Here is a 57,671-nt window from a genome sequence, read left to right as displayed (position 1 = left end):
ACCGATGGCTCGCTCTATTTCGCGGGCACTTTCACCATGCCCACAATGTTTGTGTCTCTGGTGGGCGTGCCACAATTGAGTGCCGGCTTCGAAGCGGAAGCCACGCGCAAGAAGCTGGCACTGGAAGTGGTGATGGTGCTGGACAATTCCGGCTCAATGGCCAGCGACAGTCGCATGACCAATCTGGTCGCAGCCGCCAAATGCGCCACCAATATCCTGATGTACACGGACACGGTAGACAGCGGAAACACCTGCATTCCCGCTCCCGGCGCCACGCTTGTCGACGACGTCAAGGTCGGGATCGTACCCTTCACCATGTATGTCAATGTGGGCACCGGCAATGCCAATGCGAGCTGGATTGACCGTTATGGCAATTCGGTGATCGCCAATGACAATTTCGACAATGACGACAATGAAAATTCGGGTGTGCTGAGCCTGTCCGGCTACAGTTTTCCCAACATTTTCGACCTCTTTTCGGCCACCGGCGAAAACTGGCGCGGTTGCGTCGTTGCGCGGCCGCATATCAAGACTGGGACTATGGCATCGGAGTATCTGGACACTGACGATACCGCACCAACAGGGGCCAACACCCTCTTCGTGCCTCTGTTCTCGCCCGATATGGTCGATGGCGTGGGCACCAACAACTACGTCAATGACAGCCCGGCTGTGTGCGATCGACCATCCCAGGGCGGCGCGACCTGCACACAGACTGAATCCAGGACCTGCTATTGGTGGGGCTGCACCGGCAGCAACTATTCGTCGTCACCTACGGGCGGCCCGACAAATTTCACCAGCACATCGAAGTTCGCAAAAGGGATTTACGGAGAGCGTCCGTCAAGCTGTGGCTGTCGCAATTGGGGGTCCTGGTCCGGATGGTCAACCAGCGGCTCGACCCAATCCCGCACCCGCACTTGCTCGGGCGGTGGCTATATTCCAGAAGGCCTCTCCCCGCGCGAACTGCAGGAGCGGGTGTGCAAGTACTACGCGGGAGTCAGCAATTCGAGCTTCTCTCGCGGGCCCAATGCGGACTGCACCCGCACGGCCATCCTGCCGCTGACCACCAATCCAACGACGGTGATCAACACGATCAACGGCATGCAGGCGGAGGGCGGAACCAATATTCACATGGGCACGGTGTGGGGCTTCCGGGCGCTGTCACCGACCGCGCCCTTTACCGAAGGCGGGCCCTACGACCAGGCCACCAGCAAGGTGATGATCGTCATGACCGACGGTGAGAACACCGCCTATAATTTCTGCGGCGGCACCCAGGGCAGCCTCAATGGCAATTGCTACCATTCGGCCTATGGATTCCAGTACAATTCCAACAACACCTCATCGGTCTCAACCAGTGGCGGCAATATTCCGCGCATGGGCAATCCCAGCAATGTCGCCAACGCGACGCTGGTCACGGAAATGAACCAGCGCACACTCGATAGCTGCGCCAATGCCAAGGCCGCGGGAATTTCGATCTACACGATCGGTCTGGCCACCGACACGGTGACCCAAAGCACACCGCAGACGGTCCGTAACATGCTGACTAACTGCGCTTCGGTTGCGTCCAACGCCAAGTTCCCTGCCTCCCCGAGCGAGCTCAAGTCGACGTTCGAGGATATCGCCAATGACCTGTCGGCCCTGCGCTTGGCACGCTGATGGTGAAGGGGGTGGGTGGTACCGCCTCTCCGGATTGAACGGAGGACCTCTAGATCCACAATCTAGCGCTCTAACCAACTGAGCTAAGGCGGCAGGACCCGCAATGGGGTGCGGCTTGGCCTGCACCCGAAAGCGGGCGGAACATAGGTCGAGTTGGACGGGATGACAAGCACCGATTTTGCACTGTGGACAGAGGGCGAAAATGTCGCTGTCGGCGCCATTATCCGGCGGGCTGCTGACCGATCGTTAGGAAAGGCCACTTAACCATTGCTAGCGATGGCGCCCCGGCGCGCATGCGGCCGGGCTGGATTCCCCTGACGCTGCACTATATTGAAGAACACTTAAGGAACTTCGGACGCTTGTACCGGAATGGGACAGATCACCGGGGTCGCGACCAGACAAAGGCTGTCCATGGATGACCGCTGGAACATTTTGCCCGATGCGCGCCGCGTGCTGCAGCATGAGGACGATTCACGTCCAGCATGGCTCTGGTCGCAGGATGGCCAGCGGCTGATCTGGTCCAACCAAGCCGCGACGCTGTTCCAGGCCAAGGTCAAGAAGAGCGGGCTCAAGCGCCCTGCCCCCGCAGTGCCGATCAAGGGTCAGGTGGCGCGTATTCTCCGGCTGGGCTCCCATGGCCGAACCAGTCTGGCGCGCATCCAGTTCCTCGCAGGCGAAAAGCCGCTGTCTGCCACCTGCGCAACCACGCCGCTGGTTTGGGAGAACGGGGAGCCGGTGCTGCTGATCGTGGGTGTCGACCCCATTCCGGTCGATGTGCTGGACGCCGCGCGCGCCGAAGAACCCCCAACTGGCCCGCAGGATCTGCCCGAAGCGGGAGAAGCGCCGGAAGCGGTCAGCCCCGAACCAGCGGCGCCTGCCGAAGAGCCTGTCATCGAGACCGCCGGACCGGTCGAAGAGGCGACCGTGGACGATGCAGCGCCTATTCCGGACGATGACGCCTATGCGCGCGAATTGCAGAGTTGGCAGGAAGGCGATGCTGAAACGGCCTATGAGCCAGTCGAGCCGCACAAGCCATCGGCCGAGAGTGACAGTCCCGAGCACTGGGCCGAGAGCCTGGAAGAGCGGCCGGAAGCCGAGGATATCCCGGTCCAGAACGAGCCGCCCAGCATTTTCGACGCGATAGCCGCCGTTTCTGCCGAACAGCAGCGCGAGGCAGAGGGCGCGACCGACCAAGAAGAAGTGGACGAAGCGGGCGCACCTGAAGACGGCATGCAGGCGGTGTCCCGGCGGCTGAGCGATCTGGTCGAAAAGCTGGCCGATGATGAGGCACTCTACGCTCCGCTGACCGAGGCCGATGATGATCTGCCATTTGGCCAAGCCGAGGTCGAACAGGACGAAGCAGTCGAGCCGGACCTGCGGCCGGCCACCGAGCTGTACCGGATAACCGGGCGCGGCTTTGCGCCGGCACAGGCGAGCGCCGAGGGAACCGAAAAAGCTGAGGCCGCCACTGAACCACAGCCTGACGCAGAAACTGTCGAGCGGGTGTCGCGCTATAATTTCGATGAGTTGTCCCGCATTCTCAACGATCGCGTGGGCGATCGTACCCAGCAGACCGTCAACCCGGTGCAACCAGTGCCACCTGCAGTTCAGGGCGGCAATGGTACAGGCGCGCTCGTCAACCTGGGCGGCGAAACGCTGGTGCTCAACCGTTTGCCGCTGGGCATTTTGGTGTTCCGCGACCAGCAGGTGCTGTTTGCCAATCGCGCCATAACCGAAATGGTGGGCTACGACTCGGTGGAGAGCCTGCGCCAGGCCGGCCTCGCGGCGATTTTCCCGGTGATGGGTTCTGAAGGCCAGGATGCCGGACCGGTCAATCATCTGGTGCAGCGTGATGGCACATTGGTGCCGGTGACCGCGAGGCTGCAATCGATCTCCTGGCATGGTCGCCCGGCCCTGATGCTGTCGGCCAGCACGACGGAGGTGCGTACGGGCCACGAGGACGCGGTCAAGGCCTTCGCCCAGACCTTTGCCGACATTCGTGGTGACGGATTTATCGAGGCCAACCGCAATGGCATGGTGAGCGCGGCCAGCGCTGCGGCCACGCTGATGCTCGCCGGAGGCAAGGCGATGACGGGGCGGCTGCTTTCAGCCCTGGTGGGACAGGATGACGGCGTGGCGCTGCGCGGCTTTCTCGAGCGACCGGCGCGTTTTGCCGAGACCGCCCGTCCCTGCCTGACGCTGCGCTCGACTGATGGCAAGGCCGAAATCCTGCTGTTCGCATTGGGCCAGGCCGGCGTCGTTTCGGGCTATTTCGGTCTCGTGCGGGCCCGCGAGATGACACCGGTGCGGATCGCTTCGACCGGCGACGCCGATCCGGCGCTGCTCAATCGTATAAGCCGCGGCGTGCGCCGCCCGCTCAATACGATCATTGGCTTTTCCGACATCATCCGCTCGAAAGCCTTCGGCGAGTTCGACAATGAGCGATATGCCGCCTATGCCGACGACATCGCCCAGGCAGGGCAGGAGATTGCAGCGCTCGTCGACGAATTGGACGATTATGCGCGGCTGCGCGATGGCCGCTACCTTCCGCAACGGGCGAGCCTGGACCTCACAAGCCTTCTGGAACAATGCGTGCTGCGTATCCGTGGCCAGGCCAATGGCGCCCGCGTGATCGTGCGCAATGCCATCTCCGAGATGTTGCCGCGCATCACGGCGGATCGGGCTTCGCTGGCGCAGGCGGTGTTGAACCTACTCGCCAGCGCCATCGACCAGACACCGGTGGGTGGGGCCGTGGTCATCTCGGCGCAGCGGCATGACGACGGGTCGATTGCCATCCATGTCCGCGACAGCTCCACCGATGCAGTGGATATGGCAGAGCGCTTCGTCGTGTTCCGCGATGGCGTTGGCCGGGACGGTCAGATGCTGGCGCCGGTGCGGTCCAGCGTCGGGCTGGCACTGACCCGCTCGCTGCTGGCCGTCAATGCCGTCTCGCTCGCAGTTGACCCGGCGGGACCGGAGGGCATGCTGTTCACGCTCAAAATCCCGGCTGACCTGGTGGATGAGCGGGAGCTGATCGAGAATGCGGAGGAAGCCGAGTAGCGAGCGCTACGCATCGGCGGGTCCTTCCTCTATATGTGTTGGCACAACAGGCCACGATGGAGGACACCCCATGATCGCACGCAAGACCCTGGCGCTGGCAATGACAGGCCTGATGCTGGCGGCGGCGCCGGTTCTGGCGCAACCGACCGAGATCCGCATCGGCGTGGCATTGGAGCCCCCGGCCCTCGATCCGACAGCGGGTGCGGCCGAAGCGATCGACGTTGTGGTCTATCAGAACATCTTCGAGGGCCTGGTGCGGATCGACCAGACCGGGGCAGTGCAACCCGGGCTGGCGGAGAGCTGGACCATTTCGGATGAGGGGCTGACCTACAGGTTCAAGCTGCGCGAAGGCGTGACGTTTCATGACGGGACCAGCTTCGACGCCGAGGACGTGAAATTCACCTTCGCCCGCCTGCTGGCCGAAGACAGCGTCAATGCGCAGAAGGCGCTCTACACCGCGATTTCGGACGTTTCGGCAATCGACCCCACGACCGTCGAATTCACCCTGTCGCGGCCGGATGGGCTGTTCCTGTTCAATCTGGGGCGCGGGGACGCGGTGATCGTGGCGCCCGAAAGCGCCGGGAACAATGCTGCCGAGCCAATCGGCACCGGCCCCTTCGCCTTCATCCAGTGGGATCGCGGCAGCCGTGTGGTGCTGGAGCAGTACGGCCCCTATTGGGGTGAGAAGCCAGCGCTGACCAAGGCCACCTATATGTTCATCTCCGACACAGCGACCATGACCAACGCGCTGCTGGCTGGCGATGTGGACGGCACCAATAATTTCGCCGCCGAGGCCTTGGCGGTGTTCGAGAATAATCCGCAGTTCAAGGTGCTGGTCGGTTCCACCGAAGGCGAGACCATCCTGGCCACCAATAATCGTCGCGAGCCCTTCAGCGATCTCAAGGTGCGGCAGGCCATGGCGCATGCGCTGGACCGGCAGGAGATCATCGAGGGGGCAACCTATGGCTATGGCGTGCCGATCGGCACCCATTTTGCACCGCATCACCCCTATTACCTCGATCTGACCAACACCTATCCCCATGATGTGGAGGCCGCCCGCGCCTTGTTGGCGGAGGCTGGATATGCCGATGGCTTCTCGGCGACACTGAAATTGCCGCCCGTGGCCTATGCGCGCCTTTCGGGACAGATCATCGCCAGCCAGTTCGCCGAAGTCGGCATCTCGCTTGAGTTGGTCAATATGGAATGGGCGCAGTGGCTGGAAGATGTGTTTGCCAACAAGGATTTCGACCTGACCATCATCAGCCATGTCGAACCCTTCGATATTGGCATCTATGCCAACCCCGACTACTACTTCGGCTATGACAATCCTGAAGTTCAGGCGCTCAACGAGACGCTCAATGCCACAACGGATGAGGCCGAACGCAAGCGCCTGGCGCAGGAAATCCAGACCATCATCGCCCGGGACGCAGTCAACGGCTATCTGTTCGAGCTGGCCCAGACCGGGGTGTGGAACGCCAAGCTCGAAGGCATGTGGCAGAACGCGCCGGTGGAAGGTGTGGTGTTGCGGGATATCCGCTGGGTGGAATAGGGCCTCGGCGAAACAGAAGGCACCGTTCTCGCTGGGCGGCCCCAACCTCGTTCCGTCTCCCCTCAAGTCTCTCCCTCGGAGAGACTTGCATTTTGTGATGGGTCTAAGCCCATCACGAGGCGGGAAGCGAAAGGCTGGGCCGTTTGAGTTCTTCGTTTCCTTCCCCCTTGCGGGGAGGGATCAAGGGTGGGGGTATCTCCCATGACCCTCTTCCTCCTCCGCCGCATTGCCGGGTTTGCGGTCACCTTGTTCGTGGCGGCGCTGATCATCTTTCTGCTGCTCGACCTGCTGCCCGGCGATCCGGCCCGGTTCATTCTGGGTATCAATGCCACGCCTGAAGCTGTCGCTGCGCTTCGGGCGCAGATGGGTTTGGATGCGCCTGCGCATGAGCGGTTCCTGAATTGGATCGGCGGCATGTTGCGCGGGGATTTCGGCATATCAAGCACGCAGCGGCTGGCGGTTTCGGAGCTGATTGCAGAGCGCATGGCCGTCACATTACCCCTGACCATGATCGCCATGGTGGTGTCGGTGGTGGTCGGCCTGCCGATCGGCATCCTGGCCGCGATGCGGCGCGGCAAGGCGACCGACACAGCGCTGATGGTCCTCGCGCAAACCGGGGTCGCCGTTCCCAATTTCTGGTTCGGCATGCTGCTGACGCTGGTCTTTGCGGTGACCCTGCGCTGGCTCCCGACCGGTGGCTTCATACCCTGGGATGAAGATGCCGGTGCTGCCTTGCGTGGCCTTGTGCTGCCGGGACTTGCCCTGGCCCTGCCACAGGCATCGATCCTGGCGCGGGTGATGCGCACGGCCCTGGTCGACGTCGCCGAGCAGGACTTCATCCGTACCGCCCGCGCGAAAGGGATGACCAAGAGCGAGGCCATTTGGCGCCATGGCGTTCGCAATGCCTTGCTGCCGGTCCTGACCATTCTGGGGCTACAATTCGCCTATCTGATCGCCGGGACCATCATCGTTGAAAACGTGTTCTACTTGCCCGGATTGGGTCGGCTGATCTTCACCGCGATCTCAGAGCGTGATCTGGTACTAGTGCGCGGCGCGACCATCGTGCTGGTGGTGGCAACCACAGCAACCATGCTGCTTGTCGATCTTTGCTATGGTCTGGTCGACCCGCGCCTGCGAAGGCAGGGCGCATGATGCGGAAGCTTGCCCGGCAACACCCCAGCCTTGCCATCGGTCTATTGGCCGCCGGGATTTTCGCCCTACTGGGCCTAGTTTCGCTGTGGTGGACCCCATACCCGATCGACCAGATCGCAATCTCCCGGCGCTTCCTTGGTCCCGGCTGGGCCCATTGGTTGGGTACTGATCATCTGGGGCGCGATATGCTGTCGCTGGTGATGAGCGGGATGCTGACAAGCTTCGTTGTGGCATCACTGGGGGTGCTGATCGGCGTTGGCATCGGCGTGCCATTGGGCCTCGCCGCCGTGGCCTGGGGTGGCGCGGTAGAGTGGCTGGTGCTGCGTTTCTCCGATCTCACCTTTGCCTTCCCGGCCGTCATAGTAGCCATTCTCATCGCCACCCTGGCGGGCCCGGGCGCAACCAATGCCACCATCGCCATCGGCATATTCAATATCCCGGTCTTTGCGCGAGTGGCGCGCGGCGGGGCGCTGGCCATCGCCACGCAGGACTATGTCGCCGCGGCCCGGCTGGCCGGCCTGGGCAGAGCCACCATCGCCGCCCGGCACCTCCTGCCCAACATCATGAGCCTGTTGATCGTGCAGGGCACCATCCAGCTGTCACTGGGCATTCTGGCCGAAGCGGGACTGAGCTATATCGGCCTGGGCACCCAGCCGCCGGCCACCAGCCTGGGGTTGATGCTGCGGGACGCGCAAAGCCTGTTCCTGATCCATCCCAGCCTGAGCCTGATACCGGGATTGACCATCGTGCTGGTGGTGATCGCCCTCAACATTGCCGGAGACGGCTTGCGTGACGCGATGGACCCGCGCTTGCGCCACCAGGGGTTGAGCCATGGCGCTGGTTGATATCCGCGATCTGACGATAACCTTCGGACAGCATGAGGCGGTCAGCGGGCTGTCCCTCCGGATCGAGCGCGGTGAGCGGTTCGGTATCATTGGGGAGAGCGGATCGGGCAAGTCGCTAACGGCGCTGGCGATCGCCGGCCTGCTGCCGGAGAGCGCCGCGGTTTCTGGGCAGGTCCTGTTCGAGGGGACAGTGCTGCCGGATGACGAGCGCGACATGACGCGGCTGCGGGGTCGGCATATCGGCATGGTGTTCCAGGAGCCCATGACTGCCCTCAACCCGCTAATGACCATTGGCGAACAGATCGAGGAAGCGATCCGGTTGTCTGAGACCAGCGAGATCGTACCGCTCGCCGTATCGGCATTGCTGGACGAAGTCGGATTGGCGCCGGGCCTTGCCGCTCGCTATCCGCACCAGCTGTCCGGGGGGCAGCGTCAGCGCGCAATGATCGCCATGGCTCTCGCCAGCAAGCCCGAGTTGATGATCGCTGACGAGCCCACTTCGGCGCTGGACGTCATCACGCAACGAACCGTGCTCGATCTGATTTCCACGATTTGCCGGCGCCGGCACATGACGCTGATCTTTATCAGCCACGATATCCGTGCGGTGGCTGCGCTGTGCACCCGGATCGGGGTGATGCGCGCCGGCGAACTGGTTGAACAGGGGGTGACCGGGGACGTCCTGCGGGCTCCGGTGGCCGACTATACGCGAGAACTCGTTGCGGCGAGCCGGATGGAAAGGCGCCTCCGATCCTCCGCGTCCCTCAACGATGATCGGGCCGCATTATTGCGGGTCGAAGGCGTCGGCCGCATCTATAGGCAATCGGGGATCTGGCCAGGGTGCGGCGCTCCGGTGCGCGCCGTTGACCAGGTTGAGCTGACCATAGGCACAGGCGAATGCGTAGCGCTTGTCGGCCCTTCCGGCTGCGGCAAGACGACCCTGGCACGGATTATCGTTGGGCTGGACAAGGCCAGCGACGGCCGAATGGTGTTTGACGGCACGGCCTATGACGGCAGCAATTTGCCGCCGTTGCTGCGCGCGAACATGTCGCTGGTTTTTCAGGATCCGTTCAGCAGTTTTGACCCGCGTATGACGATCGCCCAGTCGCTGGGCGAGCCGCTGCACCTGCTGGGGCGCATATCGGGCGAGGAACGTGAGGCCCGCCTGCGCGAGGCCATCGAAGCGGTCGGTCTCAAGGCTGCCATGCTGGCGCGCTATCCGCACGAATTTTCCGGCGGGCAGAGGCAGCGTCTAGCCATTGCGCGGGCGCTGGTAACCCGGCCGCGGCTGGTGGTTCTGGACGAGCCGGTTTCGGCACTGGATGTTTCGGTGCGCGGCGATATTCTTGCTTTGCTGGCACGCCTGCAGGCCGAGCATGGACTGACCTATCTCATCATCAGCCATGACCTAGACATGGTGGCTGCCATGGCCGACCGGGTCCTGGTCATGGAAAAGGGCCGGATCGTGGAAGAAGGCACGCCCGAGACCCTGTTCGCGCACCCCGAACACCCTCTGACAAAAGCCCTGATGGCCGCAAGGCTGCCGGAGGTCGCCTAGCGGTTCTCCCCTGGCAGGCTGCCAGCCTCTCCGCGGTACGGATATCAGCGGCTGTTGTGCAGCAGGCCCTGGAAAGCACGATAGCTGGCCTTGGGCGTCCGCTTCTGGCTCTGGTAATCCACATGCACCAGACCAAAACGCTTGTTGTAGCCTTCGGCCCATTCGTAGTTGTCGAGCAGCGACCAGGCGAAATAGCCGCGTACATCGGCACCGGCCTGGCGAGCGGCGAGCACAGCCTTGAGGTGGTCCTCGTAGTACTTTACGCGCCGCGGATCGTTGTCGCCCTCGACCTCGGCCATGCCGTTCTCGGTGACGTAGATGGGCAGCTTGGTGTAGTCGTTCGAGACACGCACCAGCAGGTCGGTGAGGCCCTGCGGATAGATTTCCCAGCCGATATCCGTCTTCTCGAGCGGTCCCTTGACCTGTTCAGCGGCACGGCCGGGCTCAGAAGAGGCCTGATAGAGCCCGCGCGTATAGTAGTTGATGCCGAGCCAGTCGAGCGGCCGCGACACCACCGCCATGTCGTCCAGGTAGTTCGCCGGCAGATAGGGCCCGAGCCAGTCGGTCATCTCTTTGGGATACTGGCCCTTGAGGACACCGCCGAGATACCAGCGATTGAACACCGCATCGCCGAAATTGGCGGCAGACTTGTCCGCTTCGCTGTCGGTTGCCGGCTCGGATTTTTCGAGATTTAGCACGATGCCGAGGTTCTTTGCGCCCGCGGCGCGCAGCGCGTCGATGGCAGTGCCATGGGCGAACAGCACATGATGCATGGCACGGGCGGCGGCACGCAGATCGCGATAGCCGGGGGCATGGATGCCGAGGAAATGGCTGAGGAAAGCCACGCACCAGGGTTCGTTGATGGTGGCAGTGGCCTCAAGCCGGTCGCCGAACTTGTTGGCGACCAGTTTGGCGTAGTCGGCGAACCAGTTGGCAATGTCACGGTTCATCCAGCCGCCGCGGTCCTGCAGGGCTGAGGGCAGGTCCCAGTGGTAGAGCGTAGCGTAGGGTTTGACGCCGCGGTCAAGCATGCCGTCGATCAGGCGGTCATAGAAATCAATACCGGCCTGGTTGACGGTCCCGGTGCCTTCGGGGATGAGCCGCGGCCAAGACAAGGAGAAGCGATAGGCATCGAAGCCGCCATCGCGGATCAGGTTGAGGTCCTGCGGCCAAAGCTCATAATGATTGCAGGCGTGGAGCCCGGTATCGCCATTGTGAACGTTGCCGGGGGTGGCGGAGAAGGTGTCCCAGATCGATGGGCCGCGACCGTCGCCCTGCCCTCCTTCGATCTGATAGGCGGCGGTGGCCACGCCGAACGTGAAGTCAGAGCCGAAATCCCGGCGATCAAACGAGAACATATCCCCTCCCTGCAGGCATTCGCCCTTGTGGTTCAGCGGAATAACACTGACCGCCGAGCTCATGCAATCGATTTCAGCAATCGATTTAAGGGCGCGCCACCGGGCGGCAAAGTGCTGCGGAGACGTTTTCCGCCTCGCTGGCCCTGGACTTTCCGGCCTATGCCAGTGTGGTGACCAGACGTTGGGCGATCTGGCGGTAGGCCCCGGCCTCGGGTCCGTCGGGTGCCGTCACCAGCGGCGGGGCGCCGGCATCGGAGCCTTCGCGGATCGACATGACCAGCGGAACTGGGCCAAGGAAGGGAATTTGGAGGCGTGCCGCAGCCTTTTCGGCGCCACCGGTGCCGAAGATATCGTAACGATGGCCGGTGTCCGGGGCGATGAAATAGCTCATGTTCTCAACCAGGCCCAACACAGGAACGGACATGCGGCGCAGCATGTCGATAGCCTTTTGAGCGTCGATCAGGGCCAGGTCCTGGGGCGTGGAGACAATCACCACGCCATCGACGATAGTCTGCTGGAACAGCGCGATGTGGATATCGCCAGTGCCCGGGGGCAGGTCGATGATCAGCACATCAAGACCACCCCAATCGGTCTCGCGCAGCAACTGCCGCAGGCCGGATGTAGCCATTGGGCCGCGCCAGACCACGGCCTGTCCCGGCACCAGCATGGAGCCGATGGATATGGCTTTGACCCCGTAGGCCTCGTGCGGTGTGAAGACGCCATCGTCGCGAATGGCGGGCTTGCCTTCGATGCCAAGCAGCTTGGGAATGGAGGGGCCGTAGAGGTCCGCATCGAGTACACCGACTTTCAGGCCCTCCGCAGCCAGCGACAGCGCAATATTGACCGCCGTGGTGGACTTGCCCACGCCGCCCTTGCCGGAGCCAACCGCGATGATGCGCTTGACGCCGTTGACGCGGGTCTTGCCCTGCGGCTGGGCTCCGCCATGGCCAAACTTGGGAGCGTTGGACTTTTCGGCAGTGAGCGAGACCATCACCTTGCGAGCGCCGCCGACCGCTTGGGCGCGCTTTTGTGCCTCTTCCCGCGCGGGCCCGAAGGCCGCTTCCATGCCCGGTGCAACTGCAATCGCAAAGGCTATAGCGCCTGGCGTAACGATAATATCGGAGAGGCCGCCATAGCCAGCCAGATCACCGCCGCCGGGAATCTCGACGTCGGCGAGGGCAGCCTTGATCTGGGCAGCAAGATCTGTGTCGGCCATGCAGAATTCCTGAAACAAAAAAGACCCCACCCCGAACGTATCGAAGGGCGGGGCCTGAAAGCGGAGCGAAAGCTCTTAGAGAATCGACTGGCCCGTGGCCTTCCAATCCTTGAGGAAGCCTTCGATGCCCTTATCGGTCAGCGGGTGCAGGGCCAGCTTCTTGATGACGTCGGGCGGGATGGTGGCCACATCGGCGCCGGCCAGCGCGGCCTGCGTAACATGGTTGGCCGAACGGATCGAGGCAGCCAGAATCTGCGTCTCGAACTGGTAGTTGTCGTAGATAGTCCGGATGTTCTCGATCAGCTCCATGCCATCGAGATTGATATCATCCAGGCGGCCGATGAAGGGCGAGATATAGGTCGCGCCGGCCTTGGCCGCGAGCAGGGCCTGATTGGCCGCGAAGCAGAGTGTGACATTGGTCTTCACACCCTTTTCCTTGAAGTATTTGGTGGCCTTGAGGCCAGCCAGGGTCAAGGGCAGCTTGATGACGACGTTGGATGCGATCTTGGCCAGGGTTTCACCCTCGGCAACCATGCCGTCATATTCCAGCGAGGCCACTTCGGCCGAAACCGGGCCGGGCACGATGGAACAAATCTCCGCGATCACTTCCTTGAAGTCCCTGCCGGACTTGGCGATCAACGACGGGTTGGTGGTTACACCATCCAGAAGCCCGGTTTCGTGAAGCTCCTTGATGGCGGCGGTATCTGCAGTGTCGACGAAGAACTTCATCGTTCCCTCCTGAAAACTCTAATTCTGTCTGGCGCTTACACCAGATGTAGACATGCGGGCGGATTGCCGCAAGCGGTGCACCTAGCGAATGGCGGACAGGATGGCCTCGGCCAGATCGCCGACGCGATCTTCCGGGATACCAGCCACGTTGATGCGGCTGTCCCCCGTCATATACACCCCGTTTTCGGCCTTAAGATGATCAACCGCCTCGCCAGGCAGCCCGAGCAGCGAGAACATGCCGCGGTGATCGGCCACGAAATCAAAATCGCTTGAATTGGACCGCTCGCGGATTGCGGCGGCCAGTTTTGCACGCAGGGTAAGCATGCGCTCACGCATTTGAGAGAGTTCGGCTTCCCACTCGGCGCGGAGTTCAGCATCCTCAAGGATAATACGGATAATTTCCGCGCCGTGGTCGGGGGGCTGCGAATAGGCACCCCGGATGATATTGAGCAACTGCGAGTTGGTCACATCAGCCTGTGCGCTGTCCCGGGCGACCAGAATGGCCGCGCCAATGCGTTCGCGATAGAGGCCGAAATTCTTCGAGCCGGAGAAGGCGATCAGCGATTCGGGGACGGCGGAGACGACCTTGCGGGTGCCGTAGGCGTCGGCCTCAATGCCGTCACCAAAGCCGAGATAGGCCAGATCGATGAAGGGCAGAGCGCCAGTGCGCGCGAGGCTTTCGGCCACCTGATCCCACTGCGTATTGGTGAGATTGGCGCCCGTGGGGTTATGGCAGCAACCATGCAGCAGAACGACGTCGCCAGCACCCAGCTTGTCGAGAGCGGCCAGCATCTCGTCGAACTTCACCGCCCGAGTGGCGGGATCGAAATAAGGATAGGTCGCGACCTCGAGACCGGAACCAATGGCGATGGGATTGTGGTTGGCCCAGCTCGGGTCGGACACATAAACCGTGGCGCCGGGCCGGGCGCGGTTGATCAATTGCATCAGCACCCAGAGCGAACCGGTGCCGCCGGGGGCCTGGGCAATGCGGACGCGGTCGCGGTCGACACTGCCCGCCAGGACGAGATCGAGCACGGCATTGCCGAAGCCCTTGTTACCAGCAATGCCGAGATAGGTCTTGGTCTTCTCGTTGGCGAGCATGCGCTCTTCGGCCTTGCGGACCGAGGTCATCACCGGGGTGACGCCCTTTTCATCCTTGTAGACGCCGACGCCAAGGTCGATCTTCTGGGAGCGTTGGTCGGCGGCGTATTCGCCCATGAGCGCCAAAATCTTGTCGCCAGGAGCCTTGGAGAGGGTTTCGAACATGTCGGAAGATCCGGTGAGAAGGCGTGGCCTTTATAGGCCGGGTGGAATGAATTGCAAATCGGCGGCGTTAGCGTTTGAGGCCCGATTTCTCCAGCTCGGCGGTTAGCTTGGGCAGAATGTCGAACAGATCGCCGATCAATGCGACATCGGCGATCTTGACGATGGGTGCCTCGGCGTCGGTATTGATCGCGATGATCTTCTTTGCGCCCTGAATACCTGCAAGGTGTTGCAGCGCGCCCGAGATGCCGACGGCAATGTAGAGGTCCGGGGCGATGATCTTCCCGGTCTGGCCAACCTGCCAGTCATTGGGCGCGTAGCCGGCATCAACGGCTGCGCGGGTCGCGCCAATCGCGGCACCAAGGGTTCGCCCCAAGGCCTCGACCAGTTTGAAGCCCTCGGCAGAGCCCACCGACACCCCGCCGCCGACCACGATTTGCGCCGTGGAAAGATCGGGGATGTCGCTTTCAGTGCGATGTGCTGCAATGAAACGGGCGGCAGAGACGATGTCCGCATCTAGCGCTTCAATCGGCGCCGCATTGCCCGACGCCGCCGGACGGAAGGCAGAGGGGCGGAATGTGAGGACATGCTTGGCTTGCAGGTCGGTGACGGTTTCCAACGCATTGCCGGCGTAGATGGGGCGGACGAACCGGGTGGCACCCTCGATGGCGACAATGTCGGTGACCGGCTGAACATCGAGTTTGGCGGCCAAGCGTGGCATCACATCCTTGCCGGTCGTCGAGGCGGCCGCGGCGATAACCGTGTACGCCTCGGCCAATCCGGCGAGCAGAGTTGCCAGGCCGTCGGCCAACACGGCCTCTTTGGCGTGGATGACCTTGGCAATGCCAGCAATGGTTGCCGCCTGATCGGCAGCGGCGCGGGGACCTGCGACCAGCAGGTCCACAGGGCCAAGCTGGGCGGCCGCGGCGGCGACCCGGGCGGTGGAGGCCGAGAGGGCGCCATTGTCGAGTTCGGCGAGCAGCAGGACGCTCATCAGATCGCCTCCATCGCGTTGACATCATCGGCAATGATGGCGGCGAGTTCGGCCACGGAATTGACTGCCCTGCCGGCACTTCGCTCCGCAGGTGGGGAGACCTTCTCGACCTTCAGGCGGGGCGCCAGATCAACACCAAGCTCGCTGGCGGGCCGAATGGCCAGTGGTTTTGCCCGCGCCTTCATCACCATGGGCAAGGCCGCGTTGCGGGGCGTATTGAGCCGCAGATCGGCTGTGACGATGGCAGGGAGCGGTATAGCAATGGTTTCGCGGCCGGAATCGACTTCGCGGGTCACCTCCAGCTCATCGCCGGCAAGTTTGATCGCGGACGCGAAGGTAGCCTGGGGCCGATCGGTCAGCGCTGCCAGCATCTGGCCCACGTGATTGCTGTCATCGTCCACGGCCTGCTTGCCCAGCAGGACTAGATCAGGCTTTTCCTCATCCACCACCTTGGCGAGGAGTTTGGCGATGGCGAGCGTCTCGAGCGCCTGATCGGTCTCAATGAGTACGCCGCGGTGAGCGCCCATGGCGAGAGCGGTGAGGATTACATCATTGGCTGGTTTCGGCCCGATGGAGACGATCACCACTTCCTCAGTGTGGCCGGCTTCAGCCATCTGCACGGCCGCTTCCACCGCGTGCTTGCAGAATGGGTTCATGGACATACGCACGCCAGTGGTCTCGACGCCGGTACCGTCGGGCCTGACCCGGATGCGCACATTGTGATCGACCACGCGTTTGACCGCGACCAGGATTTTCATAGCCAACCTTTGGGCAACTGCCGATAGTTGATGGGCTTTCTGGCAAAAAGCCCCCATGCGGGCAAGGCGCAGCGGGGGAAATTCGGTTCGGTCTGACGCAAAAGATTGGAAAGGGGTGCCCGCGGGATGCTTGCAAGGATAGCGGCGGTGGTCCCGCTGCGCATGATCGTCTTGCGGAAGGGCGCGACCGCGACCACGTGTGGAGTTGACGTCCCCTGCCCGGGCGGAGACATTGCCGCCTTCACGACTGCTTCGGAATGCTTATGCCCGTTCTTAATCGAATTGCCGAGTTTCAACCCGAGATCGCCGCCTGGCGGCGAGATTTTCATGCCCACCCCGAAGTACTGTTCGATGTTCATCGCACGGCCGGGATTGTGGCGGACAAATTGCGGGCGTTCGGCTGCGACGAGGTGGTGACGGGGATCGGCAGGACCGGCGTCGTTGGGATCATACAGGGTCGGAGCCAGGGCACCCGGACCATTGGCCTGCGCGCCGATATGGACGCCCTGCCAATGACGGAAAAGACCGGGCTGCCGCATGCCTCGACCCAGGCCGGCAAGATGCACGCCTGCGGTCATGACGGGCACACCGCCATGCTGCTCGGGGCGGCAAAATATCTGGCCGAGACGCGCAATTTCGATGGGCGGGTGGCTCTGATCTTCCAGCCGGCCGAAGAGGGCGGTGGCGGCGGCAAGGTGATGATCGACGACGGCCTGTTGGACACATTCGACATCGCCGAGGTCTATGGCATGCACAACTGGCCGGGTATGGCGGTTGGCACCTTCGGCATCCGTGCCGGGGGCATCATGGCCGCGACAGACCGGTTTTATATCGACATCATCGGCCGGGGCGGCCATGCGGCACGTCCGCAGGTAACGATCGACCCGATCATTGTGGCGGCACAGATGGTTACGGCGCTGCAGACTATCGTTTCGCGCAATCTTGACCCTCTCGACAGTGCGGTGCTGAGCGTGACCATGGTGGAGGCTGGCGAGGCGGACAACGTGATCTCACGCACCGCCAAGATCACCGGCACGGTGCGCACGCTGGACGGCAACGTGCAGGACTTCATCGAAGCGCGGTTGAACGAGTTCGTACCCCAGTTTGCCCAGAGCTTTGGCGCAGAAGCCACGGTGCGCTATGCGCGCGGCTATCCGGTGACGGTCAATGCGCCCGAACAGACGGCTTTTGCCGCAGCAGTGGCGCGGGACATTGTGGGAGCCAGTCAGGTCGATGACGACGCGGCGCCGTCCATGGGCGGCGAGGATTTCTCCTTCATGCTCAACGAGCGGCCCGGCGCCTATATCTTCCTGGGCAATGGCGACTCGACCGAACTGCACACCGATACATATGACTTCAATGATGAGGCCATTCCGGTTGGTGTGAGCTATTGGGTCAGGCTGGTGGAGAAGGCTTTGCCCCTCGGCTGAGACTCGTTGGCTGCCAAGGGCCGGCCGGTTCGCCACATTGATCCTTCCGATCAACCTTTCGCGGGGACTTTGGATCGGTTAAGGCAAGAGGCATAATGCCTGCCTCATTTATTGCCCGTACCGACATCATTCCAGTCGTCATCACCCTCGCCGTCGCGGCAGCGGGCGGAGGGTTGGCCCATGTCCCGGGCTTGCCGGCCGGATGGCTTATGGGTGCGGCGCTTGCTGTCACCATTGCCGCTATGTTGGGGGCACCAATGCGCATGCCAGATGGGTTGCGCAATGTGGTTTTCGTCCTCATCGGCATGTCCATGGGTGCCAGCGTTGCTCCGGACAGCCTGCAGTTGCTGGGCAGTTGGCCGGTGTCCCTGGCAGCCCTCGCCATCGAACTGGTCATTATCGTGGCTGCAACCGGCTGGATGCTGACGCGGGTGTTCAAGCTCGATCCGGGCACGGCCTATCTCAGCTCGTTCCCGGGGCATCTGTCATTTGTCATGGGCATTGCCGCAACCGGCATTGGCGATGCCCGACAAATCGTGATCATCCAGGTAATCCGCATCCTGATGCTGACGATCGCAGTGCCCATCGGCGCGGTGTTTCTGCCGATAGACCAGTTCGCGCCTCCCGTGCGAAGCGACGTTCTAAACCCGTTGCAGGTGCTTATCCTGGCCGCCGGATGCGTGGCTGCCGGCGTGCTCTTCATGCGGCTCAAGGTGCCGGCAGGCATGGTGCTGGGCGCCATGGCAGCGGCGACGGCCGCAAAGCTGGGCGGTCTTTATACCGCGGCCATGCCTGCCCCTATGGTGATTGCGACCTTCGTGCTGACAGGCGCGCTCATCGGATCGCGTTTCGTCGGCATCACTCGGCGGGAATTCCTGGCGGCGGCCAAGGGTGGCTTGATCGCCACGGCGATGACGGTGAGCATCGTCACAGTGATGGCATTTGGCGTGATGCAACTGGTCGACATGCCCTTTGGACAGATCTGGCTGGGTCTGTCGCCGGGCGCGCTCGAAGGCATGGGGGCGCTGGGCATTGCTCTGGGCTACGACACAGCCTTCATCGCCGCACACCATGTCATTCGCCTGCTGCTGCTCAGCTTTGCCATCCCCGCCGTCGCATTCTGGGTTCGCTGGCAGGAACGAAAGGCACAGGACGGCCACAATCGGGCGGCATGAATCGGGCAAGGGAGACATTCCGAATGACCAGAATTGCGGCCGCCATTGTGCTCACCCTTGTCTTCGCCGGAACCGCCCAGGCATCGACAACTCAATGCCTGACGCGCCAGTCAGGCGTCAGCATTTCCTTCGGCTTCAGCATCGGCAAGAGCTTCACCGAAACCGAGTTGAACGCGTTCAATCTGATGCGGCTACGGCGCATGGGCGTGGATGCAACGCGGGCCGAAATGTGGGGCGGCTGCATTCGTGCCTTCGTGCGCAAGCCCGGCGGCGGAGAGGAAATGCAGTTCTTTCACCCCGACACCTTCGAGCGGGTCCAATAGCCTGCGCCTGATCAGGCCTTGTAGCTCACGCGCCCTTCACCCGCAGGCGCCGGCAGAATGGCAAAGCCGTTCGGACCCAGCTTAAGGGCAGAGCCTTCAAGCTCGGCATTGTGGCTAACCGGCTCAAGCGCCAGCTCTACCTTTGAGAGTTTGACCACCCGCGGTTCGGCCGACAGGTTGAAGACGCAGATCAGGTCTTTGTTGCCGGCGGAGCGCCGATAAGCCAGCACCGGCTCGGCGCAATTGAAGAAGGTGATATCGCCCGTGACCAGCGCCGGATGGGTTTTGCGCCACGCCAGGAAAGACCGGTAGAAATTGAGGGTTGAGTTTGGATCGGCGTTTTGCAGATCGACGCTTAGGGCCGTTTGGGCAGGCTTGACGGGCAGCCAGGGCTTGCCGGTGGTAAAGCCGGCCTGAGGCAGGTCGTGTTGCCAGGGCATGGGCGTACGGCACCCATCACGCCCCTTGTCGCCTGGCCAGAAGCGGATGCCGCGCGGATCGGTCAACTCTTCATAGAGAATATCGGCTTCGGGTAGCCCGAGTTCCTCACCCTGGTAAAGCCCTGCCGACCCCTTCAGGGTCAGCACCAGCGCCGCGGCCTGGCGCGCCAGATCGGCCGGGGAGACGCTATGTGGCTTCCAGCGTGTCATATGGCGGATGACGTCGTGGTTGGAAAAGCTCCAGCACGGCCAACCGGTCTCCCCTTCGGCAAAAAAGCCCTCCACCTTGGACCGGAAGTGTTTCGCGGTGAAATTGGGGCTCAGGAAATCGAAGGAGTAGCACTGATGCAGCATGTCGCTGCCGGAGGTGTACTGCTTCATCAGTTCCACCCCGCGCTCATCGTCGCCAACCTCGCCCACCGTGGTGACCCCGGGATATTTGTCGAGCAGCTTCCGCACCCTCTTCAGCCAGGCGACGTTTTCAGGCTGACTCTTGGAAAACTTGTGGGTCTGCATGTCATAGGGATTCGTCGCGGCTGCACCCTTGAGCGATTTGCGCGGCGGATTGGAGCGCAGCTGCGCGTCGTGGAAATAGTAGTTGACGGTGTCCAGCCTGAAGCCATCCAGGCCCCGGTCGAGCCAGAAACGCATGACGTCCAGTACCGCATCCTGCACGGCAGGATTGTGGAAGTTCAGGTCCGGCTGCGAGGTGAGGAAATTGTGCAGGTAATATTGCTTGCGCGCCGTGTGCCATTCCCAGGCGGAGCCGCCGAACACCGAGAGCCAGTTGTTGGGTGGCGAGCCATCGGGCTTGGCGTCCGCCCACACATACCAGTCGGCCTTGGCGTTATCCCGGGAGAAACAGGATTCGCGGAACCAGGGATGCTGATCCGAGGTATGGCTGACAACCTGGTCGATGATGACCTTGAGGCCCAGGGCATGGGCGCGCTCGATCAGCAGATCGAAATCCTGCAGCGAGCCGAAGAGCGGATCGACCTCCATATAATCGGAGACGTCATAACCCATATCGGCCTGGGGCGACTGGTTAATGGGAGACAGCCAGATACAGTCGACACCCAGGCTCGCTATATGGTCGAGCCGGTCGATGATCCCGGGTAGATCCCCTACCCCGTCACCCGTGCTGTCCTGAAACGAGCGGGGATAGACCTGATAGATCACTCCGCCGCGCCACCAATCACTCATCTGTCAGATCTCCCTGGGCCAATCCGCCCGGACTTGAATCGCCGCAGAGGCTATAGGGTTCCGGCCCGGCTGTTAATCGGGGAGGATGCAGGGCTCATATCCCGTGCCTTGCGGACTGGATCATGGCGCGAAGCGCCAGATGAGAAAGGTCACACCACCGCGCTGATCAGCGGCTCGCCGGCAAAGTGCTTTTCGAGATTGGCCACCAGCAGTGCGCCCATGGCGTCGCGGGTCTGGTGCGTGGCGCTGCCCTGGTGGGGCGAAAGCACGACATTGTCGAGGGTGAGCAGTTCGGCGGGTACCTGAGGTTCGTTCTCGAAAACGTCGAGCGCTGCACCGCCGAGGCCACCATTGGCCAGCAGCTCGACCATGGCGGGCTCATCGATCAGCGTGCCGCGGGCGACATTGACGATGCAGCCCTTGTGGCCGAGCGCCTCGAGCACTTTTCGGGAGACGATCCCCTCGGTGCCCTTGCCACCCGGCGCGATGACCACCAGCCAGTCGCTGTCGCGGGCCATGTCCTCAAGCTTGTCGTAGTAGATGTAAGGCACTGACGGCTGGTGATGGCGGCCGAAATAGACCACCCGCATCTTCATGGCCTGGGCGCGAACCGCGATTTCCTTGCCGATACGTCCGAGACCGAGAATGCCCACTGTCTTGCCGGTCAACTCGGAGAACAGGCCAAAATTGCCGGACGGCCACTTGCCTTGACGCACGAACTGGTCGGCCTGCGGAATGCGGCGGGCCAAGGAAACCATGAGGCCGATGGTGAGTTCGGCCACCGCGTCATTGAGTACGTCGGGCGTATTGGTGACCCGGATATTGCGTGCCTTGGCGGCGGCGGTATCGATATTGTCGTAGCCGACGCCGAAGCTGGCGATGATCTCAAGATTGGGCAGGCTATCCATCAGATCGGCCTGGACGCCCGAGCCGGCATGGGCACGGATGCGGGCGCCATTTTTGGCCAGCCAGGCATCCCTATCCGCCATCTCATGCAGCTTATGGACGGTATAGCGGGCCGCCAAAGCCTCTTCGCATGAGGCGAGAAGTGGATGTGTCTGGAGAATTTCTATGGTCATAACCGCGCGACTCCCTTTGCGGGGAGACTAGCGGCGGCAAGCGGCCCGGCCAAGGGCGAGGAGGGGCAATTGGGTTCGCACCGGCGCCCTAGCCTGCGCCGATAGTGACGGGCACTCGGTCTGCATGCTCCTCATCAGTGAAGATGCGCGACCGGGTCAGAAAGCGCTGTTCCGTACCATTGTCGAGACTGAACATGCCGCCCCGGCCTGGAATCGCGTCGATGATCAGTTGGGTATGCTGCCAATAGTCGAACTGGCTGGGGGACATGTAGATGGGGAAGCCACCGATCTCTCCCATCTTCACATCGCGGTCGCCGATGATGAAGTCGCCCTTGGGATAGCACATGGGCGAAGACCCGTCGCAGCATCCACCCGATTGGTGGAAGAGGATGTCACCATGTTGCGCGGCAATGGTCGCGATGAGCGCAAGGGCAGCATCAGTGGCGATGACGCGCGGGACGGGATTGGTCATGGCGGGTTCCTTGCAAAAAAGAGCCATTCCGGCCTGCCTCGCCAATGGGGAGAGACGGGGTTGATGTCTCGGTGAGACAGACCGGAACGGAGGAGTAGCCCGGGGAGGAGGTCACCCCGGGGATGTGCGATGGGCCTCTCCGCAAAGGGAGAGGCAAGTAGGCGCCTCGACCTAGAAGAAGCCGAGTTTTTTGGGGCTGTAGCTGACCAGCATGTTCTTGGTCTGCTGATAGTGATCGAGCATCATGCGATGGTTTTCGCGGCCAATGCCGGACTGCTTGTAGCCGCCGAATGCCGCGTGGGCGGGATAGGCATGGTAGCAATTGGTCCAGACCCGTCCGGCCTGGATACCGCGACCAAACCGATAGGCGCGGTTGGCATTGCGGGTCCAGACGCCGGCGCCGAGGCCGTATAGCGTGTCATTGGCGATGGCCAGCGCCTCGTCGTCATCCTTGAAGGTGGTCACGGAGACAACCGGTCCGAAGATCTCTTCCTGGAAGATGCGCATCTTGTTGTTGCCGGCAAAGACCGTGGGCTTGACGTAGTAGCCGCCGGCCAATTCGCCTTCGAGCATGTTGCGCTCGCCGCCGGTAAGGACCTTGGCGCCTTCCTGGCGGCCGATATCGAGATAGGACAGGATCTTTTCCAATTGCTCGGATGAGGCCTGGGCGCCGATCATGGTTGCATCGTCCAGGGGTGAGCCCTGCTTGATTGCCTCGACGCGCTTGATCGCCCGCTCCATGAAACGGTCATAGATGCTTTCCTGGATCAGGGCGCGACTGGGACAGGTGCACACTTCGCCCTGATTGAGGGCAAACATGGCAAATCCCTCGAGGGCCTTGTCAAAGAAGTCATCATCCTCCTCCAACACATCCTTGAAGAAGATGTTGGGCGACTTGCCGCCGAGCTCCAGCGTTACGGGAATGAGGTTCTGGCTGGCATATTGCATGATCAGCCGGCCCGTTGTGGTCTCGCCGGTAAAGGCGATCTTGGCAATGCGGTTAGACGAGGCCAGCGGCTTGCCCGCTTCAAGGCCAAAGCCGTTGACGATGTTGACCACGCCGGGCGGGATAAGGTCCTCAATCAGCTCCATGAGCAAGAGGATAGAGGCCGGGGTCTGTTCGGCCGGCTTGAGGACGACCGCATTGCCCGCTGCAAGCGCCGGGGCAAGCTTCCAGACGGCCATGAGGATGGGGAAGTTCCAGGGAATGATCTGGCCGACCACACCCAGGGGCTCATGGAAGTGATAGGCGACCGTATCGTGATCGAGTTCGGAAATGCCGCCTTCCTGTGCGCGGATGGCGCCGGCAAAGTAGCGGAAATGGTCGATGGCCAGGGGGATGTCCGCGGCCTTGGTTTCGCGGATCGGCTTGCCGTTGTCCCAGGTCTCGGCCAGAGCGATGAGGTCGAGATTTTCCTCCATGCGGTCAGCAATTCGATTGAGCATCAGGGCACGCTCGGCCGGCGATGTGCGTCCCCAGGCCGGGGCGACCTTGTGGGCGGCGTCAAGCGCGCGCTCTATATCGGCCGCCTTACCGCGCGCGACTTCGCAGATCACCTGGCCGGTGACCGGCGAAGTGTTGTCGAAGGTTTCGCCATCGGCGGCATCGGTCCACTGCCCGCCGATATAGTTGCCGTAACGGGCCTTGTAGGGTGACTTGGTGCGTTGGCCAATAAATTCGGGTTTGTTCAAGGCTTCCTCCCTTGGTTCTAGAATGGAAGCACCAAGAGCAATGGACATGCCAAGTCAGCCAAACGATTGATTTCAAAGCGCAAGTCTTCGTGCAGTGGGTTTTGCTTTACGCCCCAGATCCGTGGTGCAACACTTTGCAACAATCAGAGACGATGGGAGATGCAACACCTGTTGCAAACTGCCACATCTGAGGTGGAGGATTGGAATGAACATGTCGCTCAGCCTGTCCCTTGCGCGTGCGCGAGAAAAATTCTTCTCCGGCCAGTCGCTGCCTGAAGGCCTAGTGCCAGCGCCGATCCTGCGATCGTGGCAGCGCTGCGCCGAACAGGGGCTGGATGCCGGTGACAGGTTCAGCGCCGAACCCATGACAGCCAACGAGTTGCGGCAGTTGCAGCAGCAGAACGAGGCGCTGCGTCTCATAAGCCGCCCGGAACTGTCGACATTGCGTGCCGAGGCCAAAAATACCTCAAGCGTGGTCATTCTGACCGATGCGAACGGAACATTGCTCGATGTGGTCGGCAATGCCGAATTTGCCGGGGAAGCAGCGCGCGTCGCTTTGCAGCCTGGCGTTGCCTGGGCCGAACAATCCACGGGTACCAATGCCATCGGCACAGCGCTGGCGGAACGGCGTGCCATAGCCGTCCATGGTGCGGAGCACTTCTTCGAGCCGCATGGCATCCTGCATTGCGCGGCCTCGCCGATCTTCGACCCGTTCGGCAAGTTGGCGGGCGTGCTCGATATGTCCGGCCATGCCTCGACCGAGCACACCCATGCCTTGGGACTGGTGCGCCTGGCGGTGGAGCAGATTGAACACCGTTTCTTTGCCAAGGGCTTTGAAGACAAGACGATAGTCCGCTTTCACAAGGCCACCGATATGCTGGGGACGCCGCGGGAAGGCGTGCTTGTCTTCGATGGCGAACGGCTTGTGGCGGGCAATCGCCGCGCTCTGAACCTGTTGCGGCTTGAGCGTCTTTCATTCCGCAAGACGCAACGCGAAGACCTGTTCGATGCCTTGAGCGAAAACCTGCGCAGCGTGTCGGGCGACAGCTTTGCAGCGCGCATCCTCAGACCCCATGAAAAGGCCGATCGCAGACTTTACTCGGCAAGAACGGTGGTACGGGACGCCGCGCCCTATTTGACGTCGGAGGCGGAGGTCGCCCTCACCAAGGCACTGCGGCTGATCGATGCGGAGATCCCCGTGCTGATCACCGGAGAAACCGGGACCGGAAAGGAAGTGTTTGCGCGTCATCTGGCCAGGCTGTCCAGCCGAGGCGGCAAACCGTTCGTGGCCGTCAATTGCGCGGCGCTGCCCGAGAGCCTGATTGAATCTGAATTGTTCGGCTATGAGCCCGGCGCATTCACCGGGGCCCGCAAGGACGGCGCCAAGGGATTGGTGCATCAGGCCGAGGGCGGGATATTGTTTCTCGACGAAATCGGAGACATGCCGTTGACTCTGCAATCGCGATTGCTGCGGGTGCTGCAAGACAAGGAAGTGTCGCCCCTAGGTGGCGGACAGGCTCGGAAAGCCGACTTCGTGGCCATTTGCGCCACCAATCGCGATCTGCGCGCCATGGTGGAGGCCGGTCAGTTTCGGTCTGATCTCTATTTCCGCATTGCCCAGTTCACTGTCCGACTGCCTTCAGTCTCCGAACTGGCGAACCGGCGGGCGCTCATAGAGGCGCTGTGGACCGGCACCAATACCGACAATGGCCCACTGCCCGAAGCCGTTCTAGATCGGCTCGAAAGCCATGACTGGCCCGGCAATTTCCGCGAGCTGGTCAATTGCCTCAAAACAACAGCAGCACTGGCCGGGGCGGGACGCAGAGTGACACTCTCCGATCTGCCCAACCATATTCATGCGCCGACCCGCGTTGCGGCGGTTGCCGCCTCCGAGGGCAACCTGGGCGCCTTGACCGAAACCGCCATGCGGCGGGCAGTCGACCTGCACCGAGGCAATCTCTCCGCTGCGGCCCGTGCGCTGGGGATCGATCGCTCGACACTGTACCGGCGGCTGGTCTGGGCGGGAAAGGCGCATTGAAGGTTCATGCGGCCGCGCGAATGAGAGCATTTTCTGCACCCGCTTCGCAAGCCGGGGTTGCACGAAAAAGCGGCATGTCAGGCGCTTGAGTGTCTGGACGGCAGATTTCAAACGTGTAGCAATACAGGGGCGAACGGGAAAGCCGCACTTCAGAAGCGGAGCAGAATGGGCGAGAAAACGCCATTTGACGAAATGTACAATCCGGACGGGTCGGTCCGCGAGCCCTACCGCGCCCTGTCGGAGTGGCTGGCGGAACAGCCGGACAAGGCCCTGGCCCTGATGCAGACTGATGCGGAGGCGATCTTCCGCAGGCTGGGCATCACCTTCGCCGTCTATGGTTCGGACGAAGGCACGGAAAAGGTCATTCCCTTCGACGTCATTCCCCGCATCATCGCCGCAAATGAGTGGCGTCGGCTGAGCAAAGGCATCGAGCAGCGGGTCAAGGCGCTCAACGCCTTTCTTTATGACATCTACCACCGCCAGGAGATCCTCAAGGCCGGTCGGGTGCCGGAAAAGCTCATCCTCAACAACGAAGCCTTCTGCCCGCAGATGATGGGGCTGGAACCGGCCAAGGGTGTCTATGCGCACATCATCGGGGTCGACATTGTCCGCGTCGGACCGGACGAGTTCTATGTGCTCGAGGACAATCTGCGCACCCCATCCGGCGTCAGCTATATGCTGGAAGACCGGGAAGCCATGATGCTTCTCGCGCCGGACCTGTTCCACCGTTCCAAGGTCGCGCCGGTGGAAACCTATCCGGAAAATCTGCGGCGCACCCTGGAAAGCGTAGCTCCCGATAGCGTGCGCGGCACCCCCAATATCGCCGTGCTGACGCCGGGCATCTACAATTCGGCCTATTTCGAGCACTCGTTCCTCGCCGACCAGATGGGCGCGCAGCTCTGCGAAGGGCCGGACCTGTTTGTCGATGGTGGCAAGGTCTATATGCGGACCACCACCGGCCCCGAACAGGTGGACGTGATCTACCGGCGCATCGACGATGACTACCTGGACCCGCTGACGTTCCGTCCCGATTCCATGCTAGGTGTGCCCGGGCTGTTTGACGCCTATCGCGCCGGCAATGTCACGCTCGTCAATGCGCCAGGCACTGGCATTGCCGACGACAAGGCCGTCTACACCTATGTGCCCGACATCATCGAATTCTACCTTGGTGAAAAGGCACTCCTGCAGAACGTGCCAACCTATAACTGCACCGACGACGACCAGCGCGCCTGGGTTCTGGAAAACATCCATGACCTAGTGGTCAAGGAAGTTCACGGCTCGGGCGGCTATGGCATGATGGTGGGCCCGACCGCAACCAAGGCGATGCACGCCGAATTCCGGAAAAAAATCGAGGCCAGGCCCGACAATTACATCGTGCAGCCGACGTTGAACCTTTCCACCTGTCCGACCCATATTTCCGGCGATGTCGCCCCGCGCCATGTCGACCTTCGGCCCTATGTGCTGGTGGGAGACGAAGTGCGGATCACGCCTGGCGGGTTGACCCGCGTGGCGCTCAAGAAAGGATCTCTGGTGGTGAATTCGTCCCAAGGCGGCGGGACGAAAGATACGTGGGTGCTGGAAGATTGAGGATGCTCGGACGCACTGCCGCGAACCTGTTCTGGCTCTCCCGCTATGTGGAGCGCGCCGAAAACATGGCGCGGCTTCTCGAGGTGGGCTACCGCATGTCCTTGACCAGCCGCCGCGAGGGCGGGGCCAGCGAACATTTGGTCTCGATGATGCAAGCAGCGGAAGTCGATGAAGGCTTCGATGCCAAGCATGACGTCGCCGATGTCGACACGGTCGCCCACTACATGATGTTCGACCCGGACAATCCCAATTCGGTCTATTCGTGCCTGATGGCAGCGCGCACCAATGCGCGTTCGGTGCGCACGGCGATTACCACCGATATGTGGGAAAGCATGAACGGGGCGTGGCTGGAATTCTCGCAGATCAAGCCGCGCGATGTGCGCGGGGCCAAGCTGCTGGGCCTGTTGCAGTGGGTCAAACAGCGCAGCCATGAGTTCAGGGGCGCGCTGCTGGGCACCATTCTGCGGGATGACGGATTTTCCTTCCTGCAGACGGGCAATTTCGTGGAGCGAGCCGACAACACCGCCCGTATCCTCGACATGAAATACTATGTGCTATTGCCCCGTGCCACGCAGGTGGGTGGCGATCTCGACATTCAGCAATGGACACTGATCCTCAGGGCCGCCTCGGCGCACCGCGCCTATCGGCATGTCTATCATGACCGCTACAAGGCCCATAACATTGCCGATTTCCTGATCCTGCGGCCGGAAATGCCGCGCAGCCTGGTTTACTGTGCCAATTTCGTGCAGCAGAACCTCGACAGCCTGGCCAAGCTTTATGGCCGCAAGGAAAAGTGCCAGGAAGCAGCGGACAGCCTGCTGGCCCTGGTAGAGGGCGCCAGCATGGAAGCGATCTTCACCGACGGGCTGCACGAATTCCTCAACGAGTTCATTGCTCGCAATAACCGGGTGACCGATGCCCTGTCAGAATCCTACAATTTCTACTGAACCATGCGCATCGAGATCGACCACAGCCTGACCTGTTCGCTCCCGCCGGGAACGGCCCAACTTGTGATGCATCTGCTGCTGACACCGGGCAGCGGGCCGACCCAGTCAGTCGACAGCTGGAGCGTGGAAGTGGCCGGCATCGGCAATGCGGGCCGGTTCCGTGACGGTTTCGGCAATGCCGCGCATCTGGTGAACCAGTCCCGTCCGGAGGGCGACCTGGCGATCGGCGTACGCGGCGTGGTCACCACCCAGGACACCAATGGCGTTCTCGGCAAGCCGGCCGGCGAGCCCGTAGCGGCCCTTTACAGGCGGGTTACGCCGCTGACCAAAGCACCGGTAACGCTCTATGGCAAGTATCGCACGACCAAGGAGAGCCGGTTGGACGTGCTGCATGGGCTAATGGCGCGTGTCGGCGAGACACTCGGCCTGCCGGCAGAGCCGGCCCCGGAAGCGCAGATGCAGGCGACGGGCGAACAGGTTCAGAGTCAGAAGGCAGAGGCCGCCCCGGAGCTGCCACCCGCAGCGGATTTCGTGCATCTCTATATCGGCGCAGCGAGGGCGCTCGACATTCCCGCGCGGTTTGTCTGCGGCTACCTGGCGCCCGACGACGAGATTGAAGGGGGCCTGCACGCCTGGGCCGAAGCCTATGATGATGGGCTGGGCTGGATTGGCTTTGATCCGAGATACCAGCTCTGCCCTACCGAACGCTATGTGCGGCTGGCGGTGGGGCTGGACGCAGAGAGCGCCTTGCCGTTGCGCACCGTGCCGGTCGGCGAAGTGACGCAAAAGGCCCGTGTGACCGCCGCGTAGGTCACAAACTCAGAATGAACAGCCAACCCGAGATCGTCAGCGCCGACAAGACGGTGGCGATGAGGATCGTATTGGCGGCCACGCTGACGCCCCGATCATAGAAGGTGGCAAAGACATAGATGTTGATGCCCGACGGCATGGCCGACAGCAGGATACCATAGCGGGCGATGTCCATGGGCACATGGAAAACCCAGATCATCAGCACATAGGCGATGGCGGGATGGATGATCAGCTTGATCAGAGAGGCCACCAGCGCCTGCTTCCAATTGTCGGACAGCTTGAATTCGTTGAGCGCGCCGCCGATGCCGAACAGCGCTGCCGGGACCACGGCCTGTCCGAGCATGCGGAAGAAGGCGGCAACGGGCTCGGCCAGCTCCTGGCCCGAGAGGGACAGGGCGATACCGCCCAATATGCCCCAGATAAGCGGATTGGATACCACCCGACGCATGGCCAGGACCAGGGTTGGCCAGAGGGGCTGGGCGTCGCGCCGCGTCAGTTCCATGGTCACCATGCCCAGGGTGAGCAGGATGGCACCATGCAGACCAATAATGGAGAGGGTGACCGGCAGAGCCTCTTCGCCATAGGCGCGGCTCATGATTGGCAGGCCCACCAGCACGGTATTGCTGAAGGTGGATGAGAACCCGACCGAGACCGCTTCGCCCGGTCGGTTGCGGAATACACGCCGCGCCAAAAGGATGCCGAGGGCAAAGCAGACAAAGGCGCCGAAATAGAACGGACCGATAATGCCGATATTGAAGGCCGCACGGAAATCGCTGGTGCCGATGGAATAGAACAGCAGGCAGGGGGTGGCGAAGTTGTTCACGAAAGCGATCAGGGCCTTGACCCCGTCGGCAGGATAGAGGCCACGGCGCACGGCCAGATAGCCCAGCGCGATCAAGGCAAAAATGGGCGCTATCACGCCAAGAATGGAGAGCATTGGCCACCGATCCGGGCCCGGAAATGATGCTGCAAGCCCTAGCCTTCCCGCTCGGCAAGGTCAATCCGACACTTGTATGGAAGCCTAAACGAAACAATTGCACTTCAACAACGAAAGCAAAGCGAATATAAACGAACCAACAAGATCGACAGGCGGCACTATGCTGGACATTTTCGTAATTGGTGGCGGGATCAACGGCGTCAGCGTGGCGCGCGACGCGGTGGGGCGCGGCTATACGGTCGCGCTGGCGGAGATGAACGATCTGGCCTCGGGAACAAGTTCGGCCGCCACCAAACTGATCCATGGCGGATTACGCTATCTCGAGCACTACGAATTCCGTCTGGTGCATGAGGCGCTGGCCGAACGCGAAGTGCTTTGGGCCTCGGCACCGCACATCATCTGGCCGCTGCGCTTCGTGCTGCCGCACCATAAGGGGCTACGGCCCGCCGCCGTGTTGCGCGCGGGTCTGGCGCTCTATGACTATATGGGCGGCCGCCGCCTGCTGCCGCCGACCAAGACGCTCGACCTGACCCGCGACGAAGCCGGCAAGCCATTAAAGCCGGGCTACAAGCTGGCCTTTGAATATTCCGACTGCTGGGTGAACGATGCGCGCTTCGTGGTCCTCAATGCCCGCGATGCCGCCGACCGGGGGGCGACCATCCATGTCCGTACCAAAGTGGTCTCGGCGCGTCGCGAGGATGGCGGCTGGACGATTGAGCTGGATGGCGAGGCCGGAAAGCAGACCGTGCGGGCACGCATGCTGGTCAACGCGGCCGGCCCCTGGGTGGACGAAGTCATCAACGGCGTAATGGGCAAGAACGGCGCGCACAATGTGCGCCTGGTCCAGGGCAGCCATATCGTGGTCGGAAAGCTCTATGACCATGACCGGTGCTATTTCTTCCAGAACAGCGACGGGCGCATCTTTTTTGCCATTCCCTATGAGGACGACTTCACCCTGATCGGCACGACGGATCGGGACTATGACGGCGATCCCAGGAATGTCGCAATCACTCCCGAAGAGACGGACTACCTGCTCAAGGCGGCCAACGAGTATTTCGCCCGCACCCTCAGCCGCGACGACATTATCTGGAGCTATTCCGGTGTCCGCCCGCTTTTTGACGATGGCGCCAGCGCCGCGCAGGAGGCAACACGCGACTATGTGCTCAAGGTGGAGGGCGATGCGGCCAGCGGCGCGGTGGTGAATGTGTTCGGCGGCAAGCTGACGACATCCCGCCGCCTGGGCGAGTCGGTGCTGGAAAAAATCGAGACCGTGCTGGGCAAGAAAGGCCCGCCCTGGACCGCCAAAGGCACGCTACCCGGCGGCGATTTCGGTCCAAAAAGCTTTGAGGCTGAGGTGCGGCGGCTGGGAATTGACTATCCGGACCTGCCGGCAAGCCTGCTCAAGCGCCTGATGCGGCTCTATGGCACGAAGGCCCGGGCCCTGCTCGGAAGCCGCAAGACTCTGGATGCCCTGGGCCAGCATTTCGGCGCCGATCTCTATGCTGCCGAGGTGGACTATCTGGTTGCCAATGAGTGGGCGCGGACGGCACAAGATGTGCTCTGGCGGCGCACCAAGCTCGGGCTAAAGATCGGACCCGAGGGTGTGAAGCTGCTCGAGGACCATCTGGCCAGCACGGTGTTTGCCACCTAGCGTCAGATTGCCCGAGCTGATCGGGCAATTGCGACAAACTGAGAATCGAGCGGGAAGCGAATTCCCCGGGGGAGCAGGGTATGACCAATTTCATTCTGGCGATCGATCAGGGCACCACATCGAGCCGCGCCATCGTCTTTGACGGCGAACGCAGGATCGCTGGCGTCGGCCAGAAGGAGTTTACCCAGCATTTCCCGCAGGATGGCTGGGTCGAGCATGACCCGGAGGAAATCTGGGACAGCGTCGTCTGGGCGGTGAAGACGGCGTTGTCCCAGGCCAAGGTCTCGGCCGGGGACATTGCCGCTATCGGCATTACCAATCAGCGCGAGACCGTGGTGATCTGGGACAAGGCCACCGGGGAGCCCATTCACAAGGCCATCGTCTGGCAGGACAGACGTACGGCGGCCTATTGTGCCGAGCTGAAAAAGGCCGGGCACGAAGCGATGGTGACGGCCAGAACAGGCCTGCTGCTCGATCCCTACTTCTCCGGCACCAAGGTCAAGTGGCTGCTCGATAATGTCGAGGGCGCCCGCCAACGTGCCGAGAAAGACGAACTGGCCTTTGGCACGATCGACAGCTTCCTGATCTGGCGGCTCACTGGCGGCAACGTGCACGCGACCGATGCGACCAATGCGGGCCGCACATTGCTGTTCAATATCGGGCAGAACCAGTGGGACGCCGAACTGTGCGCGCTGCTCGACGTGCCGATGGCGATGCTGCCCGCGGTGAAGGACTGCGCCGATGATTTCGGCACCGCCGAAGCCGGATTGTTCGGCGCGCCGATTCCCATTCTCGGAGTTGCAGGCGACCAGCATGCAGCAACGATCGGCCAGGCCTGTTTCGAGCCCGGCATGGTCAAGTCGACCTATGGCACAGGATGCTTTGCTGTTCTCAATACCGGTGCGGAGATGGTGCCTTCCCGCAACCGGCTTCTCACCACGATTGCCTATCGCCTGGACGGCAAAACGACCTACGCGCTGGAAGGCTCGATCTTCATCGCCGGGGCCGCGGTGCAATGGATCCGCGACGGGCTGAAGCTGGTCAGCCATGCCAGCGAGACCGGCCCGCTGGCGCGCACCGCCGACCCGAGCCAGAACGTTTATATGGTACCCGCCTTTGTCGGTTTGGGCGCCCCCTGGTGGGACGCGGAGGCGCGTGGCACGATCTTTGGCATCACCCGCAATACCGGGCCGGCCGAAATCGCCAAGGCGGCGCTGGAGGCCGTGAGCTACCAGACGCGCGACCTGCTCGACGCCATGCGCAAGGACTGGCAGGGTGGGGCAAAGGATACGGTCCTCCGCGTAGATGGCGGCATGGTGGCCTCGGACTGGACCATGCAGTTTCTGGCCGACATTCTCGATGCGCCGGTGGATCGACCGACCATTCTCGAAACCACGGCCCTGGGCGCGGCCTGGCTGGCCGGCATGAGGGCCGGCGTGTGGCCCGGCATGGCCGAATTTGCCGCGGGCTGGGCGCGGGATCGTCGCTTCGAGCCGCAGATGGAGGCCTCGGTCCGTGAGGCAAAAATCGCCGGCTGGAATGATGCGGTGCGGCGCACGCTGAGCCATTGAGATCGCGCCGCCGCCACAGAACCGCTTGGCAAAGCACCAGCCAACTGCAATAGAGCGGCATGAGCGCAGAAAACGAAGACTACGTCTATGACGAGGTGAGCGGCGAGTGGCGCCCCGCCTCGGAGATGCAACAGGCCGACCAGGCAGAAGCACTCGAGGTGCGCGACGCCTCAGGCACCCCGCTGTCCGACGGCGACTCGGTGGTTCTGATCAAGGACCTCAAGGTGAAGGGCGCGGGCCAGACGCTCAAGCAGGGCACGGTGATCAAGTCGATCCGCCTGACCGCCAATCCGGATGAAATCGACTGCCGACACGATGCGATCAAGGGTCTTGTGCTGCGGACAGAGTTCGTACGCAAGCGCTGAGCGCCCGGTCTAGGCGCCTTACTCTACTCCCACAGTTCCATCGGACTCGTCTGGTTCCTCGATTGCGGGCGCATTGATATTGGGATTGTCGCGCAGGAAGGCGGTGACCTCGGCGTCCAGGGCGATCATGAAATCACTGATCCTTTGCCCATTCGAGCCCAGATCGTGCAGCGCGCCGATCGAGGCGGACCGCATGTCCACGGCTGATCCGCTCGCTACAGGGGCAACACGCAGGACAGCCTCCTCTCGCCAGCCCGCCAATGTGACAATGCGTGCATTCAGTCGACCCGGCTCATCGCCCAGGCCCGGCTCGCGGCGCTGGCGAATGTCCCAGCCTTGTGCCTGGACCAGGTGCTCGACAATGGCAAAAAGCTGAAGCGCATCTAGGGGATAGGTGCGGGTCGTGGCATTAGGGAAAAACCGCTGCTGTTCCTGGGCCGTCAGCAGGCGGGGCGGCGGCATATTGGCCGTGTCGGGTTCGAAGATCAGTGGCAGCCCGCTCCGGGGCGCAGTGGCGATGTCCGTGACAATAGGATAGCGCAGGGCCTGGCCCCCATAATAGGCAAAGGGTGCCAGACAGATCAGCCCAAGAAAGAGCCCCGACAGGGCCCTTCCCCACCCCTGATCACCAGTATGCCAGAGGCGCACCAGGGCGATCAGGGCGGCCAGGACTGCCAGGACGGCAATGAGGCCGGCAAACAGGGCTACCACCAGAAACAGGCCCGAATCGAGATATCGCTCGCGGTGCATCAGCACCGGTACAATGGTCAGCGGCACCGCCAGACTGCCAAGCCGCCGCGCCAAGACCGCCCATTTCGAGGTTCTGATCAGTATTCGCAAGGCGGCCCGTTCCCCAATCCGGCGCGCAGGATAGCGTCAAGGTCTTTCGCTTGTTTGAACAAATCGGGGCCCGTCCACCACGCCGGTCGACGCCGAGGATTACGGATAAAGGCGCGTGCTCGACCAGGCGGCTCCGGGCAAATTGCGCGTGAAGCGCACCCTATCGTGTAGTCGAAACTCGCCGTCTTTCCAGAATTCGATGGTTGTGGGTACCAGTCGGTATCCTGACCAATGTGGGGGGCGCGCAATGTCGCCGTCCCCAACCATGGCGGTCAGCGAGGCGACTTCATCCATCATCTGTTGCCTGTTGGCGAGCGGGCGCGACTGCTTGGAAGTGGCCGAAGCAATACGGCTGCCTTTGGCGCGCGACGCAAAATACTCGTCTGCTTCAGCTTCACTGACCTGTTCGACCGGCCCGCGCATGCGCACCTGGCGCCTGAGGCTCTTCCAATGCATGACCATGGCGGCCTGCGGATTGGCCCGCAACTGATCGCCCTTGTCGCTTTCGAAATTGGTGAAGAAGCAGAAGCCGCGGGCGTCGCGCCGATTGAGTAGCACCATGCGCACATCAGGCAAACCGGAGGCGTCGGCGGTCGCCAGGGCCATGGCGTGCGGGTCATTGGGCTCGCTCTCCTGCGCCAGGGCATACCATTCCTCGAAAATGGCAAAGGGGTCGAGCGCGGAGCGGTCGCTATCGTCGAAGAGGCGTTCGGTGAGGATCTGCAGCATACTGATATTCCTGCTTGTTACCCGCGCCACAACTGGACAAGGGCCGGGGGCGTGGCCATATAGGACCTGAAATATGGGGCGAACAATGCCCTCGATCAAAGATTGGACCCAATGCGCGATCCTTACACCGTCCTTGGGGTGTCGCGGTCCGCAAGCGAGAAGGACATCAAGTCCGCCTATCGCAAGCTGGCCAAGAAGTACCACCCCGACCAGAATCCTGATGACCCCACGGCGCACGCCAAGTTCTCCGAGGCGACGCATGCCTATGACCTGTTGAACGACGCTACCAAGCGCGCGCAGTTCGACCGAGGCGAAATCGACGCGGAAGGCAATCCACGCTTTGCCGGCTTCGGCAATGGCGGATTTGCCGGTGCGAGCCGCGGCGCGCGCCCGGGCGCTGGAACCGGCGGCTTTTCAGCGGAAGACATTCTCAAGGAGTTCATGAGCGGCTTCGGTGGCCAGCCCCGCGGCGGCGCGCGGAGTTCGGCGGGCGGCGCCCAGTGGGACCCCTTCACTGGTACCACGGCGGGAAGCGCCGGCGGCCGGATGGGCAAGGGCGACGACATCATCGTCAATGTCGCCGTGTCGCTCGAGGACGCCCACAAGGCAGCCTCGGTGCCGGTTCGGATGCCCTCGGGCAAGGTGCTGTCGGTGAAACTGCCCGACAAGGTCGAGGAGGGTCAGCAGATCCGTCTCAAGGGCCAGGGCTCCCCCAGCCCATTCGGCGAGCCCGGCGACGCCCTGGTCACGGTGCGTTTCGAAAAATCCAAGACCTTCCGCAAGGATGGGCACGACGTGCGCACCGATGTGCCGGTGACGCTCTATGAAGCTGTGCTGGGCGCCAAGGTGCGCGTACCCACGCTGGACGGCTCGGTGGAACTCACCCTGCCGCCGGGCATGGACACCTCCAAGGCGTTCCGGCTCAAGGGCAAGGGGCTCTATGGCGATGGCGATCTCTACGTGAATATACGCGTGGTCCTGCCACCGGGCGGGGACGCCGATCTGGAGGCGCTGGCGCGTTTCATGCGCGACCAGAAGCCCTATAAGGTGCGAGACTAGGTTCGGGGGGCCGCGGCCCGGCGCAGCCGATCATTGATGGCCTCGCCCAATCCGGTCTCGGGGATCGGCGCCACGGCAATCAGCTGGACGCCGGCCGCGTCCAGCTCGTGCAACATCGAAAAGAGGTTGCGGGCCGCCTCGTGCAGGTCGCCGCTCTCGGACAGGTTGCGCACCAGGCTGTTGTGCGGCGCCGGGCTTCCAAACGCCAGATAGGCTTCGCCGGGCAACGGGCTGGTATCGAGCCGCATCCTGGCATTGGGCGCATAGTGGCTGAGTAGCATGCCGGGTGCGGAAATAGCTGCCCCCTCCTCGACGCGCTCGACCGGCTGCTCCATGGCGGTTTCGATCGTCTCGCGCGAAAGCGCGCCTGCGCGGAGCTGGATCAACCGGTCGCCATCGATCGCCAGAATGGTGGACTCGACCCCAGCCTTGCAGGGCCCGCCATCAAGAACCGGCACTTTGCCGGCAAATGCCCCGCGCACCTGATCGGCAGTGGTAGGCGAAAGCCTTCCCGACGGATTGGCGGAAGGCGCCGCCAATGGCCGTCCTGTGGCCCGCAACAGCTCCAGCGCAAGGGGGTGATCGGGCATGCGCAGGGCCACCGTGTCCAGGCCGGCGGTTGCGATGTCGGCCAAGCCATGGCCGGTTCGCAGCGGCAGGACGATGCTCAGCGGGCCGGGCCAGAAGGTTTCGGCCAGGCGACGCGCCAGCGGCGAAAACACCGCAAGACGTTCAGCCATGTCGCGATCGGCACAATGGATGATCAGCGGATTGAAGCGCGGCCGCCCCTTGGTCTCATAGATGGACAGGACGGCGTCGGGATCGGTGGCGTCCGCGCCCAGGCCATAGACCGTTTCGGTGGGGAAAGCGCAAAGCTTGCCCGAACGCAGCAGCGTGGCGGCCTCTTCAACAGTCATGTGGAACGGGTCTGGCATGTGCGGTGTTTGACAAGCGGCCATGCCCGCGTCAAGACGGAGCGCCTTGTGAGCGCATCGGGGAATGGAAGCCCGGCTCCAGACTTTCCATGCGATGCCTTTGGGAGAACCATGTGACAACGCTTCTGGTCAGCCAGCCCAATTTCGCCGATCACCAGACCCCGCAGGGTCATCCGGAACGGGCCGACCGCATCCGGGCCGTGGAGGACGCGCTGACCGGATCGCAGTTCTCTGCCCTCAAACGGCGCAACGCGCCCTTTGGCGACCTGATGCTGGCTGAACTGGTACATGACAAGGCCTATCTCTCCCGCCTGCGAGATGCCCGTCCGGCCGAGGGGATTGGGCAAATCGATGCGGACACGTTCATCTCCGATGGGTCTATGGATGTCGCTGCTACTGGCCTGGGTGGGGCGCTGGCGGGTCTGGACGCGGTCTTGCTGGGCGAGGTCGACAACGCGTTCTGCGCCATCCGTCCGCCGGGGCACCACGCAGAGATCGCCACGCCCATGGGGTTCTGCCTCATCAACACCGTCGCCATCGTCGCCCGGGAAGCGCAGCGCAAATATGGCGCCGAGCGCATCGCCATTGTCGATTTCGATGTGCATCACGGCAATGGGACGCAGGACATCTTCAAGGGCGAAGCAACTATTCTTTATGCCTCCAGCCACCAGATGCCGCTTTATCCGGGCACCGGCGATCCGGCGGAAACCGGGGTGGGCAATATCGTCAATGCCGCCCTGCCGCCCCATTCGGGTGGCGACATCATGCGCGATGCCTATGAGAGCAAGATATTACCGGCGCTGGACAATTTTGCGCCCGATCTCATCCTGATCTCGGCCGGGTTCGATGCCCATGTCCGCGATCCTCTGGCCCAGCTGGAGTGGGTGGACGAGGATTTCCGCTGGCTCACGCAACAGTTGATGGACGTGGCCGAACGCCGTTGCGGCAATCGCATTGTCTCGCTGCTCGAAGGTGGCTATGACCTCAGGGGACTCAGCGGCGGCGTACGGCAACACGTCCGCACCCTGCTGGGGAACTAGGACAGATTCATTGCCAACCAGCGAGGCGACTATGGCCGATTCCAATCATGACGATGTCAAGACGCTGAGCTTCGAGGCGGCGCTGGAACAGCTCGAGCAGATCGTGCAGAAGCTCGAAAGCGGACGAGCACCGCTGGCAGAGTCAATTGCCATCTATGAGCGCGGCGAAGCGCTCAAGGCCCATTGCGAAACCCTGCTCAAGACCGCCGAAGCCCGGATCGAAAAGATCACGCTCAACCGCGAGGGCAAACCGGTGGGCACCGAACCGCTGGACGCGAACTGATCGATGACGACCAATACGGCACTGCGCAATTTCCGCATCGTACTCTGGGTGCTGGTGGCCGTGGCGGCAATCGGGGCGACGGCGCTCTATGTGTTCCGGCCGCCGCAGCGCCCGCTGGGGGTCACGGGACAGGAATTTGCGCTGGCCTCGACCCAGGGCGGTACGTTCACGCAGAACGATCTGCGCGGTACGCCGTCCGTCATATTCTTCGGCTATACGTTCTGCCCCGATGTCTGCCCCACGACACTGGCTGAAACGACAGCCTGGCGGGAGCAGCTTGGCCTGACACCGGAAGAGCTGCGGATCATTTTCGTGACGGTCGATCCGGAGCGCGACACGCCTGAAATGGTCAAGGCCTATGTCGAAGGCTTTGACCCCAACGTCATCGGGCTGGTTGGGAGCGAGGAAGAGACTGAGAAGGCCAAGGCGGCCTTCGGTGTGTTTTCGGAAAAATCCGGCGATGTGGAGGGCGAGTTCTATCTCGTCGATCACACCGCCCTGACCTTCCTGATCGACAGCGATGGCACCTTTGAGGGCACCATTGCCTATGAGGAAGCCAGCGACACCGCCCTCGCCAAGATCGAGCGGCTGGTCAAGGGGTGAGCCGCGTCCGGCTCGACCTGGCTCTGGAACAGCGCAGGCTGATGCCCAGCCGGGCGCGGGCCCGGGACGCCATCTTGCGGGGCACGGTTGCCGTCAATGGTGCACCGGCGAAAAAGCCAAACCAGATGGTGGGACCCGAGGATGAGCTGACGCTGGATGATCCGGCGGCCGGCTATGTGTCCCGCGCGGCGCTCAAGCTGATTGCCGGGCTGGATGCCGGAGGGATCAATGTTAGCGGCAAGATTTGCCTTGATGTAGGTTCCTCCACAGGCGGTTTCACGCAGGTGTTGCTGAAGCGCGGTGCGAAGCGGGTCTTCGCCGTGGATGTCGGACACGACCAGCTACATGAAAGTCTGCGCTCCGATATGCGCGTGACAAGCCTTGAAGGCACGAATGCGCGCGATCTGGACAGTGAAATCATCCCCGACGCCATCGACCTTCTCGTCTCCGATGTCAGCTTCGTCTCCCTGACCAAAGTGCTGGCACCGGCGCTGACCCTGTGCGGACCGCAGGCGGAAGCTGTGCTGTTGTTCAAACCCCAATTCGAGGTCGGCCGCGAATTCGTCGGCAAGGGTGGGATCGTGACAGATAGTATGGCCAGCGAGCGGGCGCTGGCGGAGGTGGTCAGGTTCGTCGAATCCGGGGGCTTCACCCTGCGGGAGAAAATTGTGTCTCCAATTGCCGGCGGTGACGGCAATGTCGAGACAGTGCTGGTGTTCGACCGCAGATGACGCCCGTCGCCTGACTTCCTGCGAGACGGAGCGCCGAATTCAGGCTTGCACCCAGGCCTCGAACGGGCCACCGGCGATGAGGGCCCAATAGAGTTTGCCCGAATTGGTCCGGGCGAAGGCCAGGCCGAATTCGGTAAAGCGATTGGAGAGCAGCGTGTTGCGGTGGCCCTGCGAACCCAGCCAGCCTTCAATGGCAGCGGGCAAGGTCTTGTAGCCCTTGGCGACATTTTCACCGACTGCCAGCACATAGCCTGCCTCAGTGACGCGCTGCCGCAGGGTGGTGCCAAGATTGTGGCTTAGCGTGTCCTTACCCGCCATCAGGCGCGCCTGCGCCCGCGCCGCGGTTTCCAGCGCCGGATTATAGGTCCAGGGCCCGGCGCCGTTGGCCCGGCGGACGGCGTTGATCGTCGAGACGATCTGTTCGCGGGTCAGGTCCTCGGGCCGGTCCGACATTTTTGCCGGCAGCGGCGGAATGGTCGAGGCGCAGGCCGAAAGCAGAGACGCCGAACCGAGAAACAGCACTGCGCGACGCGAGAGGATGGACATGGATATCAGGCCTGGTCGTAAGCGCTCAAGAGATTGGGGAGAATGGCAAGGTCAGCGGTGATGGGGTTTCCTGCAGCCAGGTCCCAGCACACCGATAAGCCAGAATGCGCGGCGGCGAAACCGAGAAGGCGCTTGCGGTTGAGACCCAGCCGGACAGCAAATATGTCCGCCATGGCCGCGATGCGCCGTGGATCGGCCGCCAGCTTGCCAGCGCCCACGGGATTACGGAAAGCATTGGCCAATTCATAGTGCGGATCACCGATCAGGCCCTTGGGATCGATAGCCAACCAGCCCCGGTCGGAGGAGATGATATTGTCGTGGTGCAGATCGCCATGCAGCGGAATTTGCGGCATGGGCTTGTCGAACAGCTTGAGCGCGATACCGGCGCAGCGCGCATAGAGGTCGCGGGCGGTGTGGGGCCAGGCCCGCACATCGGTCTCGAACAGCACCTCGAAGCGCTGCCGCAATGGCTCCAGATCGTCCGGCGCGTCCTCTCGGGGCCGATGAAGATTGCCGACAACACCGGCCAGGGCAATGCTGGCTTCCTCGTCGCGACCGGCGCGGACCGCATCGCCCAGCGTGCCGCCATCGAGCCATTCCATGAATATGGTGTCACCATGGATATCGAAGACCGTTGCAGCGCCATCGCCGCCATACCAGGAGAGAAGGCGAGCCCCCCTGCCCTCTTCCAGCGACACGGCCGGTTTGAGAATCTTGATGGCCGCGAAATTGCGGCCATTCTGTTCCACCCGGAAGACCCAGCTGCGCGGCGTTTCGGCCACCGGCACGGATTTGGTCAGGGACCAGCGGATCATGGCGCGGCTGAGCGCGGTTTCGACAGGAGACTGATTCACCATGGCGCCATTAGAGCAGAAGCGTGGCTACGATTCGACGGTTCTCACGCAGGTGGCGGGTAAAGATGGTGGGAGTGGGGCGGACTGTGTTTGATTGGACTTCCCCTGACCTGAGATTACCTGATCTTGTAGGCGTCTTTCGCAGCTTGATAGCTCAAATGCCGGGCGATTTCCTCGGCGCTGGATCTGCTGAGGCGATGTTCGGCGACCCAGTTGGCGAGGAAACCGCTGACTTCGCGGCGCCAGACGTCGTGGCGGGCCGGAATGGAGAGCAGCGCGCGGGTATCGTCATTGAAGCCAGCGAGATTGTAGAAGCCGGCAGTTTCCACGACCTGGTCGAGATAGCGGCGGATGCCCTGCGGGCTGTCGTGGAACCACCAGGGCGGGCCGATCATCAGCGAGGGCCAATAGCCGGCCATGGGGGCCAATTCGCGGGCATAGGTGGTCTCGTCGAGCACGAACATGATGATCTTGAGGTTCGGCTCGTTGCCGCAACGGCTGAGCAGTGCCTTAAGGCCGCCAACATAGTCGGTTGGCCCTGGAATATCGGCACCCAGATCCGCGCCACGCTCTGCGAACAGCAGCGGATCGGTGTTTCGGCGCGAGCCGGCGTGGATCTGCATGACCATGCCGTCTTCCACCGACAGAAGGGCCATTTCCGTGAGCATCTGGGCGCGGAAGAGTTCGGCGTCATTGGCGTCGTGGCGACCGGCCAAGACCTTGTCGAGCAGGGCCTGCTTGTCGCCTGCGGCGAGATCGGCGGTATTGGCGGTGGGCACGCCATGGTCGGTGGCAACAGCGCCATGCTTTCGGAAGTATTCCCGGCGCTTGCGATGCGCGTTGATCAGCCCATCCCAATTGCTGACGTCTTCGCCGGTCAACTCGCCGAATTTGTGCAGGTTCTCGACGATTGCCGCCCGGCTGGGGTCGGTGACATCGTCTGGCCGGTAGGTCGTCCGCACCTGGCCGATCAGGCCCTGCTCCGCCATTGACTGATGATGAACGAGCGGATCGAGCGCGAATTCGGTGGTGGCGATCACCTCCACCTTGAAGCGCTCGAGAATGGCGCGTGGCAGCAGGTCGGGTGCGCCCAGACGCGCGTCGATGGCGTCATAGATGGTGTCGGCCGTCTTCCCGGACAGTTCCTCGGTGATGCCAAACACCGCATGCAACGAGTGATCGACCCAGGTCTTGGAGGGCGTGCCGGCAAACAGGTGATAGTTTTCCGCAAAGAGCCGCCAGGCCTGGCGTCCATCGCTTTGGACCGGCTTACCGTCCTTGCGGGGAATGCCAAGCGCATCATAGGAGATGCCGCGGCTCCTGAGCATGCGCAGCACATAATGGTCAGGCGTCAGAAACAGCGCGGTGGGGCTGGCGAAGCGGCCGTTCTGGGCAAACCAGGCCGGATCGGTGTGACCATGGGGGCTGATCAGCGGCAGGTCGCGAACGGCGGCATAGAGCTCGCGGGCGATGCTGCGGGCCGGTTCGGCGGCGGGAAACAGACGGTCGGGATGCAGATGGCTTGGCTGGGTCATGTCGGTGGTTGTGCCATGTTCGTCCGGCCGTTTCAACATCTTCCATACAAGATGAAGTCGGTTGGCATTTGAACTAAATTAACTGCGCCTGCAGCCTTCGCTTCACTGCCGTCCAGCAGAGCGTATCGTGTTCCGGACTGGGTGAGAAACGGCCCGATAAGGCGGCCGCCCGCAAGTGAGCAGCGTTCCCTGGAACGCCTGACGGTGAGGGTACCCCGATGACGCAAATCGATTCCGGCTACCAGGGGACGGCGCAAAACCGCTTGCAGTATGTGAGCGGCTATGACGCGCGTCTGCAGCGGATCCGCATGATGCTCACCGCTGCCGGGCTGAGTGCCCTGGGCATGGTTGGTATCACAGCGATCCTGCTCAGCCTGGTGATGTAGGGCGACGACTGGCGCCCTCGGCGATCAGATAGCTCAACCGGCCGCCGCAATCAGACTGGTGTCGATCGGCTTTTGGGAGAAGAGCTGCAGCAGGCGCGTGGTATCGGCTAGCGGAACCGGACGCGAGAACAGGTAACCCTGCCCCATTGAGCAGCCGTAGTCGCGCAGCATGCCGACCTGTTCTGCTGTCTCGATTCCTTCGGCAACGACGCGCATATCGAGTTGACGCGCAATGTCCAAAATTGCCCGGGTGACGACGCCACTCGGCTTGTCCGATCCCAGACGTGCCACGAAGGACCGGTCGATCTTGATGATATCAACGGGAAAGCTCAGCAGATGGGTAAGCGAGGCGTGGCCGGTGCCGAAATCATCCAGCGCCACCAGCAGCCCCTGTTCACGCAAGGCCTCGACAGCGTGTGGCACGGTCTGGTCGCTGCCACCGACAAAGACAGATTCGTTCACCTCCAGCACCACATGGCTAAGAGAGACGTCATTGGCCGCGAAGGTGTTTTCGATTCGCTCGGCGAGATCGCCCCTTTGGAAATCGCTCGTGGAGACGTTGACGCCGACATGCTTGAAGGCGATTCCGGCGTCGAGCCAGCCGCGAATGTCGCGGGCGACATGCTCCAGCATCAGGCCGGTCAATTGATAGGCGATGCGCGGATCACTGAGACCGTCGTGGAACGCACTGGCCGGCACCACCGTGCCGTCGGGCATGACCATCCTGGCCAGCGCCTCCAGGCCGACGATCTCGGCGGTTTCGAGCCAGACGAGGGGCTGGTAGTACGGTACGATCCGGGCCTCCGCCATGGCGGTACCGAGCTGCCGGACGATCGCGATCCGTTCAACCATGGCTGTGCGCAAATTGGGCCGAAAACCGACATAGCCGCCGCGATGGGTCTGCTTGGCCTGGTAGAGGGCGAAATCGGCGTTCTGGCACAATGTGTCCGAGTCGGTGCCATCAATGCCGAATACGGCACCGCCCAGGGTGACATGAGCATCAATGGCCTGATCGCCCACCTCGACCATGCCCGAGACCGCAGATAAGACCCGCTGGGCCACGGTCTCCAGCACAGCATGATCAGCGCACCGATCCACCAGCAAGGCAATTTCGTCGCCCCCTTGGCGGCAGGCCAGGATATCGGAGCCGCATCGGCTCAAGCGCTCCGCAATTGTGCGGATCAGGGTGTCACCGGCGGCGTGTCCGATACTGTCATTGACTTGCTTGAGATGATCGATGTCGAGCAGGATCAACCCGAAGGGACGCCCAATCAGGATGCGCTCGGCCAGGGCGGCATTGAAATGGCCGCGGTTGGGCAAGCCGGTCAGCGCGTCAAAATAGGCCAGCCGGTGGTTGGTGGCGCGCGCATGTTCATGCTCGATCGCCAGCGCGCAAAGATGCAGGCACGTGTCGACCAATTGCCGCTCCAGCGCGTTCGGCCCGCGCCGGCTACGAAAGTAAAGTGCAAAGGTGCCAACCACTTTGCCCTGACTGTTGCGGATGGGGCTGGACCAGCAGGCCAGAAGGCCGAGAGGCAGGGCCAAACTTTTGTAATCGGCCCAGAGCGGATCTGTTTCGATGTCGGTCACCATGACCGGTTCTGCCCGCCAGGCCGCCGTACCGCAGGAGCCTGCACAAGGTCCCACAGCGACACCATCTACAGCCTGACAATAGCTCTCGGGAAGGCTGGGTCCAGCCAGGGAGCGAACCTTGCCGTCTTCCACCAGGAGGATGGAGCAGATGGCGCCAGGCGCGAACTGTTCGACACGACGGCACAGTATGTTGCCGACATCCGTCAGGTCCTCGCCCCGCGCCACAGCCTCCAAGACTTCGGTCTGCACACGGAGCAATAGTTCTGTATCGCCCGCCAACTTCTTGGTCCCCAGATTTTCCAAGCCCCCAAGCTAAACCCGCTCCAGTAAAGGGAGTGTTTTCGGGTTGTTATGGTTTTAATCAATTCTGCCACGGAGGGGGCAGTCGCGACCAAACGACAGGTCGCGCAACACCCTCGACAGAACGCGGCAAATGCCAGTGTTCCAGAGGGAGCAAGGCGGTGCCTAGATGGGGTGGAGCCTGAAGAGCACGCCACCTAACGGGCTTTCTCGGGTACCAAGCGCACTGAAGGCCGCTGACGCCGCCACATTGCCATTACGTTTCATGATGAAACTTAATTTGATTCGACGCCTGTCCTTTCCCAAAAGTAAAACCACCTGGTTCTCTCCACAAAGCGAATGCGGTTGGCAAATGTCCAAATATGTGTGCTATCGGGAAGTTTCGCTGGGGAGCGACATTTTGCGACGGATGATTTTCGAGCCGGGACCTGCAAGACAGGATCCGAGCGCTATTCAAGAGCTCAATATGCGGGCGGTTCTCACAGCGATCGCGTCGCAGCCAGGCGCAACGTCCGCTGACGCTGCACGTACGACCGGCCTAAGCCCCGCCACGGTATCCCGGCTGGTTCAGGAGCTGACCATCCGAAACCTCATTTTGGAAGGCGAGCGCGTTCGCGGCAAGCGTGGGCAGCCTGGTGTTGCGCTCTTCCTCAATCCCGACGGCGCGTATTCCGCAGGGTGCCAGATCGGGTTCGGCACCTGCTATCTTTTCATTCGCTCGCTGGGCGGCAAAATTCTGGCCGAGCGTGAATTTGACATCTCCCAATGCGCCTATGGCCACGTGGCGGACGCCGTAGCACGGGGGTTCGAGCATTGTCGGGTGGCTGCACGCAAGAACTCGGCTGACTTGGTCGGGCTTGGTGTCGCCGTCCCGGTGGACTTTGACAAACTGTGCCTGATGGTAATGGGCGAGCATCAGGCTCCCTGGGACGAGAGGGCGTTCCGCGTGGAGCTGGAACAGCGCATCGAGGTGCCGGTGTCGACCTATTCGACCGGTAGCGCCGGCGCGTGGGGCGAGCTTGCAGCGACGCCGCCACCACGGCCCGCGGATTACCTCTATCTCTTTGTCGATCGATTCATTCAATCCGGCTTTCTGCTGGATGGGCGGCTCTGGACTGCGCCGCAAGGTCGTTACGGATCACTGGGCCGGACAAGGGTCGGCCCAAAATCCAAGCAACAGCGCCTCTATGACGTGGTTGGTGGGCACGCGTGGATGCAGGCGGTCGCAAGGGGAGGAGGCTCGCGGGCAGAGGTCACCGCTCACTGGCTGGAGAGGGCTGGAGAAGCCCTTGCCACGGCCGTTCAAACCAGCACCGATGGATTGGACCTTCCGCTGGTCGTTCTGGACGGCAGTATCTCCGGAGACCTTCTTGACGCGCTCGCCGCTGAGCTTTCTTCGCAATTGGCGGACTTCGCCTGGTCCAGCCCCCCTGTGATCAGGAGGGGGCTGGCGGGAGCGCTGGCCCCGGCTAAGGGAGCCGCCCTCCGACCGCTCTACTCTACCTTCTTTTCAGATGAGCTCGCCTGACGCCCACAGGCATCAACAGGGCGAAACCGCTCGAGGGCCCGGGCAGTCTGGCCCAGGTTCACCACGAACCGTTCGGTCGCCAACCGAGCGCGATCCACCGCGTTCGATGGCGTATGTTTCGGTTCCAGCCGTTCAAGCTCAGACATGAGCTGAAGCATAAGGTCCGCAATGGTGGCCGACTGCTCCGCCAACTGACCAAATGCCATGAACTGATCCGGTGGCTGCCCCTCTGACGGGTCGGCCAATCGGATCAAATTGCCCTCGATGGCCGATATGGGCCCAAACGTGCCTCGCCGGTGCGACTCATGCATCAGAACTCATCCCAATCGGCAGACAGGGCATTGGACCCGCTTGTTGGATAGGTCTTAGCGAACCTAGTGTTGGGCAGACCCTGAACCGTGGCAGGAGACGACCTTTCGACAAAGGCATTTGTCTTCTCCAACACGAAGACTTCAACGAGTGAATCAACGCGGCTTGCCTGACCCTCGGTCTGCTCGATCGCGGCGTTCGTTTCTTCCACCAGCGCAGCATTGTGCTGGGTCATTTCGTCCATCTGCCGTACGGCGGTATTCACCTCTGCAATGGCACTGGCCTGCTCGCTGTTGGCTTGGGCAATTTCCTCCATGAGCTGGGCGTTTTCCTGCACTCGGGTCACCATCGAGTTGAGGCGCTCTGTTGCCGAAGCCACCAGGCGAGATCCTTGCGTCACAGCTTCGGCCGACTTCTCGATAAGGCCCTTCACATCGCTTGATGCACTCGCTGCCGACTGGGCGAGCCGTCTCACCTCGACGGCTACAACGGCAAATCCCTTGCCTGCGTCTCCAGCGCGGGCCGCTTCCACCGATGCATTGAGGGCCAGCAAATTTGTCTGGAAGGCAATATCGTCGATCAGGCCGATAATGTTCGAGATCTTGGCCGCCTGGGCGGTGACCGCTTCCATGGCGGTGTTGGCCTCACCCATCACCGCGCCAGCTTGTTCTGCCCCGTCGGACACGCTGCGCGCATTCGTGCGGGCGCTGTCGGCCCGCTTTGCGTTGGCCGCCACGGTCTGCGACAGCTGCTCGACGGCCGCACTGGTTTCTTCAATAGCTGCGGCCTGTCGCGTGGTGCGCTCGGCAAGATCATTCGCGCCAGCCAGGATCTCACCTGTTGCAGCCCGCAGGGCGCCGGAGGTTTGCCTCAGTTCGCGGACAATGGTGGTGAACCGGTCAATGGTCTCGTTGAATGCCGCGCGGACCTGTTCCAGTTCACCAGGAAAGGTGCCATCTATCCGGCATCCGAGATTGCCTTCCGCCAGCAATCCCAACGCTGCGCTCAAGGCCTGAACTGCTGCTTTGCGCGCGGTGATGTCGGTCGCATATTTCACGATCTTGTAGGGTCGGCCATTGCCGTCGAAGATCGGGTTATACGAGGCCTGGATCCACACTTCCTCGCCGGTCTTGCTGATGCGGAGATATTCGTCAGACCAGTACTGGCCACTATTCAGCCTTTGCCAGAACTCCGCATAGGCAGGAGAAGCCACATCCTGCGGCCTGACGAAGATGCGATGGTGCTGTCCTTTGATCTCATCGAGCCGATAGCCCAACGCCTGGCAGAAATTCTCGTTGGCCGTAAGGATGGTGCCATCAAGGCTGAATTCGATGACCGCCTGCGAGCGCGATATTGCAGCAATCTGGCCGCGCGCATCGGCAGAGTCGTGATGGCGCTGGGTCACGTCACTGGCAACCTTGACTATCCGATAGACTTTGCCATCCGCGCCCACCAAGGGGTTGTAGGAAGCCTCGATCCAGACCTCTTTGCCGTTCTTGCCTAGTCGTCGGAAGCGGGCCTGCTGAAACCCTCCTGCGATCAGTTTGGACCAGAACGCCTGGTATTCTGCTGAGTCAGCATAGGTTTGGTCGACGAACATGCGGTGATGCCGTCCCGCCACTTCCTCAAGGGAGTAACCCATCACTGCGAGGAAATTCTCGTTTGCGGAAATAATGGTGCCGTCTGGCTGAAATTCGATAAAGGCCAGTGATCTATCGAGCGCGGTTAACGTATCGGCATTGACCTGGTGCAGTGCAGCCTTGCTGCCCTGGAAGAATTGAAAACCCATTTCACCTGCGTCCTTGAATATGAGGCACGTTAGTCTTAGTCCGCAATTGTTAACGGATTCCTCTCACCACGAAAGTTAAAGCACTACGCCTAAATTTTGTGCATCAACAGCACAAATTCGGCGCCAATCGGCTCCTTTTCAAAACGATTTAAATAGACCTTTGCGCGAATACAGCCGTTAACGACTCATCAACCTCTGTCCGTGAGACTGCGCTTCTCAAAACGATTTGAAGCCATGACAGTCACGCTCAAAGACATCGCCCGCGCCCTTGATCTTTCACCTGCCACAGTCAGTCGCGCGCTGAACGGGTTTCCAGAAGTTAACGCGAAAACGCGGGCCCGGGTGACCGAGCAGGCCCGGCAGCTTGGCTATCGACCCAACCAGATCGCGCGCAAGCTGGTTGGTGGACACTCCGGCGTGGTTGCGCTGGTGATCCCGAACGCGGAACACCTGGTGACCGACTCAACGTTCTTTGGAGTTGTTGCCGGGATATCCGCAGCACTGACAGCCCATGACATGGAGCTGATGCTGCATGTCGCCGTCGGCAATGATGAACTGGCACCATATCGGCGCTTGATATCGAAAGGCGTCGTGGACGGCTTCATCATCAACACCCCAAGACCGAACGATCCGAGAATTGCGCTCCTGGAGGAGTTGAACGTCACATTTGTCGTTCATGGCAGGTGCTCTCCAGATGACGCATTTGCCTATTTCGACATCGACAACCACCATGTCTCTGCAGCAGCCGTGTCCTTGCTTTGCGAATTGGGACACCGCAGGATTGCGTTGCTAAATGGTCCCAAGGAGCATGCCTTTGCCCGTGAACGCGCCAGGGGATTGACTGAGACGCTGGCCCAGTTTGGGCTCCCACCCAAGGCCGGGATGGTTTTTCATGGACCTTTGACCGAGACTTACGGCTATCTTTCGACCCTCGATGCTTTGGGTGGACGTAAGGGGCCGCGCCCGACTGCTCTGGTCTGCGCTTCAGTCCAGGTTGCAGCGGGCGCCCTGCGAGCCATATCGGACAAGGGGCTCAAGGTGCCTGAGGACATTTCGATCGTCGCTCATGACGATCAAGAGCCTCAATATGCGTCAGCCGAAATGACTCCAGCGCTGACGGTCACCAATTCGCCCTTGACTGACGCATGCATTCCCCTGGCAGACCTTCTCAGACTTCAGCTAAAGGGAAACCCGGACAATCTGCCTCTGCAAAGGCGTGAGAAACCGCCCCTGATCATCCGAAAATCCGTGGCCGGGGCGGCATAGCGACCACAGACTGACGTGACATGCATTGGCACTTTGGAGCCAGGCGACCTCTCTATCCGCTACTAAACCGGAAGTATTTTGTCGGCTTCGCGCGGGCGGCATCCGACTTGGTTTTCCGAGCCAATGAGAAGCAATACCGAGCACACACCGCCCGATCGCGTCTGGGAGGTGAATGTCCAATTATTGCCGTGGTATGGCCCGTTTGGGCCATGTCAAACCGCCGGGTAGCAAGCAGGTAGAGGCGAGAAACAACCAGGAACCGGTGGCGGCACCAAGTCGTGCCGTCCGCCGTTCACTTGCCGGACGCCTTCCACATGCCCAACATCACAACGCCCGCCCAGCGCGCAACCGTCCCGTGCTCGCCGCCACAGTCCATTTACAGGCGCTCAATGGGGCAGCTACGCTCCGGAATGGCCATAGGCGCCGCCTCCGCCGCCTTGGGTCTTGGCCTGCCGGTACACGCCCAGGATGCGGGCGACCCGGGCCTATGGTGGCTGGGATATCCTGCCGGGGGATATGACGTCAGTTACGCCTATGACGTCTCGGCCGATGGCGGCGTGGTGGTCGGCACGGCGGGCAGCAACAACCTGACACAGGTGGCGTTTCGCTGGGATGCGAATACAGGCATGTTTGCCCTTCCCGGCACTGGCGCCGATGGGCGCGGCGTTTCGGGCGATGGCAAGGCGATTGTCGGCTACCATATCGTGCCGGACGGCGGCGGTGGCACCCATGTCGAGGCCTTTCGCTGGACCCAGGCTGATGGCTTGGCCAACCTCGGCACCAATGGTTACAACAGCAGCGTAGCCGATGGCGTGTCTTCAGACGGCAATGTCGTAGTGGGCAGTGTATCCGGAGCCGGCCAGAACGTTGCCTTCGCCTGGACCGAGGCGGGCGGCATGCAGCTTCTCGGCTGGCTGGGTGGCGGCGCGCCGAGCAGCCGAGCAATGGATGTTTCCGACAATGGCATCGTCGTCGGAAACGGGCGCATGGCGGCAGGCGGCTACCAGGCCTTCTACAAGGATCTTGGTTCTGCTGATGGTCTCCAGGGTCTGGGCTTTTTCGGCGGCGGGAATTACAGCCGCGCCGAGGCCATTACCAATGACGCGCGCTATATTGTTGGCGAAGCGTCAGACGCAGCCAGCATAGGTCATGCTGTCCGCTGGACCCAGGAAGCCGGCAGCTATGGCGATGCTGTGGCTCTCGATGGCGGGACCGGCTGGATGTATTCCGAAGCGACCGACATTTCGGCCGACGGGGCGACAGTGGTGGGCCAATACATCCTCGCGGATGAGGGCGATGGTACCGTTGCGTTCCGCTGGACCGAGGCATCCGGCGCCCAGTCGCTTGATGCATGGCTGGCCGAGACTGGTGTCGGGACCGGTGGGTGGATTCTCCGCGAAGCAACAGCCATCAGCGATGACGGTTCCACCATTGTCGGCTGGGGCGAAACTGGCGAAGAGCAATACCAGGCATTTCTGGCGCGCTCCGGGGTCCTGTTCGGCACAACCGATTACGCGAATTCAGTGGCTTCTCTGCAGGAGGTGGCCCGCCTGCCGTCAGCCATCGCCACGGGACGGGTGCTCCACACCATGCCCACAGCCTCCGGCATGTCGGGGCTGAGCGCCTCTCTCGATTTCGAGCATGTTCAGGGCAGTTCTTCAAACCTTGCGGGTGGAATGCTGACCTGGCGCCAGCCAGGCTGGTCGGTCACTGGCGGCGGCGGCGTCACGGGCATGGAGTCCTCGCCGCTCTACCTGGGTGGAAACGCTACGTATACGGGTGCCTGGCTCGGTGGCGGGGCAGCGGTCGACCTTGGTACGGCCTTTGCTGCACCTGCCCTGAACGGTCTCGAACTCAGTGTCGGAGCCCGCGCCGACATGCTCGGTGCCTCGATCAATCGCAACTATCTCAACGGCTCGGCTATCGAAACTGCCACCGGACAGACCGGCGTCACCACATTGACAGGCGCGGTCCGCGCCGGCTGGACACAGGCCCTTGGCGACGCGCTCGAAGTGACGCCCTATGCCCAGTGGCTGGTCGGCCGCAGCACCATGGCCGGCTATCGCGAGACGGGCGGCGTCGGCGCTGGTACCGTCTCCGAGCAGGTCAATACCACGAACCTGGTGACCCTCGGTCTTGAAGCGGATTTCGCTCTCTCTCCGCAGCTCACCATCGGCGCCAGCTACGCATTCAACCATCTCATCGACGGGTCCGCAGCCGGCGTCAGCGTGGCGGTGCCGAATGTTGCCAGCTTCTCCGCTCCGGCCACCGGTCATCAGGGGAGCTGGCACAGCTTCGGCGTCAATCTCGAATGGGCCCCCACCGACCGGCTGCGCCTCAATACTTACGCATCGGCCAATCTCGGAGGAACCTATGCCGAGAACTGGACGGTCGGCACAGGCCTGCAGGCGGGGTTCTAGACCATGAGCACGTTAGTCCGCACGTTTCTGAGCTGCTGCACATTGCTGACCGTCACCGCGCCAGCCATCGCTGAAACGCCGCTGGATATCTGGAGACAGATTGCCCTGTTGCCAGCCCATGCGGAAACGGCAAAATGCAACGTTTGGGACGGCATTGCCTCCTATATCGAGCAGGCAGGCGCTTCGGCCCTGCTTGAGAGCCAGCAGGCGATGAGCCGGATGGCGCCGATGGCCGCCGTCAGCGATGCGCAGAGTGCCGCCATAGAAACCCTTCTGGATTATGACTTGCAGGCCTGCGCGACGGATGCGGAGGTCACGGTGTACAGCTTGGTGGAGACCACCAAAGCCGACCTGCAATCAGCCATGGCCTATCTTTCGGACCGTCGAATCGCCGCGATGGAGCAATGCGGTAGCGAACAGTCTCCGGGCTATGAGGCCTGCTACTCCCGCACCATGATCGACTATCAGGCGCTCGCGCGCGACGAGGCCAATCATCGGCTCGACGCCTTGGGGGAGGCCTATGCGACCTGGCGCGACGCGGCTGCCGACTGCCTGCGGCGACGTGAAGATGCCGTCATTGCCTTCGAGCGCGCCGAAGTGGGTGGTCCCTTCGCAGCGCAGGGCGTCAGCATGCGCGCAATGAGCTGGTCACTGGTTTACCTGCATGCCGAGACGACGAAGTCCTTGTGCGAGTCGATCTTCGACGCCGCCCACGCCTTCGATGTTGTGCCCTAGCCGAGGGCTGAATCACGCTCGCTCTATCCAACTCTGACGTCCCAGGTCTTCCCGGGACGTCAATGATCATGGCGTCGGCGCGGCATCACCTCTTGATGACCCCAAGAATATCCCATTACATGCAAGATGAACCGGATCGTTGGGCACGAGGAGCCGATGGCCGCTATGGCGTTCCGCGTACCCGCCAGTGGCTGGCGCATGACAGGCTAGCCAGTATGAGCTCGAACGACCGCCCGGCGGACATTGTCCTTCCGGCCACCAAAGTGCATGCGCCAGCCCTCAGGATGGCCCAGATCGATCGGCCAGGCCTGGAGGCGAGGCTGGGCGCGGCCCTGAGCCGTTACAGGCTCATCCTGATTTCCGCCCCCGCCGGCTTTGGCAAGACGACTACCCTGGTGCGCGCGCTCGCTGGCGTCTCACCACACATCGCGGCTTTCTGGATTTCCATCGACGAAGGCGATGATCTGCCACGCCTGCTTTTTGCGCTCGAACTGGCACTGGAGGCTGCGGACATTCCCTGGCGGACATCGGTTCAGGGCATGCTTGAAATCGCGCGGCAGGACCAAGCCGGCCAATGGCGCGTCGCCGACCTGATTGCCGATGCCCTTGCCGCCAGCGAGGTCGACCGGGGTGTCATCGTTTTTGACGACACCCACAGGCTGCATGATCCGACCGTGTTCGGTTGGCTCGAGCGGCTCGTCGAGCGGTTGCCGGAACGCTGGACCATCGTCCTCTCGACGCGTGAAAAGCCGCCTCTGGCCTTGCCCCGGCTGCGCTTGAGCGGCGCGCTAGGGGAATTCGGGGCCGACGATCTGCGTTTCACCCTGGATGAGTTCACATCGCTGGCAGAAACTCATGGTCGGCGCGAGGACGCAGAGAGCCTGCGGCGCATCTGGTCGAAAATGGCCGGATGGCCGGCCGGTTGCGAACTGGCGCTGCAGGCGGGCACCGCAGCCACTGACCTGGCGGGACTGGAAGGCCCGGCCTTTGATTTCCTCAGCAGCGAGGTCCTTGCGCACCTGCCTGAGGATCTGGTGGCATTTCTGACCGAGTGTTCAATTCTGACCGAATTGAGCGAACCAGTCTGTCAGGCGGTGACGGGCCGCCCCGATGCGGGAATGCTGCTGGAAGAGGTTGTTCGAAGGGGACTGTTTGCCAGCGAGCTGGACCCTTCCAGGGGCGTGTTGCGGCTGCATGATTTGTTTCGAGACTACCTCCTCGCGCGGTTGCGACGAACCTCTACCCGTGAGCAGTTCGAAACACTGCTGACCCGCGCGGCAGCGGCGGAGGCCACGCCGGAAAGGCGCATCAGCTATCTGGTGCAGGCCGGGCGGTTCGTTCAGGCCGAAGCCGAACTGTCGGCGCTGTGCAGTGTGCTTCTGCCCCAGGGCGAGATCGAGCGGGTGAGCCGGTTGGTTCATGCGCTGCCCGAGAGCTTCATCGCCCAGTCGGCCGAGCTGTCCTACACGTTGGGCCTTTGTGAATCGTGCTATCCGCGTTGGCAGCAGGCCGGGATTCACATGGCCAATGCGGCAAGACTCTTCGCGCAGGCCGGGGCGACCGAGCGCTGCCAGCGGTCCCGTGCCTATGAACTGGTTGCCAGGTTTGGCGAAGCGAGAACTGCGGAGGCAATGACCCTTCTGGCCGAGCTGGAGCAGGAGCCGCTTGATGCCGGCACCCGGGCGCTCTGCGCCTTGGCCGGCTATCTTCTCTCCCGTGTCAGCGGCACGGTCGAACAGGAAATGCGCTATTTTGACCGCATGTTCGAGAGCCTGGTCGCAAGCGGCGATCCGGTCATCTGGAACCAGTGCGGACTGCACATCTATCTGGGGCTGCAACAAGGCATGCGAGGCCGCGCCGAACGCTACGCCACCGGCGCACTGGCCATTGCCGGCGATCGCGACGAGATGCTGAGGGACAGCGCCCTGAGCATGCGCATCTGGCACCTGCTTCTGTCCGGGAAGTATCCCGAAGCGGCTGCAATCGTTGGCGAGGTCGAGGGCAGCCAGGCCTGGCACAACAAGCCCTATTCGGTCAGGGGTTCGATCCAGATCGCGCGCTCCATACTGGGCTATGCTCAGGGGGATCCCGCTGCCTTGCGCACGGCGGCCGATCGTCTCTTCGGCCTTTTCGAGGGGCGTGAAGGCCAGTCCTGGGCCTATTGGCGCGGCCTCTCCGCGCTGTTCTTCGGGCGGTTCTACGCGGCGCTTGAGGATTGGGATGCCCTGGACCAATGCTGCGAGCGCCTCGACAACGAATTGCGCATCCTGGACATGCCTTACCTTCGTCTCGGTCAGGCCTATCTCGCAGTCTTGCAGAGCTTGCGGCGTCCCCGGGACCGTGTCCCACCGGAACTGGAGGCCGGGATCACCGTCAGCGCCATGCGGGGTGACTACCTCGCACTGGCGCCCGAGCTTGCCGCATTGAGCGCATTGGCAAGGGCACGTGCGCTCGACTATGCGGTCGCGTGGCAAAGACTGTCCGACCTGATTGCTGCGCTTTCCGCGTCGGGCGAGCTCTTGCGGCTCACCTTCCTGGGCGGGGTCAGGCTGAAGGAACTGGCCAATATCCCCTTCGCAGGCGGCAAATATGATGCGCAGCGCAATACCCTGCTCTCGCTTGTCGACCGACTGGACGAGGCACGGCAAACCCTGCGGTCACAGCCGAAATCGGACAGACTCGGCCTCAGCCTCCGCGAGATGGAGATATTGGAGCGCCTGGCTGGGGGCGACAGCAACAAGACAATCGCGCGGGACCTGCTGCTCTCGCCCCATACCGTCAAGCGCCATGTTGCCAATATTCTGGACAAGCTCGGCGTCCGTTCGCGCGGCCAGGCCGCAGCGCAGTTCCGCAAGGCTCGGAGCGCTTAGGCGCATGCGCGCTACTGCTCCACCGAATGCTGGACGATATTGCCGCTGTCGTGGATGCAGACCATCTCCAGGCGCTCATTGCCCATGCTGGTAAACTTGTGCGGTACGGAAGCCTCGACGACCAGGATATCGCCGGGCCCGGCGACGATTTCCTCGCGACCAGCCTGAAAGCCGGCCTGTCCCCGCCGGACGATCCAGACTTCGGCATAGGGGTGGACATGCAGGCCCGGCCCGGAGCCGGGCTCCACCGAGACGGCAAAGAAAGAGGTATTGGCACCATAGACGCCACCCTGAAACTTGATTGTCCTGCCCGCCTGCTCCGGGGTGGCCCGCAGCAGGTGTACGCCCTGGGGCGGGCTGGACTGACGCTGCGGGCATGGCGACCCGCATGAACATTGTGTCCGACACATATCTGGTCCCTCGCTGCGCGGACCCCGGTCCTTCCAGGCCGGAGTCCGGAAAACGCCATTAGCCGCGCAGATCGCTCAGCTGGGCCCATTCGCGATCCGACACGTGGGGCCGAACCATGCCCTCCATCACGCCACCGAAGGCCTCCGGAGGCATGCCTTGCTTCATTCCGGACAGCGTCGCCCGGCGATCGCTTGGATGCATGGCGCAGAGCATCGGCACCACGGACAGCGGCACCTCTTCTGCCGGAATCGAGGTAACGATCCGGTGCTCGATTTCCATCAGCTCGGCGTCGGTAAAGGCATATTGTAGGGCCGTCTGGAGGATCGTTTCCTCCTCGTTCATATGTTCGAAGTCGTGGGCCATGAACAATGCAAACCGGCGATAGAGCGCCCGAGCGGCCGCGGCACGTTCGCTCTTGGGGGCCTTGGCAAGTGCCTCGATCAGGTTCTCGATCTCGGCAAAACTCTGCTCGTGCTCCACATGCCCTTCTTCTGCAACCTCGGATGCTCCCGGGCTCCGCGCTTCCAGCGCGGTGTGAATGTGTTCGTTCTCGTGATGCAGGTGCCCGTGGCAGAGCACCATGTGCCGGCGCATGGATGCAATCAGCGCATCGCGGGCGACGTCATCGTCAATGTCGAAGTTGCTCAAATGCATAAGCTGCTGACAGTGAGCGTAGCGAATCCCCTTGTGGATTGCGGAATACATGTCGTGGCGCGGCTGTGTGGTGGTCATGTTCGATCCTCTCGATGCAGGTGTCCCGACCGGCCAGAGGCCAGGTCGTACACTTCTGCAGAGGCGGATAAGAGGTGTTCCCTGGCGCGTCATGGCCCAAAAGAGCCAGTTGCCGATCACAAGATGATCGCCCGTCAACACGTCGCTCAGGGCAGACAAAACGGGTATCGGCTGCCATCCGGATTGCCTGCAAGCAAGCAGCCGCTTGGCGCCAAGCGACAGTCCGGGGACTCAAATACTTAATGGGAAAAGGTGGTGCCCAGAGCCGGAATCGAACCAGCGACACGCGGATTTTCAATCCGCTGCTCTACCAACTGAGCTATCTGGG

General features: G+C 62.2%; 48 protein-coding genes and 1 tRNA gene (1 of these 49 running past the window's edge). 27 read left to right on the top strand and 22 right to left on the bottom strand.

What is annotated here, in order from left to right; all coding sequences use genetic code 11:
• A protein-coding gene (locus QZ564_RS07915) for a TadE/TadG family type IV pilus assembly protein (RefSeq protein WP_297107411.1) crosses the window boundary here: on the top strand, window positions 1-1,650 show its 3' portion. 315 nt of this gene lie to the left of the window's left edge; 1,650 of the gene's 1,965 nt are visible here — the last part of the coding sequence; its start codon lies beyond the left edge, outside the window; the stop codon is at window positions 1,648-1,650.
• 16 nt (window positions 1,651-1,666) lie between these two features.
• On the opposite strand, the gene QZ564_RS07910 is transcribed toward QZ564_RS07915, so the two are convergent.
• Window positions 1,667-1,743: transfer RNA gene (locus QZ564_RS07910), tRNA-His, on the bottom strand.
• Between the two features lie 276 nt (window positions 1,744-2,019).
• Between QZ564_RS07910 and QZ564_RS07905 the strand changes: the two genes are divergently transcribed.
• From QZ564_RS07905 to QZ564_RS07885, 5 genes are all read left to right on the top strand, one after another.
• A complete protein-coding gene (locus QZ564_RS07905) occupies window positions 2,020-4,710 on the top strand; it encodes a histidine kinase dimerization/phospho-acceptor domain-containing protein (protein ID WP_297107408.1) in 2,691 nt (896 codons plus the stop codon).
• 70 nt (window positions 4,711-4,780) lie between these two features.
• Window positions 4,781-6,259, top strand: coding sequence for an ABC transporter substrate-binding protein (locus tag QZ564_RS07900; protein ID WP_297107405.1), 1,479 nt, complete (start codon window positions 4,781-4,783; stop codon window positions 6,257-6,259).
• Window positions 6,260-6,460: 201 nt separating this feature from the next.
• Window positions 6,461-7,411, top strand: coding sequence for an ABC transporter permease (locus tag QZ564_RS07895; RefSeq protein WP_297107402.1), 951 nt, complete (start codon window positions 6,461-6,463; stop codon window positions 7,409-7,411).
• Complete coding sequence (locus tag QZ564_RS07890) at window positions 7,408-8,256, top strand: ABC transporter permease (RefSeq protein WP_297107399.1); 849 nt, start codon at window positions 7,408-7,410, stop codon at window positions 8,254-8,256. Before QZ564_RS07895 ends, QZ564_RS07890 begins: the two co-directional genes overlap by 4 nt.
• Entirely contained in the window at window positions 8,243-9,811 is a 1,569-nt protein-coding gene (locus QZ564_RS07885) for an ABC transporter ATP-binding protein (RefSeq protein WP_297107396.1), read from the top strand. Before QZ564_RS07890 ends, QZ564_RS07885 begins: the two co-directional genes overlap by 14 nt.
• 44 nt (window positions 9,812-9,855) lie before the next feature.
• Here QZ564_RS07885 and QZ564_RS07880 read toward each other — a convergent pair whose 3' ends face one another.
• The 6 genes from QZ564_RS07880 to QZ564_RS07855 form a co-directional block, all read right to left on the bottom strand.
• The gene (locus QZ564_RS07880; RefSeq protein WP_297107393.1) at window positions 9,856-11,169 is read right to left on the bottom strand and encodes a GH1 family beta-glucosidase; all 1,314 of its coding nucleotides are present in this window, start codon (window positions 11,167-11,169) and stop codon (window positions 9,856-9,858) included.
• A 157-nt stretch (window positions 11,170-11,326) separates the two neighbouring features.
• Window positions 11,327-12,385, bottom strand: coding sequence for an Mrp/NBP35 family ATP-binding protein (locus QZ564_RS07875; RefSeq protein WP_297107390.1), 1,059 nt, complete (start codon window positions 12,383-12,385; stop codon window positions 11,327-11,329).
• Between the two features lie 75 nt (window positions 12,386-12,460).
• A complete protein-coding gene (fsa, locus tag QZ564_RS07870) occupies window positions 12,461-13,114 on the bottom strand; it encodes a fructose-6-phosphate aldolase (RefSeq protein ID WP_297107387.1) in 654 nt (217 codons plus the stop codon).
• Window positions 13,115-13,195: 81 nt separating this feature from the next.
• Complete coding sequence (locus QZ564_RS07865; RefSeq protein WP_297107384.1) at window positions 13,196-14,380, bottom strand: amino acid aminotransferase; 1,185 nt, start codon at window positions 14,378-14,380, stop codon at window positions 13,196-13,198.
• Window positions 14,381-14,447: 67 nt separating this feature from the next.
• The gene (locus QZ564_RS07860; RefSeq protein WP_297107380.1) at window positions 14,448-15,371 is read right to left on the bottom strand and encodes an FAD-binding protein; all 924 of its coding nucleotides are present in this window, start codon (window positions 15,369-15,371) and stop codon (window positions 14,448-14,450) included.
• Complete coding sequence (locus tag QZ564_RS07855) at window positions 15,371-16,129, bottom strand: electron transfer flavoprotein subunit beta/FixA family protein (protein WP_297107377.1); 759 nt, start codon at window positions 16,127-16,129, stop codon at window positions 15,371-15,373. The genes QZ564_RS07860 and QZ564_RS07855 overlap by 1 nt, the downstream gene beginning before the upstream one ends.
• A gap of 263 nt (window positions 16,130-16,392) precedes the next feature.
• Between QZ564_RS07855 and QZ564_RS07850 the strand changes: the two genes are divergently transcribed.
• The 3 genes from QZ564_RS07850 (at window position 16,393) to QZ564_RS07840 (ending at window position 19,057) form a co-directional block, all read left to right on the top strand.
• Window positions 16,393-17,559 (top strand): M20 aminoacylase family protein, encoded by a 1,167-nt coding sequence (locus QZ564_RS07850; RefSeq protein WP_297107374.1) that lies wholly within the window; start codon window positions 16,393-16,395, stop codon window positions 17,557-17,559.
• 95 nt (window positions 17,560-17,654) lie between these two features.
• The gene (locus QZ564_RS07845; RefSeq protein ID WP_297107371.1) at window positions 17,655-18,734 is read left to right on the top strand and encodes an AbrB family transcriptional regulator; all 1,080 of its coding nucleotides are present in this window, start codon (window positions 17,655-17,657) and stop codon (window positions 18,732-18,734) included.
• Between the two features lie 23 nt (window positions 18,735-18,757).
• Window positions 18,758-19,057, top strand: a complete 300-nt coding sequence (locus tag QZ564_RS07840; RefSeq protein ID WP_297107368.1) for a hypothetical protein — start codon at window positions 18,758-18,760, stop codon at window positions 19,055-19,057.
• Window positions 19,058-19,068: 11 nt separating this feature from the next.
• On the opposite strand, the gene QZ564_RS07835 is transcribed toward QZ564_RS07840, so the two are convergent.
• The 4 genes from QZ564_RS07835 to adh form a co-directional block, all read right to left on the bottom strand.
• The gene (locus QZ564_RS07835; RefSeq protein WP_297107365.1) at window positions 19,069-20,700 is read right to left on the bottom strand and encodes an alpha-glucosidase family protein; all 1,632 of its coding nucleotides are present in this window, start codon (window positions 20,698-20,700) and stop codon (window positions 19,069-19,071) included.
• 149 nt (window positions 20,701-20,849) lie between these two features.
• A complete protein-coding gene (locus QZ564_RS07830; protein WP_297107362.1) occupies window positions 20,850-21,779 on the bottom strand; it encodes a 2-hydroxyacid dehydrogenase in 930 nt (309 codons plus the stop codon).
• Between the two features lie 88 nt (window positions 21,780-21,867).
• On the bottom strand, window positions 21,868-22,251 hold the full coding sequence (locus QZ564_RS07825) for a DUF779 domain-containing protein (RefSeq protein ID WP_297107359.1): 384 nt from the start codon (window positions 22,249-22,251) through the stop codon (window positions 21,868-21,870).
• 171 nt (window positions 22,252-22,422) lie between these two features.
• Window positions 22,423-23,943 (bottom strand): aldehyde dehydrogenase, encoded by a 1,521-nt coding sequence (gene adh / locus QZ564_RS07820; protein ID WP_297107356.1) that lies wholly within the window; start codon window positions 23,941-23,943, stop codon window positions 22,423-22,425.
• A 205-nt stretch (window positions 23,944-24,148) separates the two neighbouring features.
• On the opposite strand from adh, the gene QZ564_RS07815 reads away from it, so the two are divergent.
• From QZ564_RS07815 to QZ564_RS07800, 4 genes are all read left to right on the top strand, one after another.
• Window positions 24,149-25,981: a sigma-54-dependent Fis family transcriptional regulator gene (locus QZ564_RS07815; RefSeq protein WP_363311786.1), complete on the top strand. Its 1,833-nt coding sequence runs from the start codon at window positions 24,149-24,151 to the stop codon at window positions 25,979-25,981.
• Window positions 25,982-26,146: 165 nt separating this feature from the next.
• The gene (locus QZ564_RS07810) at window positions 26,147-27,568 is read left to right on the top strand and encodes a circularly permuted type 2 ATP-grasp protein (RefSeq protein WP_297107353.1); all 1,422 of its coding nucleotides are present in this window, start codon (window positions 26,147-26,149) and stop codon (window positions 27,566-27,568) included.
• 2 nt (window positions 27,569-27,570) lie between these two features.
• Window positions 27,571-28,515 (top strand): alpha-E domain-containing protein, encoded by a 945-nt coding sequence (locus QZ564_RS07805; protein ID WP_297107350.1) that lies wholly within the window; start codon window positions 27,571-27,573, stop codon window positions 28,513-28,515.
• A gap of 3 nt (window positions 28,516-28,518) precedes the next feature.
• Window positions 28,519-29,325, top strand: a complete 807-nt coding sequence (locus QZ564_RS07800; RefSeq protein WP_297107348.1) for a transglutaminase family protein — start codon at window positions 28,519-28,521, stop codon at window positions 29,323-29,325.
• 1 nt (window position 29,326) lies between these two features.
• Here the strand turns inward: QZ564_RS07800 and QZ564_RS07795 are convergent, their stop codons facing one another.
• Complete coding sequence (locus QZ564_RS07795; protein ID WP_297107345.1) at window positions 29,327-30,262, bottom strand: AEC family transporter; 936 nt, start codon at window positions 30,260-30,262, stop codon at window positions 29,327-29,329.
• A gap of 160 nt (window positions 30,263-30,422) precedes the next feature.
• On the opposite strand from QZ564_RS07795, the gene glpD reads away from it, so the two are divergent.
• The 3 genes from glpD to QZ564_RS07780 all read left to right on the top strand — a co-directional run bounded on the left by glpD (window position 30,423) and on the right by QZ564_RS07780 (window position 33,849).
• Entirely contained in the window at window positions 30,423-31,913 is a 1,491-nt protein-coding gene (gene glpD, locus QZ564_RS07790; protein WP_297107341.1) for a glycerol-3-phosphate dehydrogenase, read from the top strand.
• 80 nt (window positions 31,914-31,993) lie between these two features.
• A complete protein-coding gene (gene glpK / locus QZ564_RS07785) occupies window positions 31,994-33,484 on the top strand; it encodes a glycerol kinase GlpK (RefSeq protein WP_297107338.1) in 1,491 nt (496 codons plus the stop codon).
• A gap of 59 nt (window positions 33,485-33,543) precedes the next feature.
• Window positions 33,544-33,849 carry an alkylphosphonate utilization protein gene (locus tag QZ564_RS07780; RefSeq protein ID WP_297107335.1) on the top strand — a complete coding sequence of 102 codons (306 nt, stop codon included), beginning with the start codon at window positions 33,544-33,546 and terminating at the stop codon, window positions 33,847-33,849.
• Between the two features lie 18 nt (window positions 33,850-33,867).
• Here the strand turns inward: QZ564_RS07780 and QZ564_RS07775 are convergent, their stop codons facing one another.
• On the bottom strand, window positions 33,868-34,689 hold the full coding sequence (locus tag QZ564_RS07775; RefSeq protein ID WP_297107332.1) for a DUF1499 domain-containing protein: 822 nt from the start codon (window positions 34,687-34,689) through the stop codon (window positions 33,868-33,870).
• Between the two features lie 99 nt (window positions 34,690-34,788).
• The gene (pdxH, locus tag QZ564_RS07770) at window positions 34,789-35,418 is read right to left on the bottom strand and encodes a pyridoxamine 5'-phosphate oxidase (protein WP_297107329.1); all 630 of its coding nucleotides are present in this window, start codon (window positions 35,416-35,418) and stop codon (window positions 34,789-34,791) included.
• Window positions 35,419-35,529: 111 nt separating this feature from the next.
• Between pdxH and QZ564_RS07765 the strand changes: the two genes are divergently transcribed.
• Window positions 35,530-36,477 (top strand): DnaJ C-terminal domain-containing protein, encoded by a 948-nt coding sequence (locus tag QZ564_RS07765; RefSeq protein WP_297107326.1) that lies wholly within the window; start codon window positions 35,530-35,532, stop codon window positions 36,475-36,477.
• Here the strand turns inward: QZ564_RS07765 and QZ564_RS07760 are convergent.
• Window positions 36,474-37,394, bottom strand: a complete 921-nt coding sequence (locus QZ564_RS07760) for an L-threonylcarbamoyladenylate synthase (RefSeq protein WP_297107322.1) — start codon at window positions 37,392-37,394, stop codon at window positions 36,474-36,476. The two genes, QZ564_RS07765 and QZ564_RS07760, sit on opposite strands and share 4 nt — an antisense overlap.
• Window positions 37,395-37,525: 131 nt before the next feature.
• On the opposite strand from QZ564_RS07760, the gene QZ564_RS07755 reads away from it, so the two are divergent.
• The 4 genes from QZ564_RS07755 to QZ564_RS07740 are packed head-to-tail and all read left to right on the top strand — an operon-like array spanning window position 37,526 to window position 40,069.
• Window positions 37,526-38,452 (top strand): histone deacetylase family protein, encoded by a 927-nt coding sequence (locus QZ564_RS07755; protein WP_297107319.1) that lies wholly within the window; start codon window positions 37,526-37,528, stop codon window positions 38,450-38,452.
• A gap of 31 nt (window positions 38,453-38,483) precedes the next feature.
• Window positions 38,484-38,735 (top strand): exodeoxyribonuclease VII small subunit, encoded by a 252-nt coding sequence (locus QZ564_RS07750; protein WP_297107316.1) that lies wholly within the window; start codon window positions 38,484-38,486, stop codon window positions 38,733-38,735.
• 3 nt (window positions 38,736-38,738) lie between these two features.
• Complete coding sequence (locus tag QZ564_RS07745; RefSeq protein WP_297107313.1) at window positions 38,739-39,338, top strand: SCO family protein; 600 nt, start codon at window positions 38,739-38,741, stop codon at window positions 39,336-39,338.
• Window positions 39,335-40,069: a TlyA family RNA methyltransferase gene (locus QZ564_RS07740; RefSeq protein WP_297107310.1), complete on the top strand. Its 735-nt coding sequence runs from the start codon at window positions 39,335-39,337 to the stop codon at window positions 40,067-40,069. Before QZ564_RS07745 ends, QZ564_RS07740 begins: the two co-directional genes overlap by 4 nt.
• Window positions 40,070-40,108: 39 nt before the next feature.
• Here QZ564_RS07740 and QZ564_RS07735 read toward each other — a convergent pair whose 3' ends face one another.
• From QZ564_RS07735 to uxaC, 3 genes are all read right to left on the bottom strand, one after another.
• Window positions 40,109-40,615 (bottom strand): CAP domain-containing protein, encoded by a 507-nt coding sequence (locus tag QZ564_RS07735; RefSeq protein ID WP_297107308.1) that lies wholly within the window; start codon window positions 40,613-40,615, stop codon window positions 40,109-40,111.
• Window positions 40,616-40,620: 5 nt separating this feature from the next.
• Window positions 40,621-41,472, bottom strand: a complete 852-nt coding sequence (locus QZ564_RS07730) for an aminoglycoside phosphotransferase family protein (RefSeq protein ID WP_297107305.1) — start codon at window positions 41,470-41,472, stop codon at window positions 40,621-40,623.
• A gap of 113 nt (window positions 41,473-41,585) precedes the next feature.
• The gene (gene uxaC / locus QZ564_RS07725) at window positions 41,586-43,004 is read right to left on the bottom strand and encodes a glucuronate isomerase (protein WP_297107302.1); all 1,419 of its coding nucleotides are present in this window, start codon (window positions 43,002-43,004) and stop codon (window positions 41,586-41,588) included.
• Between the two features lie 218 nt (window positions 43,005-43,222).
• Here uxaC and QZ564_RS07720 point away from each other — a divergent pair, with 218 nt between their 5' ends.
• Complete coding sequence (locus QZ564_RS07720) at window positions 43,223-43,390, top strand: hypothetical protein (RefSeq protein ID WP_297107300.1); 168 nt, start codon at window positions 43,223-43,225, stop codon at window positions 43,388-43,390.
• A gap of 33 nt (window positions 43,391-43,423) precedes the next feature.
• Here the strand turns inward: QZ564_RS07720 and QZ564_RS07715 are convergent, their stop codons facing one another.
• The gene (locus tag QZ564_RS07715; protein ID WP_297107298.1) at window positions 43,424-45,262 is read right to left on the bottom strand and encodes an EAL domain-containing protein; all 1,839 of its coding nucleotides are present in this window, start codon (window positions 45,260-45,262) and stop codon (window positions 43,424-43,426) included.
• 190 nt (window positions 45,263-45,452) lie between these two features.
• Here QZ564_RS07715 and QZ564_RS07710 point away from each other — a divergent pair, with 190 nt between their 5' ends.
• A complete protein-coding gene (locus QZ564_RS07710) occupies window positions 45,453-46,811 on the top strand; it encodes an ROK family transcriptional regulator (RefSeq protein WP_297107296.1) in 1,359 nt (452 codons plus the stop codon).
• A 310-nt stretch (window positions 46,812-47,121) separates the two neighbouring features.
• Here the strand turns inward: QZ564_RS07710 and QZ564_RS07705 are convergent, their stop codons facing one another.
• Window positions 47,122-48,909, bottom strand: a complete 1,788-nt coding sequence (locus QZ564_RS07705; RefSeq protein WP_297107294.1) for a methyl-accepting chemotaxis protein — start codon at window positions 48,907-48,909, stop codon at window positions 47,122-47,124.
• A 234-nt stretch (window positions 48,910-49,143) separates the two neighbouring features.
• Between QZ564_RS07705 and QZ564_RS07700 the strand changes: the two genes are divergently transcribed.
• The 4 genes from QZ564_RS07700 to QZ564_RS07685 all read left to right on the top strand — a co-directional run bounded on the left by QZ564_RS07700 (window position 49,144) and on the right by QZ564_RS07685 (window position 56,200).
• Window positions 49,144-50,175, top strand: a complete 1,032-nt coding sequence (locus QZ564_RS07700; RefSeq protein ID WP_297107290.1) for a substrate-binding domain-containing protein — start codon at window positions 49,144-49,146, stop codon at window positions 50,173-50,175.
• A gap of 389 nt (window positions 50,176-50,564) precedes the next feature.
• Window positions 50,565-52,595: an autotransporter domain-containing protein gene (locus QZ564_RS07695; protein WP_297107286.1), complete on the top strand. Its 2,031-nt coding sequence runs from the start codon at window positions 50,565-50,567 to the stop codon at window positions 52,593-52,595.
• Between the two features lie 3 nt (window positions 52,596-52,598).
• Complete coding sequence (locus QZ564_RS07690) at window positions 52,599-53,330, top strand: hypothetical protein (protein WP_297107283.1); 732 nt, start codon at window positions 52,599-52,601, stop codon at window positions 53,328-53,330.
• Between the two features lie 215 nt (window positions 53,331-53,545).
• Complete coding sequence (locus QZ564_RS07685; protein WP_297107281.1) at window positions 53,546-56,200, top strand: LuxR C-terminal-related transcriptional regulator; 2,655 nt, start codon at window positions 53,546-53,548, stop codon at window positions 56,198-56,200.
• Between the two features lie 11 nt (window positions 56,201-56,211).
• Here the strand turns inward: QZ564_RS07685 and QZ564_RS07680 are convergent, their stop codons facing one another.
• The gene (locus tag QZ564_RS07680; protein ID WP_297107278.1) at window positions 56,212-56,610 is read right to left on the bottom strand and encodes a cupin domain-containing protein; all 399 of its coding nucleotides are present in this window, start codon (window positions 56,608-56,610) and stop codon (window positions 56,212-56,214) included.
• A 58-nt stretch (window positions 56,611-56,668) separates the two neighbouring features.
• A complete protein-coding gene (locus QZ564_RS07675) occupies window positions 56,669-57,343 on the bottom strand; it encodes a hypothetical protein (RefSeq protein ID WP_297107275.1) in 675 nt (224 codons plus the stop codon).
• Window positions 57,344-57,671 lie beyond the last annotated feature (328 nt).

Origin of the sequence: uncultured Devosia sp., from assembly GCF_913055165.1 — a bacterium.
Classification (GTDB): domain Bacteria; phylum Pseudomonadota; class Alphaproteobacteria; order Rhizobiales; family Devosiaceae; genus Devosia.
The sequence above is the reverse complement of the archived record's forward strand: the minus strand, read 5'-3'. Positions and strand labels throughout refer to the sequence as shown.

What these genes read in the sequence shown, in the direction of transcription:
- QZ564_RS07905 (WP_297107408.1), top strand. Translation starts at nt 2,020, where the DNA reads ATGGGACAGATCACCGGGGTCGCGACCAGACAAAGGCTGTCCATGGAT.
- QZ564_RS07900 (WP_297107405.1), top strand. Translation starts at nt 4,781, where the DNA reads ATGATCGCACGCAAGACCCTGGCGCTGGCAATGACAGGCCTGATGCTG.
- QZ564_RS07895 (WP_297107402.1), top strand. Translation starts at nt 6,461, where the DNA reads ATGACCCTCTTCCTCCTCCGCCGCATTGCCGGGTTTGCGGTCACCTTG.
- QZ564_RS07890 (WP_297107399.1), top strand. Translation starts at nt 7,408, where the DNA reads ATGATGCGGAAGCTTGCCCGGCAACACCCCAGCCTTGCCATCGGTCTA.
- QZ564_RS07885 (WP_297107396.1), top strand. Translation starts at nt 8,243, where the DNA reads ATGGCGCTGGTTGATATCCGCGATCTGACGATAACCTTCGGACAGCAT.
- QZ564_RS07880 (WP_297107393.1), bottom strand. Translation starts at nt 11,169, where the DNA reads ATGTTCTCGTTTGATCGCCGGGATTTCGGCTCTGACTTCACGTTCGGC.
- QZ564_RS07875 (WP_297107390.1), bottom strand. Translation starts at nt 12,385, where the DNA reads ATGGCCGACACAGATCTTGCTGCCCAGATCAAGGCTGCCCTCGCCGAC.
- fsa (WP_297107387.1), bottom strand. Translation starts at nt 13,114, where the DNA reads ATGAAGTTCTTCGTCGACACTGCAGATACCGCCGCCATCAAGGAGCTT.
- QZ564_RS07865 (WP_297107384.1), bottom strand. Translation starts at nt 14,380, where the DNA reads ATGTTCGAAACCCTCTCCAAGGCTCCTGGCGACAAGATTTTGGCGCTC.
- QZ564_RS07860 (WP_297107380.1), bottom strand. Translation starts at nt 15,371, where the DNA reads ATGAGCGTCCTGCTGCTCGCCGAACTCGACAATGGCGCCCTCTCGGCC.
- QZ564_RS07855 (WP_297107377.1), bottom strand. Translation starts at nt 16,129, where the DNA reads ATGAAAATCCTGGTCGCGGTCAAACGCGTGGTCGATCACAATGTGCGC.
- QZ564_RS07850 (WP_297107374.1), top strand. Translation starts at nt 16,393, where the DNA reads ATGCCCGTTCTTAATCGAATTGCCGAGTTTCAACCCGAGATCGCCGCC.
- QZ564_RS07845 (WP_297107371.1), top strand. Translation starts at nt 17,655, where the DNA reads ATGCCTGCCTCATTTATTGCCCGTACCGACATCATTCCAGTCGTCATC.
- QZ564_RS07840 (WP_297107368.1), top strand. Translation starts at nt 18,758, where the DNA reads ATGACCAGAATTGCGGCCGCCATTGTGCTCACCCTTGTCTTCGCCGGA.
- QZ564_RS07835 (WP_297107365.1), bottom strand. Translation starts at nt 20,700, where the DNA reads ATGAGTGATTGGTGGCGCGGCGGAGTGATCTATCAGGTCTATCCCCGC.
- QZ564_RS07830 (WP_297107362.1), bottom strand. Translation starts at nt 21,779, where the DNA reads ATGACCATAGAAATTCTCCAGACACATCCACTTCTCGCCTCATGCGAA.
- QZ564_RS07825 (WP_297107359.1), bottom strand. Translation starts at nt 22,251, where the DNA reads ATGACCAATCCCGTCCCGCGCGTCATCGCCACTGATGCTGCCCTTGCG.
- QZ564_RS07815 (WP_363311786.1), top strand. Translation starts at nt 24,149, where the DNA reads ATGAACATGTCGCTCAGCCTGTCCCTTGCGCGTGCGCGAGAAAAATTC.
- QZ564_RS07810 (WP_297107353.1), top strand. Translation starts at nt 26,147, where the DNA reads ATGGGCGAGAAAACGCCATTTGACGAAATGTACAATCCGGACGGGTCG.
- QZ564_RS07805 (WP_297107350.1), top strand. Translation starts at nt 27,571, where the DNA reads ATGCTCGGACGCACTGCCGCGAACCTGTTCTGGCTCTCCCGCTATGTG.
- QZ564_RS07800 (WP_297107348.1), top strand. Translation starts at nt 28,519, where the DNA reads ATGCGCATCGAGATCGACCACAGCCTGACCTGTTCGCTCCCGCCGGGA.
- QZ564_RS07795 (WP_297107345.1), bottom strand. Translation starts at nt 30,262, where the DNA reads ATGCTCTCCATTCTTGGCGTGATAGCGCCCATTTTTGCCTTGATCGCG.
- glpD (WP_297107341.1), top strand. Translation starts at nt 30,423, where the DNA reads ATGCTGGACATTTTCGTAATTGGTGGCGGGATCAACGGCGTCAGCGTG.
- glpK (WP_297107338.1), top strand. Translation starts at nt 31,994, where the DNA reads ATGACCAATTTCATTCTGGCGATCGATCAGGGCACCACATCGAGCCGC.
- QZ564_RS07780 (WP_297107335.1), top strand. Translation starts at nt 33,544, where the DNA reads ATGAGCGCAGAAAACGAAGACTACGTCTATGACGAGGTGAGCGGCGAG.
- pdxH (WP_297107329.1), bottom strand. Translation starts at nt 35,418, where the DNA reads ATGCTGCAGATCCTCACCGAACGCCTCTTCGACGATAGCGACCGCTCC.
- QZ564_RS07765 (WP_297107326.1), top strand. Translation starts at nt 35,530, where the DNA reads ATGCGCGATCCTTACACCGTCCTTGGGGTGTCGCGGTCCGCAAGCGAG.
- QZ564_RS07760 (WP_297107322.1), bottom strand. Translation starts at nt 37,394, where the DNA reads ATGACTGTTGAAGAGGCCGCCACGCTGCTGCGTTCGGGCAAGCTTTGC.
- QZ564_RS07750 (WP_297107316.1), top strand. Translation starts at nt 38,484, where the DNA reads ATGGCCGATTCCAATCATGACGATGTCAAGACGCTGAGCTTCGAGGCG.
- QZ564_RS07745 (WP_297107313.1), top strand. Translation starts at nt 38,739, where the DNA reads ATGACGACCAATACGGCACTGCGCAATTTCCGCATCGTACTCTGGGTG.
- QZ564_RS07735 (WP_297107308.1), bottom strand. Translation starts at nt 40,615, where the DNA reads ATGTCCATCCTCTCGCGTCGCGCAGTGCTGTTTCTCGGTTCGGCGTCT.
- QZ564_RS07730 (WP_297107305.1), bottom strand. Translation starts at nt 41,472, where the DNA reads ATGGTGAATCAGTCTCCTGTCGAAACCGCGCTCAGCCGCGCCATGATC.
- uxaC (WP_297107302.1), bottom strand. Translation starts at nt 43,004, where the DNA reads ATGACCCAGCCAAGCCATCTGCATCCCGACCGTCTGTTTCCCGCCGCC.
- QZ564_RS07720 (WP_297107300.1), top strand. Translation starts at nt 43,223, where the DNA reads ATGACGCAAATCGATTCCGGCTACCAGGGGACGGCGCAAAACCGCTTG.
- QZ564_RS07710 (WP_297107296.1), top strand. Translation starts at nt 45,453, where the DNA reads ATGGGGTGGAGCCTGAAGAGCACGCCACCTAACGGGCTTTCTCGGGTA.
- QZ564_RS07705 (WP_297107294.1), bottom strand. Translation starts at nt 48,909, where the DNA reads ATGGGTTTTCAATTCTTCCAGGGCAGCAAGGCTGCACTGCACCAGGTC.
- QZ564_RS07700 (WP_297107290.1), top strand. Translation starts at nt 49,144, where the DNA reads ATGACAGTCACGCTCAAAGACATCGCCCGCGCCCTTGATCTTTCACCT.
- QZ564_RS07695 (WP_297107286.1), top strand. Translation starts at nt 50,565, where the DNA reads ATGGGGCAGCTACGCTCCGGAATGGCCATAGGCGCCGCCTCCGCCGCC.
- QZ564_RS07690 (WP_297107283.1), top strand. Translation starts at nt 52,599, where the DNA reads ATGAGCACGTTAGTCCGCACGTTTCTGAGCTGCTGCACATTGCTGACC.
- QZ564_RS07685 (WP_297107281.1), top strand. Translation starts at nt 53,546, where the DNA reads ATGAGCTCGAACGACCGCCCGGCGGACATTGTCCTTCCGGCCACCAAA.
- QZ564_RS07680 (WP_297107278.1), bottom strand. Translation starts at nt 56,610, where the DNA reads ATGTGTCGGACACAATGTTCATGCGGGTCGCCATGCCCGCAGCGTCAG.
- QZ564_RS07675 (WP_297107275.1), bottom strand. Translation starts at nt 57,343, where the DNA reads ATGACCACCACACAGCCGCGCCACGACATGTATTCCGCAATCCACAAG.